Source organism: Paractinoplanes rhizophilus (genome assembly GCF_042664765.1).
GTDB classification, from domain to species: Bacteria; Actinomycetota; Actinomycetes; order Mycobacteriales; family Micromonosporaceae; genus Actinoplanes; species Actinoplanes rhizophilus.
Map to the genome: position 1 here is coordinate 57,672 of NZ_JBHTBJ010000005.1, position 56,262 is coordinate 113,933.

Here is a 56,262-nt window from a genome sequence, read left to right on the forward strand (position 1 = left end):
CCGTTCACCGCGTTCCTGGTCGCCGAGGAGGTGGAGGCGTCGGGCATCCTCGCGGTCGTGGCGGCGGCGTTCATCGTGAGCACGAACCTGACGCTCGATCCCAAGCATCAGTACCCGGGGGCCTACCGCACGCGGTTGCAGGAGGAGAACTTCTGGCCGGTCGTCGACTTTCTGCTGGAGACGTTCGTCTTCGCGTACATCGGCTTCCAGCTCCGGTTCGTGCTGGTCGACCTGGCCGACTCGGCGGAGCCGGGCCTGGCCCGCACACTGGTCGCGGCCGGGGTGCTGCTCGTGGTGGCGATCCTGTTCCGGCTGCTCGCGGTGTACGTCCTGTTCGGCCGCTACACGATCAAGGACCGCCTGATGCGGCGCCGGATCGAGCACGACGAGCGGTACCGCGCCCGGCTCGAGGAGATCCGCAAGCGCCGCCGGCATCGCGGCGGTGAGCCGCTCGGCCCGCCCACCCGGAAGGAGACGCTGCTGGTCGGCTGGATCGGCATGCGCGGCATCCTGACCCTGGCCGCGGCCGGCTCGATCCCCGAGAAGGTGCCGGGCCGCACAGCGATCCTGGCGATCGCGCTGTTCGTCACGCTGGGGACGCTGCTGATCCAGGGCACCACGATCGGCTGGCTGACCCGGCGGCTCCGGTTCGACCTGACCGCCGAGCGCGCCGCGGACGAGCAGATGCGTGCGCGGGGCCGGCGGATCGCGGCCCAGGCCGCCGCCGGGCCGAGCGCCGATCTGGACGCGGCGTTCGAGGCGCAGCGGCTCGCGCTGGGCGCCGCGGTGCGAAATCGCGAGCTGGCCGAGGAGGTCGCGCGGTCGATGATCGAGGACGTCGACCTGCGCCAGGCGGCGGTGCACACCGCGCCGCAGGCCATGCTGCGGCGCCGCCCGTGGCCGGGCCGGCCCGATCCGCCGGAGTGATCCCCCGTCAGCCGGGGACAACTTGTCCCCGGTTGAATCCGGCCTTCCTCAAGTTTCCGGTTCGAGCCACTCTTGAGTCGTTCGACACGGGAGGCTGATCAGATGGACCGGGCGCAACTGGCCGACTTTCTCCGCACCCGCCGCGAGGCGCTCCAGCCGGAGGACGTGGGGCTGCCGCGCGGGCAGCGCCGCCGCACCGGCGGGCTGCGCCGCGAGGAGGTCGCCGCGCTGGCCGGCATGTCCGCCGACTACTACGGCCGCATCGAGCAGCAGCGCGGCCCGGTCCCGTCCGAGCAGATGCTCGCCGCGCTGGCCCGCGCCCTGCACCTCTCGCTCGACGAACGCGATCACCTGTTCCGCCTGGGCGGGCACCCCGCGCCGCAGCGGATGCTGCGCGAGGATCACATCGGGCCGGGCATGATGCGGATCTTCGACCGGCTCGCCGACACCCCGGCCATGGTGATCTCGCGCTTCGGCGAGACGCTGGCGCAGACCGCTCCGGCGGCGGCGCTGGTCGGCGTCGAGACCGAGTTCACCGGCCTCGACCGCTACATGGTCTACCGCTGGTTCACCGACCCGGACGCTCGGCGGATCTACCCGTTCGAGGACCACCCGACCCACGCCCGGGTCTTCACCTCCCAGCTGCGCGAGGTGTACGCGGCGGCGCCCGGCGGCCGGGCCGCGGAGATCGTCGACGCCCTGCTCGCGATCAGCCCCGAGTTCGCCGAGGTGTGGGCCACGCACGAGGTCGGCGTCACCCATCTCGACCGCAAGCGCTTCGTCCACCCCTCGCTCGGCGAGCTCGAGCTGTACTGCCAGACCCTGCTCGATCCCGGCCAGTCGCAGGTGCTGCTGGTCTTCACCGCCGTACCCGGGTCGCCGAGCCACGAGAAGCTCCAGCTCCTCGCGGCCGTCGGCCACTAGAAACGCCCCTTTTCGACACAGGAAGGCACCACCATGCCCAAAATCGCCCTGATCACCGGCGGCAACCGCGGACTCGGCCGGGCCACCGCCGAGGCCCTCATCGCGGACGGCGTCGAGGTCATCTACACCTACCGGGACGACCCGGGCGAGAAGATCGACGCGGTCGCCCTCAAGCTGACCGTCGGCGATCTCGGCTCGTACCCGGCTTTCGTCGAGGAGCTGCGCGCGGTGCTGCGCGACCGGTTCGGCCGGGAGACCTTCGACTTCCTCGTCAACAACGCCGGCGTCGGCGTCGGCGGCAAGATCGCCGACTTCCCGGTCGAGGCGTTCGACGAGCTGGTCAACGTGCACTTCCGCGGCATGTTCTTCCTGACCCAGGCCCTGCTGCCGGTCATCGCCGACGGCGGCCGGATCCTCAACGTGTCGACCGGCCTGGCCCGCTTCACCGGCGAGGGCATCTACGCCGTGTACGGCTCGGTCAAGAGCGCCGTGGAGACGTTCACCCGCTACCTCGCGAAGGAGCTGGGCCCCCGCGGCATCAGCGTCAACGTGGTGGCCCCGGGCGCCACGGCCACCGACTTCGGCGGCGGCCTGCTGCGCGACAACGACCAGATCCGCGCCCACGTCAGCAGCCAGATCGCCTTCGGCCGGCTCGGCGAGCCGGACGACATCGCCGGCGTCATGGTCGCCATGCTCGCCGACAACACCAAGTGGATCACCGGCCAGCGCATCGAGGCGTCGGGCGGCATGCTGCTCTGACACGCGGTTCCGTAACTCAGATTGCTTGCATGTTACGAATCGCATCGATAAGACTGACTGTGTTGGGCGCACCACCGCCGCCGATCCCCCGCCGGATCACCTTGGTTGTTCCCCGGACCGATCCCGGCGCGGCGGCGGAGGTGCGTTCCCACTAGCAGGACGCCGGCGAGCAGCGCCGACGCGAGGAGCAGGGCGACGGGTACGTCCGTCCGGTTGGTCACCCTCGCCTCGCTCCCACGTGCCGGCCGGACCTGGCTACGCGCCGAACAACTCCAGCACGCCGGACACCTTGAGCACGCGGGCGACCAGACCGTTCGCGTTGACGACGCGGTAGCCGGCGGGCTTGGCGCGGGCCTCGTTGTAGCCGTCGATCAGCGCGCCCAGGGCCTCGGAGTCGATGAAGGTCACGGCGTCGAGGTCGATCACGACGTCGCCGTCGGCCAGCGCCGCGAGGATGGCCGCGCGCAGCTCGTCGCGGGCGGAGATGTCCAGCTCACCGCCGAGGTGCAGGAGTGTTGTGGAGCCGTCGGCCGCCCGCCTTCGGCCGATCTTGTACGAGTCCGCCACGGGGACTTTCTACCAGCAGTCGCCGCGATCAGCTCGCGAAGCTGGCCCAGACGTGTTTGGTGGCATCGGTGGCGTACCACCCGACGTCGGCCGCGAACGACCTGGTGAGCTGCAGGCCGAGGCCACCGGCCCCGAGCGGGCGGTCCTCGGCGACCCGCGGCTCGGCGTCGCGGTCGTGGTCGGCGACGTCGATGATCAGGCGGTCGCCCTGGCGGAGCAGCCGCACGACGGTCGGCGGCAGGCCGTGCCGCAGCGCGTTGGTGGCGAGCTCGTTGGCCACCACCGTCATCCGGTCGGTGACGTCGCCGGTCTCGGCCGACCCGGCCAGCGCGTCGCGCAGCTCGGCCCGCAGGCCGCGCAGCTCGCCGTAGGTGGCCAGCGTCCACCGGCATATCTCCGCGGCCAACGGGTACGGAACCGAGGCCGGCAGCGAAGTCATGGCCTCCATCCTGCCCGGATCGGGCGATTTGGAGGATGGGCCGATACGGTGATGGCGATCTGTTGATCGATCCGTATTACTTGTCATCACGCAAAGTCACTCATACTTTCGGCTAGTCTTTTCTCGTCCTCTCAGTTAATGTCTGGGTATCCGAACGGCCTAATGTGCTCGGTCGGAGGCGATCTGATTGATCGCGTCGACCGCTGATAGGGACACCCGACCGACCGGGTCCCACGGACAAACGGGACCGGCTCTCCGGAGAGGTGCCAGGGAGGACCAAGCATGACCGTCACCGAGACGTCGCAAATCTCGCCGGCCGCCACGGCGGCTGCCGAGGCCCCGGCGGACAGCGCCGCCGAGCTGCTCAACGCGATGGCCGCGATGCCGATCGGCCATCCGTCCCGTGCCGCACTGCGCGACAAAGCGATCGAGGCCTGGCTGCCCCTGGCCCGCCACCTCGCCAACCGCTACTCCGGCCGCGGCGAGCCCACCGACGACCTGATCCAGACCGCCACCGTCGGCCTCATCAAAGCCGTCGACAAGTTCGACCCCGACCGCGGCGTCGACTTCGCCGGCTACGCCATCCCCACCATCATCGGCGAGATCAAACGCCACTTCCGCGACCGCACCTGGTCCGTCCGCGTGCCCCGCCGCCTGCAAGAACTCCGCCTCGCCATCACCGAGGCCAACAGCACCCTGACCCACAGCCTCGGCCGCTCCCCGACCGTCGCCGACATCGCCGCCCACCTGAGCATCACCGAGGAAGACGTCCTCGAAGGCCTCGAAGGCGCCCGCGCCTACAACGCCACCTCGCTGAGCACCCCGATCTCCGCCGACGGCACCACCGAGCTCGGCGACACCCTCGGCGGCGAAGACCACGAATACGAGCTCGCCGAAACCCGCGTCGCCCTCGGCCCCGCCCTGGCCACCCTCGACGAGCGCGAGCAGAAGATCCTCACCCTGCGCTTCTACGGCAACCTCACCCAGTCGCAGATCGCCGACCAGATCGGCATCTCCCAGATGCACGTCAGCCGCCTGCTCACCAAGGCACTTACCAAGCTGCGGGGCCAGCTGGCCGGCGACGAGATCTGAGCGACGCACCCCAGAACCAGCGTGCGGCCGGCCCGGTTCGGGCCGGCCGTATGCTTTTCCGGCGAGCCGCGTGGACCCGGATGCTTTCAGGCCAGCGGCGGGGCGCCGATGCGAGTGACCGCGCCGCGGCGGGCAGTGACGATGAGCGCCACCGCGAGTCCGAGCGCGCCCACCTCCATGGCCGCGCCCACCAGCGGCGTCGCGTCGTAACCCCAGCCCGCGGTGATGGCCAGGCCGCCGAAATAGGCGCCGGCCGCGTTCCCGAGGTTGAAGGCGGAGACCGCGGCCGAGGAGGCCAGCAGGTTCTGCGCGTCGTCGCCGGCCGCCGTGATCACCCGCGTGGTCAGGCCCGGCACGGTGGCGTACGCGGCCACCCCGAGCAGGAAGAGGGTGACCGTCGCCGGCGCCTTGGCGTGCGCGGTCCACGCGAACGCGACCAGCACCACGAGCATCGCCACCGACGCCGTGACGATCGTCCCCATCAGACGCTTGTCCGCGCCGCGCGCCCCGATCACGTTGCCCAGCACCAGCCCGAGCCCGAAGAGCGCCAGCAGCCACGGCAGCGCGCCGTCGGCGAACCCGGCCACGTCGGTCATCAGCGGCGCCACGTAGGTGAACGGCGCGTAGACGGCGCCGAAGGCGAGCGCCGTCATGCCGAGCGCCAGCCACACCGCCGGGCTGCGGAAGGCGGCCAGTTGGGCGCGCGCCACGCCGGTGACCGCCATGGCCGGCACGAACGCGGCCGTGGCCGCCGCCGCGACCAGACCGAGCAGCGCCATCGCCCAAAATGTCGACCGCCAGCCGAGCTGCTGCCCCAGCAGGGTGCCCAGCGGGACGCCCGCGACGTTGGCCACGGTGAGCCCACTGAGCATCGCGGCGATTGCGCTGCTGCGCCGCGCGGGCGACACGAGGTCGCCGGCGACGATGGTGGCGAACCCGATGAAGGCGCCGTGGCCGAGCGCGGCCACGATCCGGCCGCTGAGCATGACCGAGTACGAGGGCGCGAGCGCACACAGCACGTTGCCGGCGACGAAGAACCCCAGGAGCCAGATCAGCACCGGCTTGCGGCGGCGGTGCGCGACGAAGTAGGTCAGCAGCGGCCCGCCGGCCAGCACGCTGAGCGCGTACCCGGAGACGAGCAACCCGGCCGTGGGGATCGAGACGTGCAGGTCGGACGCGATGTCGGGCAGCAGGCCGGTGATCACGAACTCGGTCATGCCGATCGCGAACGTGCCGACCGCGAGGGCGGCCAGGGCCAAACCGGAACGCTTGATCACTCCAGCGACTCTCACAGATCCGCCCCGGTTCTCGCCACCCCGCCCCCGCCCCACGCGATTCGGGCACCGGCGGGGAAACAGGTGGTTTCACACGATCGGGGAGATCGGAGGATCAGCCACAGAAGTGACTCCGCAGGTTTGGCGGCCTCCCCTCCGGCTACCGTGTTAGCCGATGCCACCTACTGCCGAGCTTCCCGGATTCCTGCACGGAGTCGCCCCGCTTCTCGATCGCTGGGGTTACACCGCCGTGGCGGCGCTGATCGGCGTCGAGAGCTTCGGGGTGCCGGCGCCGGGTCAGACGATCATGGTGGCCGCGGCCATCTACGCCGGTGCGGGCCGGCTGAACATCTTCGGCGTGGCCGCGATCGCGTTCGTGGCGGCGGTCCTCGGCGACAACGTCGGCTACTGGATCGGGGTCCGCGGCGGTCGCAAAGCGGTGCACCGGTGGGGCAAGTACGTGTTCCTGACGCCCGAGCGTTTGGCCCGGGCCGAGGGCTTCTTCGCGCGACGCGGAGGTCGTATCGTTGTCATCGCCCGTTTCATCGATGGACTCCGGCAGTTCAACGGCGTGATCGCGGGGCTCACCGCGATGCCCTGGCGCACCTTTCTGATCTACAACACGATCGGTGCGGCGCTGTGGGTCGGTTGGTGGACGGGTGTCGCGTACGTGTTCGGTACCCATCTCGTCGAGATCATCGAGCACGCACACCGCTACAAATGGTGGGCGATCGGCATCATCACCCTCGCGGTGGCCGCCTACATCACATTGCACCTCCGGCACATAAGACGCCGGCGCGCTCGTAACGCCGAGGCAGTCGTCGAGGAGCCCCAACCCTGACGTCGCGCGCCGGGCATGGCCGCAGGTGCACACGGAAGGGAGAGCTCGTGACCACCCCTCAGCTCGATCGCCGTCGTGCCCAGGCCGCGGCGGCCGGCGCAGCCGCCGAGAAGGCCCGGCAGGCCGTGACGGAACTGGACAACCGCCTCCGCACCAACGCCGAGCTCACCCGGCAGCAGAAACAGGCGCTGCGCAACGCCGAGGCCGAGGCCAAGCGGCTCAAGCGCGCGCTCAAGACGCAGGAGCGCGACCGGGCGCGCCTGACCAAGGCGCACAAGAAGGCCGTCGCCAAGGCCGCCAAGGCCAAGAGCCGCGCCGGCGACAGCGAGGCCAAGTACGACAAGGCCGTCCTCGCCGAGCTGGTGCGCCGCGAGAAGGAACGCGACCAGACCGCGCAGCTCGCCACCGTGACGGCGATCGCGTCGGCCCCTTCGGCCACGCCCGCGCCCGCCGCCGAGCCGGTCGCACCCGCTGCCGAGCCGGTCGCGGAAACCCCACCGGCCCGCCACACCACCCGCGCCGGGACGCCGGCCAAGACCACAGCAGCCAAGACCACAGCGGCCAAGACCACAGCAGCCAAGACGACCGCCGCCAAGACCACGCCGGCGGCCGGGACCAGGGAGCCGGCCAAGACCGCCGCGCCGGCCAAGGCCGTACCCGCCAAGACGGCCGCGACAGCCACCGCCGCCCGCACGACCGCCGCCAAGGCCGCGAGCGCGGCCAGCAATACCAGCGGCCGCACATCCACCGGCCGCACATCCACCACGGGCCGCGCGTCCACCACCGGCAACGCCTCCACCGCCGGGCGCGTGTCCACCACCGGCCGCGCCACCTCGGCCCGCCAGCCCACCGAACCGGCCCCCGCCCGTCGCGGCACCTCCCGCCGGAGCACCACGACCGGCCGCTGACAGCAGCGCCACACTCGGGCCGCGACCGGGCAACCGGGCGCGGCCCTGTGCCACGCTCGACCGGTGGCCGATCTCAACGACATCCGGGCGATTCTCAACGACATCCGGGCGATCCTCTTCGACATGGACGGCACGCTGGTCGACTCCGACCGCGCGGTCGAGCGTTCCTGGCTGGCCTGGGCGGCCGAGTACGGCGCGGACGGTCCCGCCACCTACCGGATGGCGCACGGCAGTCCCAGCGAGACCACCGTCCGCAAGCTGCTGTCCCACCTCGGCGACGACGAGATCCGCCGGGCGGCAACGCGGCAACTCGAGCTGCAATACGACGATTTGGCGGATGTGATGGCCACGCCCGGCGCGCTCGAGCTGATCGCGACGCTGGATCGCCTTGGCCTGCCCTGGGCGGTCGTGACCAGCGCGGACGAGCGGCTGGCCAAGGCCCGGCTGACCGCGGCCGGCATCACCCCGCGGGTCCTGGTGACCACCGACGACGTGCCGGCCGGCAAACCCGACCCGGCAGGCTATCTGCTCGCCGCCCGGATGCTCGGCGTCCCGGCCGAGAACTGCCTGGTGGTCGAGGACGCCGAGGTCGGCCTCGAGGCGGCCCGGGCGGCCGGCGCGCACACCGCGGCTCTGCGCGGTCTGAGCGGCGATGTCGGCCTGCGCGGCCTGGCCGATCTGACGGCGATGATCACTCAGGCAGGTCGTCCAGGAACGCGGCGGTAGGGACGAAGAACAGCGAACCGGTCACGGCCGTCGAGAAGTCGAGGATCCGGTCGTACGTCCCGTACGGCTCGCCCAGGAACATCCGGCGCAGCATCAGCTCGGGCACGTCCGGCGTGGACGCGTACGCGATGTAGTACGTCCCGAACTCGCCGTCCTTGATCGAGCCGAACGGCATGTTGTCCCGCAGGATCTTGAGCTCGTTGCCGTCCGGGTCCTCGACCGTGTTGAGCTCGACGTGCGAGTTGGGCGCCTTGTCCCGGATCTCGACGTTGTCCAGCTTGGTACGCCCGATCGCCGCTTCCTGCTGCTCGACCGTCAACGCGTTCCACGCCCGCAGATCGTGCCGGTATTTCTGCACCAGAACGTAGCTGCCGCCGGCGTACTCGGAATCCTCGTCGCCGATCAGCACGTGCGGGCCGGCCTCGGCGGCGCTCGGGTTCTCGGTGCCGTCGACGAAGCCGAGCAGGTCACGCTCGTCGAAGTACTTGAAGCCGTGCGTCTCGTCGACGATGTCGGCCACGTCCCGCAGCCGGTCGGCGATCTTGCTGGCCAGCTCGAAGCAGACGTCCATCTGCCCGGCCCGGATGTGGAAGAGCAGGTCGCCGGGGGTCGACGGCGCACTGTGCTTCGGGCCCCGCCACGCCCGGAACCGATGCAGCCCGGCCGGCCGCGGCGCGGTGAACAGCCGGTCCCACAGCTCGGCCCCGATCCCGGTGACGCAGGACAGCTTCGCGCCCGGCAACCGGAACCCGACCGTGCGCTGCAGCGCGCTCATGTCCTCGAGCAACTCCCGGACGGTGGCCTCGCCACCCTCGCGGACGGTCGCGACCAGGAACATGGCGGCATCGGTGAGCGGGGCCAGCACCGCCTGCGAGGTAACCAGCGGTCCGAGCGAGCGAGGCGCGGTCATGATCCGCAGCTTACGGTGCCCCGCCCCGATAATGGACGGATGAGTGATCCGGCTGACGTCCCCGGGGCGGTCTGAGATGCAGCGCTTCGCGTTCGCCGGGCGCACCTGCCTGATCACCGGCGCGGCCAGCGGGATAGGCGCCGCCCTCGCCCTCGACCTGGCGAAGCGGCGGGCGGTGCTGGCGCTGCTCGACCGGGACGCCGAAAGGCTCGAGCGGGTCGCGGCGCTGGCGCGCGAGGTCGGGGCCGGCTCGGTCACGACGTACGTCGTCGATCTGAGCGATGGCGGCGACCGGCTGGACCTGGCCGCCGAGATCGCCTCCCGCCACGGCGGGGTCGATCTTCTGATCAACAACGCGGGGGTGTCGCTGACCGGCACGTTCGAGCAGAACCGGATGGCCGACATCGAGTGGCTCCTCGAGATCAACCTGCACGCGGTGATCCGGATGACCAAGGCGTTCCTGCCGCAGCTGCTGGCCCGGCCCGGCACCCACCTGGTCAACGTCTCCAGCCTCTTCGGACTGATCGGGCCGCCCGGCCAGGTCGCGTACGCGACCAGCAAGTTCGGTGTGCGCGGGTTCACCGAGGCGCTGCGCCACGAGCTCGAGCCGCTGGGCGTCGGCGTGACCGTGGTGCACCCGGGCGGCATCAAGACCAACATCGCGGCGAACGCCCGGATCAGTGGCGCCGACCCCGGCGGCGAGCAGGCCGCGCAGGCGCGCAAGTTCGCCGAGAAGGCGCTGACCATGCCGCCCGAGGAGGCGGCCCGGCGAATCGTCGCGGCCATCCAGTCGCGCAAGCCCCGGCTGGTGATCACGCGCGAGGCCAGGGCGGCCGACTGGCTGGTGCGGATCACCCCGACCCGCTGGTGGCAGCTGACCCAGGGCCTCGCGAAGCGGATCTCCTAGACCACCGCTTCCCCAGAACACCGCTTTCCCTAGAAGACCGCGAACCGGCGCCGGTCCTGCCCGTTGATCGTGGTGAAGTCGCCGCCGACCTCGAGGGTTCCGGTCGTCCGGTTCACGCTCAGCACGCGGACGCCGATGACGCCGTTGCCCTGCGGCGCCCAGGGCGCGAGGGCGCCGGTCGCGGTGACCGCGGCCAGCTTGTAGCGCGGCTCCGAACCGTCCACACACGCGCCGTGCGCGCCGTTCCTGCTGGTCAGGCAGGCGCTGTCGAAATGCCCGCCGACGTAGGTGACGCCGCGGTCGACGGCGATCGCGGCCGCGTCGCCGTCGAAGACCCGCTGCCAGCGCAGGGCGCCGGTGAGCGCGTACGCGATCGCCCGCCCGCCCACGCCCGCGGTCGCCACGTAGATCCCCGTGCCGTCCAGCGCCATGGCCCGCACCTGGGCCGGGACGCGCGGCCGGAAGCCGGCGTCGACCTCCCCGGTCGTCCCGTGCACCGCCGCCAGCCGCAGCGTGCCCTTCTGCTGGTTCACGAAATGGAAGCCGCCACCCAGGTAGACCCGGTTGCCGAGGGCGGCGAGCGCGTGCACGGCGTCGTCGGCCGACGGCCGCCACCCGGCGTCGAGGCCGCCGGTGTCCAGGGCGAACGCGGCCAGATTGGATCGGCGCCGGCCGTCCACGCCGGTGAAGCTGCCGCCCAGGTAGAGGCGGCCGTTGCCGGTGGCCAGCGCGTAGGCGGTGCCGGTGAGCGTGTGCCGGAACGGCAGCACGGTGCTGGCCACCGGGCTGAGCCGGGCCAGCGAGTCCCGGGTGTGGCCACCCACCGCGTGGAAGTCGCCGGCGGCGTAGATGCTGCCGTCCGTGGCGGCCAGGGCCCGCACGGTGCCGTCGGCCCCGGGCGCCCAGCTCAGCAGGGCGCCGCTGCGGGCGTCGAAGGCGGCCAGGCGCAATCTCGGATAGGTGCGGCCGCGGTAGGTGGCGCTGGTGAACGCGCCGCCCAGATAGACGACCGCGCCGACGTGGGCGATGGCGTAGACCCCACCGTTGAACGTGGGGCCGGTGTCCAGTGCCCGGCTGCCGATCGCCGTCGCCTGAGCCGGCAGGCCGAACAGGAGAACGGCCACGGTCACCGCGCAGGCGGTCAGGAACTTGGGCACAAATCCTTAACCGTCACGCACGTGGGAAAGTCTCGGCTCGGCCGCTATCGCGGCCGCCTCCTCGTCCGCGCTCAGCGCCGGGGTGCGCAGCCCCAGCATGTCCAGCCACTCGACGAGCTGGAAATGCACCGCGTCGGCGCCGTCGAGCTCCGGGCGGGCGATCGGCCACCGCGCCGGATGCACCAGCACGGCGTCGGTCTGCCAGCCGCCGAGGCCGCCGTGCGAGCCGACCAGCTCCTCGAAGGCCGCCACCTCCTCGGTCACCGGGTCCACGCAGCTGATCAGCACGACGTCGCCGATGTGCGCCGACTCCTGGTGGCGCAGCAGGTCGGCGCGCGCGTGCGGCCCGTACGGAAGGAGCGGGTCCACTCCCTCGACCGTGTTGTCGCGCAACCGGTGCAGGCCCGAGGTGCCGTAGGCGACCGGGCCGTCCTCCTCCCGGACCACCACCACGCCGACGCCCGGATGGGCGGCCAGCCCCGGGACCAGCCGCGGATGCACCTTGTCGATCTCGGCGCGGCCGAGCCGATGCGGGAACTGGGTGAGATACAGCAGGGCGAGGTTGCCGGACGAGACCACCAACGGCGGCGTCTCGCCGGACAGCCGCTCCACCAGCTCGTCGAGCGTCTCGCCGTAGCGTTGCCGGAACGTCGCGCCCTGGCTCTGCCCGTGATCCGAGAGCACCACGATGTGATAGCGCCGGGCCGCCTCGGGCGCGAGCCGCGCCAGCACGCCCAGCATCCGGTCGAGGCTCTCCAGTTGCCGCATCGACTCCGGCCGCGCCGGTCCGGCGTGGTGCGCCACCTCGTCGTAGTCCACCAGGTCGCAGTAGATCGAGGGCGCGCCCCGGGCCATCTGCTCGGCGATCAGCGAGATGTTCACGTCGCGCAGCAGCATCGAGGCCGGCCGCAGGGCCAGGAACGCGCCCGACCGGCTGACCCGGGGCAGCAGGTTGCGCCGCCGCTGCAGGCGGGCCTGGTGCAGCTCGGTGATGACCTCGCCGACGCCGAGCACGAGCGCACGGGTGAAGCCGTACGGCGAGGCCATGAACGCCGCCCACCCGCGGGCCGACCGGCCCGGCAGCGCCGCGTGGCTGACCGTCAGCAGGTTGACCGTCGCGTCCCCGCTGAACGCGTTGCCGATGCTCACGCCGCCGTCGCGCAGCAGCCCCCGGCCGTCGCTGAGCCGCGCCTCGATGGTCGCCGCGTCCCGCGGCCGGTTGGAGACCATCAGCTTGCCGGTGTCCTTCTCGTACCAGCGGAAGCCCGGGACCTGCCGGGTCGCGCCGTGCAGGATGCCGGCCTGCGAGGCCGGCGTGGTCGAGGGCAGCCCGGTGTGCCAGCCCCGCATGGTGTGGCTGCCGGAGCGCAGCCAGTGCCCGAGCGTCGGCAGGTTGCCGGCCCGGACCGCCCAGCGCAGCACCGGCTCCGACAATCCGTCGAGCTGGATCATCAGCAGGCCCGGCTCGTCGCCCGGCCGCGGGCGGCGCAGCGTCAGGAACGGGCCGCCGGCCTGCCGCGCGTGGCGCCGGCGCACCCCGCGCATGAGGCGCTTGGCCTCCCGGACGAACGTGTCGTCGGTGCCGCTGTCCAGCATCCAGTCGATGATCGCGGCGAAGACCACGGCCAGGATCGCGGCGAGCACCAGCGACGGCAGCCCGCTGATCCGGTCGGCCGGGTCGATCTCGAGGGCCACCACGATCACCGCGATCTGCGCGACCACGCCGAGCAGCATGGCGCCCCAGCCGCCGAGCACGACGACGCCGACCAGCAGCAGCGGCCGCAGCACCGCGCCCACCCCGGCGACGACCAGCACCAGACCGAGCGTGTCGACGATGTCGGCGCTCTCGACGCCGGGCATCAGCCACAGCGTCGCGGTGAGCACCACGAAGGTGACCAGCGCGCTGCGCAGCACCGCCCGCAGCCGGTTGAGGATCCGTCGCCAGCTCAGCAGCGCACGCAGGTCGGCGCCGCGAGTGGTCGGCGCGGGCGGGGGCTCATGCGGGCTTACGGCCACGGGGCAACAATCGCACAGCTTGCCCCGGACATGCCCGAGCGTGCCGCGAATCACCCCGGCACTCGTTCGGGGGAAGCACCGGGTTGCGGCGCCGCCCGGGCGGGATACCTTCGGGCTGGTGCGCCGCCTGCTGATCGCCGTTCTGAGCGTGTTCCTGTTCGCCTGCTCGCCGCCGCCCGCGACGAGAGCGCCGGCCAAGATCGTCGGATACTTCACCGGTTGGGGCGTCTACGGCCGCGACTTCCAGGTGAAAGATCTCGACACGGACGGGGCCGCCCAGAAGCTGACCCATATCGTGTACGCCTTCGGCAAGGTCACCGGCGGCCGCTGCTCCGCCGCCGACGCGTGGGCCGACTACGACAAGCCGATGCCGGCCGCGGACAGTGTGGACAACGTGCCGGACCGGCCCACCGACCCGCTGCGCGGCAACTTCGGCCAGCTGCGCAAGCTCAAGGCCAAGCACCCCGGGCTCAAGGTGATCTGGTCGTTCGGCGGCTGGACCGGCTCGGCCGGTTTCACCGCCGCGGCCCGCGACCCGGCCGCGTTCGCCGCCTCCTGCCGCGCGCTGGTCGGCGACCCGCGCTGGGCGGGTGTCTTCGACGGCATCGACGTCGACTGGGAGTATCCGAACGCGTGCGGCCTGACCTGCGACGCCGGCGGCCGGGATGCGCTGACCCGGGTGCTGTCCGCGCTGCGCTCGTCGTTCGGCCCGGACGCCCTGATCAGCGCCGCCGTCCCGGCCGACCTCGGCAAGCTCGACCGGGCCGACTACCTGGGCGCGTCCCGCCCGGCCGACTGGCTGAGCGCGATGACCTACGACTACTTCGGCACCGACGACCAGCGCCGCACCGAGCCGCATTCGCCGCTGACCACCTATCCCGGCATTCCGCGCGACACCGCGACCACCTCGGCGACCGTCGACAAGCTGCTCGAGCTCGGCATCCCGCCGGCGAAGGTGCTGCTCGGCATCGCCTTCTACGGCCGCGGCTGGACCGGCGTCACGGGAAGCGGCCCGGGCAGCGCCGCCTCCGGTCCGGCGGCCGGCCGCTTCGAGACCGGTCTCGAGGACTACGAGGTGCTGGCCACGCGCTGCCCACCGACCGGCACCGCCGGCGGCACCGCCTTCGCCCGTTGCGGCGATCAGTGGTGGTCCTACGACACGCCGCGGACGATCAGGGCCAAGATGGCGTACGCCCGGAGCAAGGGCCTCGGTGGGGCGTTCGCCTGGGAGCTCTCCGGCGACACCACCCGCTCGGACCTGCTCGGGGCGATCGCCGGCGGCTAGCCGATCTCCACCCAGACGTTGTCCAGAGCGCCGTTGAACTGGTCGTTGTCGGCGTAGGCGCCCTTGCCGCCGATGCTCAGCGGCCGCCGGTTGCTGACCGACAGCTTGGCGGGCACGGCCGTGCTGCCCCGTGGCACCCCGTCCACCAGCACGGTCAGCACCCGGCCGGAGCGGCGGCAGGCGACGGCGTGCCACCGCCCGTCGGCGACGCTGACCGTGCTGGTGATCATCCGGATGGCCGGCTTCCGGTCGTCGACCAGCACGCAGCTCGGCCGGCCGGCCACGCCGTCGACCTGGAGCTTCCATTGGCTGCTCGTGGTCGAGTAGCCCTTCTGCACGATGTTCTGCCCCTTGCTGGTCTGTCCCGGCGGCAGCAGCACGTCGGCGCCGTACGCGATGTCGCGGGTGCCCGGGTTGAGATCGGCCGAGCTCGGGGTCTGCAGCGCGACGTGCGGACAGACCGGGGTGGCGCAGTGGGCCGGGAACGCGAGGGCCATGCCCTGGCCGTGCACCACCGACCGGACCTGGCCGCCGTGCCCGGAGATCACGGACAGCGTGTGGCCGCGGCCGGACGCGTCGACGATCGCCCGCCCGTTGAACGTGTAGCGGGCCCTCGTGACGCCGGGACTCGGGCCGGACGCCCCGGCCGGGACGGCAGCGACGGCCGGCGCCAGGACGGCGGCGGCGAGCAGGACGGCGAGCCTACGAGATCGCATGACCGAATTATTACTTGTGTCGCCTATGTCGGAGAGGCTAATCGGTCCACGAACCGGCTGGTCCTGCCCGCCCGCCTACGCTTGCGGGGAATCGGAGTCGAGCGGAACCGCCTTGCCGCGGACCAGTCCAAGCTGGACGCCGTGGCGGCCGAGAACGGAGTCGAGAAGCCAGTCGCCGGCTACCCGCACCCGGTTGCCCGGCATCGACAGCAGGTGGTACCCGCGGGTCACCACCTTCGCCGGGAAGCCCTGGAGCGGGATACCGAGCGGGTTGGCCGCCGAGTCGAGCCCACCGAGATCCACCACAAAGCCAAGATCATGATGCTTGTACGGGCGGCGCCGGCCCCGCCCGTACGAGGCGGCGATGTTGAGCGCCGCCCTCGTGCCGTGCCGGACGGCGTGCTGCGCGGTCATCCCGGTGATCTCGCCGGGCATGGTGAGATCGGGCACCGCGGCGGCGTCGCCGATCGCGTAGACGTCCGGATACCCGGGCACGGTGAGGTACTCGTCGACGACCAGCCGGCCCTCGCGGGTGGGCAGGCCGACGCCGTCGACCACCGGGTCGGGCCGGACCCCGACGCACCAGATCAACGACTTCGTCGGCACGTACTCCCCGGTGGACAGCCGCACGCCGTCGGCCATCGCCTCCTGCACGCTCGTCTTGGTGCGGATCTCGACGCCGCGCTCGCGCAGCACCGCGTCGGAGGCGTCGGCCAGCCGCCGATCGAGCGACGGCAGCACCCGGTCGGCGGTGTCGAGCAGCAACCAGCGCGGCAGCCCCTCCAGGCCGGGGCGCTTCTTGACCAGATCCCGGGTGTAGAGCACGCCCTGCGCGGCCACCTCGGTGCCGGTGTAGCCCGCGCCGACCACGACGAACGTGCAGCGCGCCCGGCGTTCGGCGTCGTCGGTCGCGGTGGCGGCCATCTCGATCTGCCGGGTGATGTGGTCCCGCAGATACAGCGCCTCGGAGATGCCGCGGAAGCCGTGCGCGTGCTGGGCGACGCCCGGCACCGGCAGCAGCTTGTTCACGCTGCCGACCGAGATCACCAGCTTGTGGTAGCCCAGTTTGCCCGTGCCGCCCTCGGGATCGGTGTAACTGATCATGCGGCCGTCGAGGTCGAAGCCCTCGACCTCACCCAGCACGAGGCGTACGCCCGGCAGCGCCTCGGTCAGCGAGACGGTGACCCGGCGTGGCTCGAGCAGCCCGGTGGCGACCTCGGGCAGCAGCGGCAGGTAGAGGAAGTAGTCGGTGGGATTCACGATGACGATCTCGGCGCTGCCGCGGGACAGCTTGGCGAGCTTGCGGGCCGCCGTGAAGCCGGCGAACCCGGCACCGACGATCACGATCCGGGGACGTGCCATGGCCGTTCCTCCCGTGCGAGACGCGCGTAGTTCGAAGCTAGTCCAAAACCAAGTCTGTCCGTTCGACCTACCCGGGAAATCGGCCGAACGGCCGTCGACCGGGTGTCACGAAATTCACGTCTGGATATGTGCCGGCCGGTGCCCACACGGGGAGGCATCGAACGGCGGGTGGGAGGGGGAGGCGTGAACGGGACAGCGGTGCTGGAGCCGCATCGGTACGCTCACGTCTTCCACTACCCCCCGATCGGACACGTGGAAATGGACGCCCGAGAGGCCGACTATGCGCATTTCGTCCGCACCCGGACGCACGCGTTGTTGCGCTCGGCGTACCTTTTGACCGGAGATCAGCACCTGGCCGAGGATCTCGTCCAGGAGGCGCTCGCGCGGACGCACCGGGCCTGGCTCCGCCTCGAACGGCCGGAGAACGCCGAGGCGTACGCCCGCAAGGTGATGTATCACGCCCAGGTCTCCCTCTGGCGGCGGCCGAAGGTCGCCGAGATCCTCCCCGGCGAGCTCGACGAGCGGCCGACCGGCGACGATCCGGCCGAGGCCGCGGTCGAGCGGCTCGCCCTGCGCCGGGCGCTGCTCACGCTCAGCGCCAAACAGCGCGCCGTGATCGTGCTGCGCTACTTCGAGGACCACACCGAGGCCGAGGCGGCCCAGCTGCTCGGCGTCTCGGTGAGCACGGTCAAGACCCAGACGGCCCGCGCCCTCGACCGCCTCCGCACGATGCTGCCCGACCTGCGCGTGCTCACCTCGGAGCAGCAGCGATGAACGAGCGCCTCCGGGAATCGCTGCGTGAGCTGGCCGACGCCGCGACGCCGGCCGATCTGTACGACGGCGCCGTCCGCCGCTCGCGCCGGATCGCCCGCCGGGAGGCCACGGTCGGCACCGCCGCCGCCGTGGCCGCGCTCGCGCTGCTGGCCAGCGGCCTGTGGCGGCTGCCGGGCCGGGAGGCCGAGGAGCCGCCGGTGGCCCTGCGCTCCTCGGCGCCGGCCACCCTCGCGCCGCTGCCCCGGCCCACGGTCACCGTGCCGCGCCACGCACCCGCGCCGACCCACCAGGCCGTCAAGCCGCCCACCGTCCCGATGCGGCACAAAAACCGGCCGCGGGCGGCCGAGTCCACCGCCACCCCGGCGTCCCGCACTCTCGCCGACCTGCCCGGCCACGTCTTCTACGAGCAGGCCGGCGCCGACCCCGACGTGGTGCGCATGTCGCCGGGCGACGGAACCGTCGACACCGTCCTGCCCAAGGCGCCCTCCCCCGTCGGCGTCTCCCCCGACGGCAAGAAGATCGCGTACACCGTCGGCGACACCCTGCTGATCGAGTCCACCGGTGGCCCGCCCGAGCAGGTCGCCAGCGGGGTGAGCACGGCCGGCCAGCCGCCCGCCTGGTCGCCCGACGGCGCCCGCCTGCTGGTCGCGGCCGGCGCGCCCGCCATCCTCCAGGTCGGCTCGGGCCGGCTTACCCCGCTCGGCGAGCAGCTCGCCTCGGGGCAGCACTTCCGCTGGTCCGGCGACGGCACGGCGCTCGTGTACGCGACCTCGTACTGCTCGCTGAAGGTGGTGGCCGGCGACTCCGACACCGCCGTCCCGGTGATCGGCGACCGCCGGCCGGTCGACAATCCCGACGGCCTGGCCGCGTGCAAGCCGACCAGCGTCGACGCGACCGGCCAGCGGGTCACGGTGCCGCTGCAGACCACCGGCGAGACCGGCGCCGACAGCCCCGACACGGCCGACGCGGTGGTCGACACGGTCACCGGCGAGGTGGTGCCGCTGCCGGTCGCGGGCAGCGTGGTCGGCGCGTCCTTCGACCCGGACGGCAACCTGCTGGTCCGCTCGCGCACGGGCACCCGGACGACGCTGTCGCTGTTCGCCCCCGACGGCACCCTGCTGGTGCAGGCCAAGGAGCCGCCCGAGTTGCGCAAGCTCAACCTCCTCGCCTACACCCGCTAGCGAGGTTCCGGGATCGAGTTCTGTTCCGTGGTCTGAGCTGGGTGTTCGCGACGCTTTGCTCTGCTCACCCACAGGAAGCGCCCGCGCCAGGCGGCCCGGCCGCGCGACGACGTCCGTGACGAGGCCGCTTCGCCCGGATCGGCCCGAAGCGGCCGGAGCCGTGCTTACCGCAGGTAAGCAGAGCAAAGGCAGCGCCCGGGCCCTATCGTCCGGGTCTTGCGCAGCTCAGTCGCGTCGGCGGAACAGGCGGAAGCCGCGCTTCCTGGGTTCGGGCTCGCGGGCGGCCTCCCCGTTGAGCACGGCCAGGCGGTGCTGGGCGACCGGATTCTCCGGCTCCATCCGCAGCGACGTGAGCATCGCCTGCCGGGCCTGGTCGACGTGGCCGAGCGCCTCCAGCGCCACGCCGTGCGTGAAGTAATAATGCGGCTCGTTCGGATCCAGGCCGATCGCGGTGCGCGCGGCCTGCTCGGCGTCGGCGAACTGCCGGTCGGCCGCGAGCAGCGCCCAGGCCACCCGGTCGTGCCAGAGCGGGTTCCCGGGCTCGGCGATCACCGCGCGGTAGGCCATGGTGACCGCGTCCTCGTGCTTGCCGAGCAGAGTCAGCGCGCGGCTGGCGGTGGCCAGCGCGCGCGAGTCGTCCGGCGCCAGCGCGATCGCCTTGTTCGCCGCCTCGAGCGCGCCCTGGTTGTCGTCGAGCGCGAGCCGCAGCCGAGCCATCAGGTTCCAGCCGTCCACCGAGGCGGGGTCGGCCGCGAGCACCGGTTCCAGCGTCCGCGCCGCCTCGGCCGGGTCCATCCGCTCGAACAGGGCCGTGGCCCGGGCGATGCCGGTCGCGGTCGGGTTCGCGGCCACCCCGGGTGCCAACTGGGGGAAGTCGGAGGACATGTGTACATCTTCGCCGCTATGCCGCATTTGAGAGGCGGATTCCGCGGACCGGAACGCCGTCAGGAGCGAATTCCCCCGAGGTTCCCGCGGTGCCCGGGCCGCCCCGCGCGAGGACCGCCGGCACGCCGGGCCCGCCGCCGCCGGATCAGCACCGCCAGGCACACCGCCGCGGCCAGCACCAGCAGGAGGGCGGCCGCCGAGAGCCACCAGGCCGAGTCGGTCGCGCCGATCTCGAGCAGGATCGCCGCGACCACGCAGCCGATCACCACCCACCAGAGCACGACGCTCACCCGGTCCGGCGAGACGTTCACCCCGGCCGCGCGGACGTGCGCGTTCGAGGCCGAGACGGTCAGCAGCCGCACCCCGAAGCCGCCCACCGCCGCGACGCCGAGCACCCACGCAAGCCAACCGGCCGGCGTGACGGTGGCGCTCAGCAGCAGGAGCAGGCAGAGCGCCGCGCCGATCGCCGCGATCCGCTGACGGCCCTGGGTGAGCACGCTCATCAGGTACGCCCGGAGCGAGCGATCCAGCCGGGCGACGAAGTAGGCCGCGAACGCGATCGGGGCCAGCGCCGCCACGCCGGCCAGCACGCGCGCCCCGCCGACCGAGAACTCGGTCATCCGCCAGCCCACGTACGCGAGCACGGCCAGCAGCACCGCCGTGTAGACCAGGAACCGGCGCAGCGCCACGTCGAGCATGAACCGGCTGGCCTGCTGCCGCGGGTCGGCCCGCAGCGCGCCGGCCAGCCCGCTGGCGCCCCGGGCCAGCCGCCCCAGCGCGAACGGGTTGCGGTGCACGACGTCCAGGGTGGCCAGCTCGTGCCGCGCGACCGCGTTGTCCGGCTCGATCGCGAGCGCGTCGCGCAGCGCCTGCCGGGCCCGGTCGGTGTGGTGCAGCTGCTTCATCACCATGGCGTAGGTGATCCGGAAGTCGGCCTCGTTCGGGTCGAGCCGCACCGCGAGCCGGGCCGCGTGCTCGGCCTCGACCGCGCGCCGGCCGTCGCCGAGCAGGGCCCACGCCACCCGGTTGTGCCGGTACGCGTTCTCCGGCTCGATCTGCGCGGCCCGCTGCGCCACCTGGACCGCCTCGTCGTGCCGGTCCAGCCCGGTGTACGCCCGGCTGAGCGCGCCGAGCGCCTCGGCCGACTCGGGCGCGACCAGCACCGCGCGGTGGGCGGCCTGGTAGGCCGGCTCGGGCTTCTTGAGGGCGAGCTGCGCGTGCGTCATCAGGACGAGCGCGCGCACGTTGTCGGGCTCGGCCGCCAGCACCGGCCCGAGCAGCCCGGCCGCCGCCGACGCGTCACCGCGCTGAAACTGCACGGCCGCCATCGCGACAGCCGTGCCGGGTTCGGTCACTGCTCGACTGTAGTGGGGAGCCAGCCGGCCGAGCGGGTGTGGTCGTGCGGCTCGTACCACGGGATCGTGGCGAAGGCGCGCACCGGGAAGGTGCCGAAGCCCTCGATCCGCGGCGGCGCGGCGGTGAAACGGGCGCCGGTCGGCGGCAGCTGCTCGAGGCCGGTGAGGTGCTCGACGACCGGGATCCCGGCGGCCAGCAGGATGCTGTGCGCCGGCCGTTCCCCGCCGCTCGCCGCCGACATGTCGTCGAGGTTGACCGAGTCGATGCCGACCAGCGCCGCACCCCGCTCCACCAGCAGCGTCGCCGCCGCCGCGGTGAGGTAGGGGTTGTCCTCGGCGTAGGCGGGCGTGCCCCAGTGCCGGTCGCCGCCGGTGTGCAGGAGCACCGCGTGCCCGGCCAGGGTGAGCGGCTCGAGATCGGCCGCCTCGACCGCCCGGCGCCCGGCGCCGGCCGTGCGGACCACCGTGGCCGGCAGGTCGGCGAGCCGCCCGAGCGGCAGGCCGGCCAGGTCGGTCCCGCCCTCGTAACGGTGCCGCGGGCTGTCCAGGTAGGTACCGGTCTGCCCGACCATGTCGATCCGGTCCATGCTGAACTCGGTGCCCTCGGCGTACCGGGAGCGGGAATCGGCCCAGGTGAGGTGGGGGCTGATCACCGGGCCCGGCGCGCCCGGGAAGGTGGTCATCCCGTCCGCGATGACGTGGCTGAGCTCGACGAGCTCGAGCCGGATCGCCGACCGGCCGGTGGGCGCGGCCCGCTCGCCGAAGACCCGGCAGGCGGCGACCTCGACCCGCTCGACGTGGCGCAGGCCGAGCGCCGCCACCAGCAGCGCGGCGATCTCGGCCTGGGTGACGTCGGCGTGCGGCACGTCGATCGTCAGGCCCTGCGCCCGCACGCTGGCGCCGCCGGTGAGAATGACGGCGGCGTCGAGCTCCGCCCGGTACTGCAGCACGGCTGTCCCCTATCGCAGTTCGATGATCGCTTCGACGATCAGCCAGATGCCGAAGATAGCGAAGAGCGCGGCCGCGCCGTACTTGATGACCCGCTCGGGCAGGTGCCGGCCGAGCAGCCGGCCGACCAGGATGGCCAGCGCGTCGGCGGCGACCATGCCGATGGTCGAGCCCAGCCAGGTGCCGAACCAGCCGTGCTGAGTGGCCAGCGTGATGGTCGCCAGCATCGTCTTGTCGCCGAGCTCGGCCAGGAAGAACGCCCCGCCCACCGCGAGAACGGCCGACTTCGTCGTACGCGAAGCCTTGTCCTTTTCTTCGTCGGTGAGCTTGTCGCCGCGCAGCGTCCAGGCGCCGAAGACGAGGAACGCGAGGCCCGCGACCAGCGAGATCCAGCCGGTGGGCAGGGTGGCGCCGAGGCCGTAACCGATGCCGACCGAGACCGCGTGCACGACCGCGGTGGCCACGGTGATGCCGATCAGCACCGGCAGGGTCTTGAAGCGGGTGGCGAAGGTCAGCGCCATGAGCTGCGACTTGTCGCCCAGCTCGGCCACGAAGATGACCACGAAGCTGAGCGCCAGCGCGGCGAGGAAGCCATCCACGAGAAACTCCCGGTAGTCGGGACCGGGAGGAAGACGCAGAGCGACCTCGACCCGGCCGTCAATGAACAACAGCCAAGTCGAAGGTCTCGCTCGCCTCCGCTGAGGCCGCGCGGCCGGACCCCGGAGGATCAGTATGTCGACCGCGACGTTAGGAGCTACTCCCCTTCGCGCCCGCAAGCCTACCCGGCGCCACCTCCCGAACCCGCCGGGAGGTGGCGCTCATCACCGAGTGACCAGGGCGGATCGCAGTTCGAGACGGGTCGCCGGGGCGGGGGCGCGCTTCGATCGGGCAGCGCCGTTGGCCGGGTCCGGCTGGGGAATCGGGTCGCATTTCTGGTCGGAGCGCTCACCCGGCCGGCGCTTGGGCAGGGCGCCGGAGGCCAGGTAGTCGGCGACCGCATTGTCGACGCAGTCGTCGCCGAAAAGCGAGCCCGCGTGGGTGGTGCCGCCGACCCCCTCGACCAGGGCCGAGCGCGGGAACCGCTTGCGCACCTCGAGAGCGCCGCTGAACGGCGTGGCCGCGTCCAGCGTCTCGCTGATCAGCAGGATCGGCGCCACGGTCTCGCCGGAGACGTTGGTCGGGATGGCGGGCGCGGCCGCCCAGTCCCGGCACGGCGCGTTGAACCAGGCGTTCGCCCAGGTCTCGAACGGCGCCCGGCGGTGCACCTCCCAGTTGTCCGAGGTCCACTTCGTCCAGCTGGCCGGCCAGGCGGCGTCGGTGCACTGGACGGCCAGGTACATCGCGTACCCGTTGTCGGCGCCCTTCTCCTGCGGGTTGTTCTTGAGGTAGAGCCGCTCGAGCGCCCCGGCGTCGTGCTTGCGGACCCAGTCGCTGAACGCCCGCGCGATGTCCTCCCACCCGAAGACGTAGTAGCCGGCCTGCAAGAAGACGTCGGTGAGCTCGGAGGAGCCGATCTTGCCGCCGGCCGGCTTGGCGGCCAGCCGGGCCCGCTCGGCGTAGTAGAGCCGCTCGACGGCCCGCGCGGTGCGCCCGAGATGGTAGATCTTGTGGTACCGCGCCAGCCACGCGAAGTAGATCTTCATGTTCCGGTCGAACGCGACGTCCTGGTCGAGGTTCGAGTCGTACCAGACCCGGGCCGGGTTCACGACGCCGTCGAGCACCATCCGCCGCACCCGGGACGGGTAGAAGGTGGCGTAGACCTGGCCCAGGTACGTGCCGTACGAGAAGCCGTAGAAGTTGATCTGGGTGGCGCCGAGCGCGAGCCGGATGCTCTCCATGTCCCGCACGGAGTCCTGCGTCTTGAGGTGGTCGAGCAGCGATCCGCCGGCCTTCCGGCAGTCCCGGGCGTACCGCTGGGCCCGCCGCAGCCAGGTCGTCTCGATCGCGGTGGTGGTCGGCACGTACTCCGGCCGGCGGAAGCCCGCGTATTTGCTGTCGCACGTCAGCGCCGGCTTGCTGGCCCCGACGCCGCGCGGGTCGAAGCCGATCCAGTCGTACGCGTCGCCGGCGCCCTTGGGCACCAGCGAGCCGAGCACCGCCAGGCCCTGGCCCTTCGCGCCCGGCCCGCCCGGGTTGACGAGCATGACGCCCTGGTATTTGGCCTCCGGGACGGTGTGCTTGACGCGGGCGACCGCGAGATCGAGGGTCGGGCCGCCGGGCGTCTTGTAGTCCACCGGCACGGCCAGCACGCCGCACTCGGCCTTGCGCGACACCAGCGACGGATCGGTGCACTTTTGCCACTCGATCCGCGGGTCGTAGCCGCCCCGGTGGCGCACCTGGTCCGCTCGGGCTCCGGTCGCCGCGGCACCGACGGCCGCCAAGGCGATCGTCATGGCCGCCGCCAGAATTCTTCTCATCCCCAGCCCTCTCGTGTCCGATTCGCCCCAATATGCTGCGGCGTGGGCGGTCACATCGGGACCGCCCACGCCGGGGCGTTACGAAAGAGAGCTGTTCGGACTAACGCTGACGAAGCCGCCGGGCAACCGACGCTGACGCGCTCACGCTTACGAAGCCGGCCGCGCGACGCGCTCACGCTTGCGAAGCCGCTGGGCGCCCAGGGCGATCGCGCCGAGCGCGGCCACGACGATGCCGTAGACCAGGGCGGTCGGGTGCAGGCCGAACGAGGTGGCCGCGAATCCGGCGATCACCGCCGGCAGGCTGAAGGCCGTGTACGCGATCACCAGCGCCACCGCGAACAGCTCGCCCCGCTCGTGCGGGGCCGCCAGGATCGCCAGCGTGCCGAACGAGGCGAGCGCCGAGGCGCCGAAGCCGATCCCGGAGAGCACCGTGCCGGCCGCGGCCACCGCGACGCTCTCCGACTCGAGCCCGGCCACGCTGATCACCGAGCCGGCGGTGAGGAACGCCCCGGCCATGGTGAGCACGCGCGGGGTGGGGAGATTGCGCATCGCGTACGAGGTGACCGCGCCCGTGGCGCAGAGCAGGGTCACGACGAAGCCGCCGACCAGGTGGTTGGTGAGCCCGAAGACACCGGCCGCCACCGAGGGACCGAGCGAGAGGTAGAGCCCGCCGATGGCCCAGCTGGCCACGATGATCGGCGCGAGGGCGAGCAGGTCGGCGCGCAGCCGGGGTGGCACGCCGAGCCGGGGCGAGAGCGAGGCGACCGCGCCGGGCTTGCGGGCCGAGGTCTCCGGGATCCTGGCCACCACGATGCCGGCCAGCACCATGCCGGCGAGCAGCAGCGCCCAGACCAGGTGGGTGGGCTCGGGGGCGAACTGGACGAGGGCGCCGCAGCCGAGCGCGCCGACCGCGAGCCCGGCGACCGGGGCGATGCCGTTGATCAGGCCGGCCCGGCCGGGAGCGTGCGGCGGGTTGAGGTCGACCAGGGCCGCGCCGAGCGTGGTGAGCGCGGCCCCGGTGGCGATGCCCTGCAGCAGGCGGGCCACGAGCAGCACGGTCACGTCGCCGGCCACGAAGAACAGGGCGAGCGAGGTGGCCTCGAGCGCGATCGCGGCGGCCAGCACCGGGCGGCGGCCGACGTGGTCGGAGAGGGCGCCGAGGGTGAGCAGCGTCCCGATCAGGCCGACCACGTACACCGCGAAGACCACCGTCAGCGTGGTGGCCGAGAAGCCCCACAGGTGCTGGTAGACGACGTAGAGGGGGGACGGGGCGGCGGACGCGGCCGCGAAGGTGACGAAGATGGCGGCGATCGCCGCGAACGCGACCGGGCGCGAGAGGCGCCGCCGGCGGTCGCGGACGGCCGGTGTCGCTTCGGCAACGGTGGTCATGAGGCGATCCTCCCGAGATTCAACAGACAGGTCTGTCTGTCCTGGAGACACTAGACAGACCTGTCTGGTATCGTCAAATACATGTCTGCTGCGTCACCCACGAAGAAGGCCACCGCCCGCGAGCGCCTGCTCGCCGCGGCCGACGAGCTCTTCTACGCCGAGGGCGTGCACACCGTCGGCATCGACCGCATCATCGAGCGGGCCGGGGTCGCCAAGGCGTCGCTCTACAGCTCCTTCGGCAGCAAGGAGGAGCTGGTCCGGGCGTATCTCGAGGGCCGGCACGAGATCCGGCGCCGGCGGATCATGGCCGGGCTCGAGCGGTTCGACAATCCGCGCGACCGGCTGCTCGGCGTCTTCGACGTGCTGGCCGAGGTCAGCTCGACGCCCGGCTTCCGCGGCTGCGCCTTCTACAACGCCAGCGCCGAGTCGGTGGGGAGGGGTGGCGCGGTCGAGCAGGTCTCCAACGCCAATCGCGCCTGGACCCGCGGGCTGTTCACCGAGCTGGCCCGGGACGCCGGGGCCGCCGACCCGGCCGCGCTGGCCGACCAGCTGATGATCCTGTACGACGGCGCCTCGGTCGGCGCCCGGATGGACGGGCAGCCCGGCGCCGCCGCCCTCGCCCGCAGCGTCGCGGCCGGGCTGCTGGATGCCGCCACGGCCGCTCGATAAGGGTCTACCGCGATAAGGGCCTACTTGGTGTCGATCGGCTCGGCCACCCCGGTGGCCGGCGAGAGCGGCTGCGCGTCGGAGATCTCGGCCCGCACCTCGGCCTGGTGGGCGACCTCCCCGGGGCCGCCGGCCGCGATCGCCTTCGTGGCGCGCACCAGCGACGCGGCCGCGCCGACCACCAGCAGCCCGATGGCCATCCAGAAGACGATCACCAGGCCGTCGTGGAACGGTTCGGCGATCAGCCGCGGGAAGAACTCCAGGCCGGTGAGGTTGGCCGCGTTCGCCGCCGGCAGCGCGCCCAGCACCTGCGGGCCGAGCAGCTCGCCGATCGGGTTGTAGCCGAGGAACGCCGCGAACAGCGTGCCGACCGGGGGCAGCTGGGCGATCGCGCCGGCGGTCTGGGCCGGCACGCCCTGGGCGACCAGGCCGCCGGAGAGGCTGTCCGGCAGCGAGTCGGCGAGACCGGCGACCATCAGCGAGAAGAAGATGCCGATCGAGAGCACCTGGCCGGCGTTCTGGAAGGTGGCCCGCATGCCGGAGGCGGCGCCGCGCATGTTGGCCGGCACGCTCGACATGATCAGCGACGTGTTCGGCGCCGCGAACAGGCCGCCGCCCAGGCCGTTGATGAAGATCAGGATCCCGAAGACCAGGTAGTTGAAGTCGCCCGGCAGCGCCAGCAGGCCGACGAACGACCCGGCCATCACCAGCAGGCCGCCCGCCGCGAACAGGCGCGGGCCGAACTTGTCGGACAGGTAACCGGCGAGCGGCCCGGCGACCAGGAAGCCGATCGTCAGCGGGACCAGGTAGATGCCGGCCCACAGCGGGGTGGACTCGTAGTCGTACCCGTGCAGCGGCAGCCAGATGCCCTGCAACCAGATGATCAGCATGAACTGCAGGCCGCCGCGCGCGATGCCGCCCAGCAGGTTGGCCGCGTTGCCGCTGGCGAAGCCCAGGTTCTTGAACAGGCCGAGCGGGAACATCGGCTCGGCCACCTTGGTCTCGATGAGCCCGAAAGCGACCAGCACCGCGGCGCCGCCGATCAGGCCGAGCAGCACCCACGGATTCGTCCAGCCCTGCGTGTGCCCGCCGTACGGCTGAATGCCGTACGTGATGGCGGCCAGCACGGCCGTGAGGCCGACCGCGAAGGTCGCGTTGCCCCACCAGTCGATCCTGGCTTTCCGGCGGACGCCGGTGTCGTGCAGCGACCGGTACGCCCAGACGGTGCCGAGCACGCCCAGCGGGATGTTCACCCAGAAGATCGAGCGCCAGTCCCACTCGGCCAGCACCCCGCCGAGGACCAGGCCGATGAACGAACCGGCCAGCGCCGAGACGATGTTGACGCCGAGCGCCATGCCGCGCTGCTCGGCCGGGAACGCGTCGGTGATGATCGCGGCCGAGTTGGCCATCAGCATCGCGCCGCCGACCGCCTGCAGCACCCGCCAGCCGATCAGCCAGATCGCGCCGCCGCCGCCCTCGAACGGGTCGAGCGACAGCACGATCGAGGTGATCGTGAAGATCGCGAAGCCCGCGTTGTAGATCTTCACGCGGCCGTACATGTCGCCGAGCCGGCCCAGCGTGACCACCAGCACCGCGGTGACCAGCATGTAGCCCATCAGCATCCAGAGCAGGTAGCTGACGTTGCCGGGATCGAGCGGGTTCAGGTGGATGCCCTTGAAGATCGCCGGGAGCGAGATCAGGACGATCGACGAGTTGATCGTGGCGAGCAGGTTGCCGAGCGTGGTGTTCGACAGCGCGACCCATTTGTAGCGGGGGTGATCAACGGCGAGCACGCGAGCTGCCCCTCTTCAGTTGGTGTTCTCGGCCAGCAGGTCGCCGAGCTTTTCCAGCGCCGGGAGCGCCGCCATGATCGCGGCGTGGTCCGCGGCGGGCAGCTGCTCCAGCAGGGCGGAGAGCGCACGGGTGCGGCCCTCGCGGCGGCGGGCGACGGCCTCCCGGCCCGCCTCGGTGATGCTGACCACGACGGCGCGCCCGTCGGCCGGATCGGAGCCCCGGCGGGCCAGGCCTTCCCGCTCGAGCCGGGTGACCAGCTGCGTCATCGCGGGCTGGCTGACGCCCTCGGGAGCGTGCAGCTCGCAGAGCCGGTGCGGCCCGCTGCGCTCGAGCCGGCGCAGGGTGGAAGCCGCGGTGAGGCTCAGCTCGGAGCGGGGCGTGAGCCGGCGGAGCAGCTCGTAGAAGCGCTCGAAGCCGGTCGCGATGGCCTGGTCCTCGGTCGAGATGGTGGTGGTGTGCCGCACCCCGTTTTTATATCACTGGCTTATACAACTTTCATGACCGAGTGACGCACGGCTCAGCGCGCGATTCGCCCGAACGTGCCGTGCGTCCTTGGGCTTCCCGGCGCGCTCATGATGGCAGCATGCGGGCATGGACGAGCAGACCTTCTGGGACCTGGTCGACCGGTACGGCCCCGATCCCGCCGACGCCGACCGCCTGGCCGATGAGCTCTCCGACCACGGCGCCGCGGACATCCGGGACTTCGCCGACCATCTGGCGCGCGCGCTGCACGCGCTGGACACCCCCGCCCACTTCCGGGCCGTCGCCACTTCCGGCGAGTCGTTCCTGGGCGTACGCTGCGCGGCCGTTGCCGCCGGCGCCAGCGCGTACCGGAAAGTGCTGAGCGCGCCCGCCGCGCTCGCCTCCTTCGCCGACCGGCCGGGCACGCAGCTGCTGCCGGTCGCCGAGCGCGCCTTCCGCACCTCCACCCGCGGCGACTGGCAGCACCAGCCCGAGGTCGGCATGAGCACCGGCTCGAACGCCGCCGCGTGGGGCGGCGTCTGGCTGCACCCGCACATGGGCACCACCACCGGCGAGGGCCGGGCCCCGCGGGACTACATGATCGCCCTGCGGCATGTGGCGCTCACCCTGGACGCCGACCCAGCCTGGCACGCCTGGTGGGGCCGGTCCGGCCTGACCGCGTGCGAGCTGGGCATAGTCGCCGAGGGCAAGCTCGACCATCTGCGCCCCAGCGCCGACATCCGCCGCTGCGGCGACCGGCTGCGGGCGAACTTCACCTGCGCGCTGCCCGGCGCGGGCACCGACCTGCCGACCCGGGCGGCGGCCGAGGTGCGGGCCATGTTCGAGGTGATCCGCCAGGCCATGTCGATGCCCGGCCTGCCGCCGACCCCGCCGGTGCCGACCCTGCCCGCCGACGTGCCGGAGGTGCCGGTCACCACCAAGCCGCTGCCGGAGCTGCCGGCCGAGCTCGAGCCGCAGGGCTACCTGACGCTCACCCAGATCCAGGAGTTCTTCGGCTGACCGGCGGCCGTTCCCGGCGCGCGCGTCAGTACGTCAGCGACACCAGCTCGCGCAACTGGTCGACCGCGGCCGGCGGCAGCTCGTGCGCCGCGGCCGCCACCACGCCGCCGCGCAGCAGCGCATAGATCTCCTCCTGCGTCTCCGACGGCAGGTCGGGGATCCACAGGTTGCCCAGGTTCTCGTCGACGATCGTGCGCAGCCAGTCGGCGGTCTTCTCGTCGGAGAGGCGGGGGATCAGGTATTCGAGGGTCCACTCGAAGAGCCCGCCGGAGGACTGCCAGTCCCGCTCGGGGCGGACCATGATCAGCGCGGCCATGCGTGCCCCAGGGTGAAGACGCGGGGCGCCAGCAGGCGCTCGGCGATGAACGACTCGACGGTGTCGACCTGCTGCCGGGTGAACAGCGAGACGTCGACCGGCACGATCTCGGCCTTGCGCAGGTGCAGCACGATCTGCTGGGAGAACCGCCGCCACTGCTGGTCGAACCGGCCGGCCGCGAACGGGCCGACCGCGTCGTAGGAGACGCCGTGCTGGTCGAACCAGTCGGCCCGCGACCATTTGGGGGCGCGGGTCAGGCGTACCCCCAAGGCGCGCTCGATGAGCACGGCGGTCTCCATCTCGTTCGGGCGGAATCGCCCGGTCGCCGAGTCCCACCCGAGCGCTCGAATTCGATCGCGCTCCGCCAGGAGGGCGGAGCGTCGGCGGCCGAACGATATGAGCGGCGTTGCCAAGGTATAGGTCGACAAACCCGGTCACCTCCCGTCAGTCAGCGATTCACCCGTTCCGGTCGATGCGCCCCCGGCTCGCGGGGTTGCGGCAATGGAGTGACGACGACGGCCGTCCCGCCCTGGCCGATGCCGGCATAGACGGTGGGCCGGGCGCCGCGCAGCGCGACGCCGTGCACCAGCCCGGCGCCGGCGACCGCGCTCAGCGCGGCCGGCACCAGCCAGACCAGCGTTGCGTCGGGCGGCACGCCGAGCAACGACGGGATGTTCCAGAACGCCAGGTAGCACAGCGTTCCGAGGGCCACTGTGGACAGGATCGGGGCGAGGAAGCGGCCCCACGCGCCCTCGCCGTTGGGCACCCGGTTGAGGTGCAGCAGGGCGGCGAGCGCGGTGGCCAGCAGCAGCACGAGCACGCCGAGGCCGCCGGCCACGCCGAGCCGGTGCGCGAGCGCCGAGGGCGAGCCGACGCCGGCGAGGGCGGACACCGCGAGGGCGATCGCGGCGATGGCGGACTGGACGAGCGAGGCGGTGCGCGGTGCCGAGGTGCGGCGGGCGACGCGGCCGAGGGGGGCGGGCAGCAGGTGCTCGCGGGCCAGGGCGTACAGGTAGCGGGCGATGGCGTTGTGCAGGGCGAGCGCGGCTGCGATCAGGGCGGTGAGCAGGACGACGCGGCCGGTGGTGACGGCCCACGGCGCGAGGCGGGCGCCGGCGAGGTCGAACACGAGCTCCGGGCCGCGGGCCCGGGCGAGGGCGGCGACCTGGCCGGGGGCGGCGCCGACGCTCACCGACCACGAGGCAAAGGCAGCAACAACACCAAAGACCACAATTGACGCGTACGTGGCATAGCCCGCCTCCCGCCGCGGGCGCATGGTCTCCTCCGCGTACGTGCCGGTGGTCTCGAAGCCGATGAAGGCGAGCACGCCGACCGCGAGGAGCAGGCCCAGCGCGGGCCGGTCGATGGCGGAGGCGCCGGTCGGCAGGATCGAGCCGGGACCGAAGCGGTCGCCGGCCGGCGCGATGACGCTCGCCGTGCCGAAGCCGACGGCGACCGCGATCTCGGCCAGCACGAGCAGCGCGAGCAGGCCGCTGAGGATCTCGATGCGAATCGTGCCGCAGAGCGCGACGATCAACCAGCAGGCGCCGGCGACCATCCACCACTGCGCCTCGAACCCGAACCAGCCGTGCACCAGCGGCGCGGCCGCGACCCCGGCGACGCCGTAGAGGCCGAGCTGGAGTGCGGTATAGGAGGCGAGCGCGAGCCAGGCCGCGGCGACGCCGGCCGGCCGGCCGAGTCCACGGGAGACATATGCGTAAAGGGCGCCCGCGAAGGGCGCCCGGTGGACCATTGCCGCGTAGCTCGCCGCGAAGAGCAACAGGACAATCGCGACGGCGACGAAGGTCAGGGGTATCAGCGGCCCGCCGCCACGGGCGTAGGCGGCGGGCACGACGAAGACCAGCACAGCGAGCGGCGCGGTCGCGGCGACCGCGAAGAACGTCACCGCCGCCACCCCGACCCGGCCGGGGGCCAGGCTCCTACCGGCTCCCACTCCCGCGGACGGCGCGGCGAACCCGGGCCCCTCCGGGGTGTTGTCCGGTGGCTCCGCCGCGGTCTCCACGGATCCATTGAGCCTCACCGGGTAGGCATCTGACAACTATCCGTATCGACTCACTCACTTTCGGTCGCTCACGCACCCGCGCGGCGGCCGGCTCAGGGTTCGATGAGGATTTTCCGGCCCTCGCCGCGGCGGAACTGGTCGAGTGCGGTCGCGTACGACGTCAGCGGGAACCGGTGCGAGACGAATATGGACGGGTCCAGGACGCCGGCCGCGAGCATCTGGCCGGCCCGGTCGAAGCTGTGCAGCACCGCCATCGAGCCGGTGATGGTGATCTCGCGGCGATAGATCTCGTACGGCTCGATCGCCACCCGGGCGTCGTACCCGGCCACCCCGAATTGCAGGAATGTCCCGCCGCGCCCGACCCGCCGGAGACCGTCCCGGATGGCGACCTCGACGCCGGTGCAGTCGATGACGACGTCGAAGCCGCGCGGCGCGTCCAGTTCGTCGGCGCTTGTCACGGCAAAAGAGCAGCCGAGCCGCTCGGCGGTTGCCAGCCGGGCCGGGTTGAGATCCACCATGGACACCGACTCGGCGCCCGAGCGCTTGGCCAGCTCGAGCATCATCAGTCCCATCGTCCCCGAGCCATAGATCAGGTACGACGAGGCCACAAGCCGCGGCAGCACGTCGAAGCCGCGGACGGCGCAGGAGAGCGGCTCGATCAACGCCGCGTCCCGTGCCGCCAGCGAGGGCGGCAGCTTGAACAGGTTCGCCATCGGCGCCACCACGTACTCGGCGGCGCCGCCGCTCACCGTGACCCCGATCGCCGCCCAGTTCTCGCACTGGTTGCCCCGGGCTCGCTTGCAGTAATAGCAGTATCCGCAGTACAGCGACGGGTCGATGGCCACCTGGTCGCCGACCGCATAGTCGCGGACCGCCGAGCCGACCGCCACGATCTCGCCGGCCATCTCGTGCCCCGGCACGATCGGGAACGCCGGGGCGAACTCGCCGTCCATGATGTGCAGATCGGTGCCGCAGATGCCGACCGCGGCCGGCTTCACGACTACCTCGGTGGGGCCGGGCGCCGGGTCCGGGACGTCCGAGATCTCGATCGTCCCGGGGGTGACGACGACGGCTGCTCTCACTTGACGGCTCCCATCGACAGGCCGCGGACCAGTTTGTTCTGCGCCACCCAGCCGGCGATCAGCACCGGCAGGGAGACCAGCGTCGCCGCGGCGCAGAGCCGGGCGAGGAAGAGCCCCTCGGACGAGATGAACCCGACCAGGAAGATCGGCGCGGTGCCGGCGTTGGTCGCGGTCAGGTTCACCGCCAGGAAGAACTCGTTCCAGGCGAAGATGAAGCAGATCAGCGCCGTCGCGGCCAGGCCGGGCGACACGATCGGCATGATAATCTTGCGGATCGAGGTGGGCAGCGAGGCGCCGTCGACCTCGCCGGCCTCGAGGACCTCGCGCGGCACCTCCAGCAGGAACGAGCGCATCATCCAGACCGCGAGCGGCAGGTTCATCGACGTGTAGAGGATGACCATGGTCCAGACGTTGTCGAGCATGCCGAGATGCTTGGCCAGCAGATAGATCGGCAGCAGCGCCGCCACGGCCGGCATCATCTTGGTGCTGATGAAGAAGAACAGCGAGTCGGTCCACTTGGCCACCGGGCGGATCGAGAGCGCGTACGCGGCCGGCGTCGCCAGCAGGATCACGAGCAGCGTCGAGAAGATGCTGGCCATCAGCGAGTTGAGCAGGAACGGCGTGATGTTGCGGTCGAAGACCTGCGCGTACTGGTGCAGGGTGGGCGTGAAGGTCCAGGACGGCGGGTTGCTGGCGGCGGCCTGCTCCTGCTTGAAGCTGGTCAGCACCATCCAGATGACCGGGAAGACGAAGACGATCCCGGCGATCCACGCGACCGTGCCCCAGATCGTGTTGTGCAACCGCTTGTTCATCGGCCCTCCTCCATCCGGAACAGGCTGGAGATGACCCGCAGCGCGAAGGTCGCCACGATGATCGTCAGGATCACCACGACCACGCCGGCCGCCGACGCCTCGCCGTACTCGAACTTGCGGAACGTGGTCAGGTAGATCTCGTACGGCAGGTTGGTCGTGGCGGTGCCGGGACCGCCCTGGGTGATGCTGAAGATCGCGTCGAACGTGTTGACCAGGTAGATCGAGCCGAGCAGGCCGCCCAGCTCGAGATACTGGCGAAGGTGCGGCAGGGTCATCCGGCGGAAGATCTGCCACGCGTTGGCGCCGTCGACCCGGGCCGCCTCGAGCACCTCCGACGACTGCGACTGCAGGCCGGCCAGCAGGATCAGCATCATGAACGGCGTCCACTGCCAGACCAGCGTGGTGATCACGGCGGCCTTCGGGTACGACGAGATCCAGTCGGTCGAGCCGCCGAAGATTCCGTTGATCAAGCCGTACGCCGGGTTGAAGATCGCATGCTTCCACAGCAACGCCGCCGCGATCGGCATGACCAGGAACGGTGTGATCAGGAGGGTGCGGACGATCGGCCGGCCGACGAACTTGCGGTCGAGCAGCAGCGCCAGCATCAGGCCGAGGATCATCGAGAAGATCACCGCGCCGGCCGTCAGGAGCACGGTGTTGACCAGCGCCGCCCGCAGCCGCGAGTCGGTCAGCACGGTGGCGTAGTTGTCCAGGCCGATGAACTCGTGCTTGCCCGGCTTGAGGGCGTTCCAGCTCAGCGTCGAGAGGTAGAGGGTGTAGAGGAACGGGATCTGGGTGACCAGGATCGCGAAGATCAGGGCCGGGAGCAGCGGCGCCCGGCGTATCCAGCGTTCTTTCCGCGTGCTGCCCTTGGGGGGCCGGACGGGCGGCTGGGTCCGCTCGTCCGGCCGGGCGACCATGGTGGTCATCTACTTGTAGTTCTTCGCCACGTTCTCGGCCTGCTTCTGGCCATCGGCGAGGGCTTTGTCGACCGAGGTGCTGCCGGCGATGGCCGCGCTCACCTCCTGCGACACCTTGGTGCCGAGGTCGGAGAACTCCGGAATGCCGACGTACTGGACGCCGAGCGCCGGCCGCGGCTGCAGGCCCGGGTTCTCCGGGTTGGCGTGCTCGATGGAGCCGAGCGTGACGTCGGCGAACGCCTTGGCCGAGTCCTTGTACTCCGGAATGCTGTAGGTCGAAGTGCGCTTGCCCGACGGCACCCGCGACCAGCCGAGGTTCTTGCCGACCAGCTGCTCGTAGTCCTTGCTCGTGGCCCACGAGATGAACTTCCAGGCGGCGTCGGCCTTCTTGGTGGTCTTGGGCATCGCCCACGCCCAGGTCCACAGCCAGCCGGAGTACTCGGTCTTGTGGACCGGCGCGTAGACGTAGCCGACCTTACCGGCCACCTTGCTGGCGTTCGGGTCCTCGAGCGTGCCGGCCGCCGAGGTGGCGTCGTACCACATCGCCGCCTTGCCCTGGCCGAACGTGTTCAGGCACTCGGTGAAGCCGGCCTGCGGAGCGCCCGATTCGCCGTACTTCTGCACGAGGTCGACGTAGAACTGGGTGGCCGCGGTGAACTCCGGCGCGTTGACCTTGGGAGTCCAATCTTTTTCAAACCAAGTTCCGCCGTACGTGTTGACCACGGTCGTCAGCGGCGCGAACAGCTCGCCCCAGCCGGGCAGGCCACGCAGGCAGATCCCGGCGACGCCCTTGCCCTTGTCGTTGAGCTTGGCGGCGAAGTCGGCGACCTGCGCCCAGGTCGGGTGCTCGGGCATGGTCAGGCCCTTGGCCGCGAACAGCTCCTTGTTGTACATCAGGAACGAGGACTCGCCGTAGAACGGCGCCGCGTACATCTTGCCGTCCTCGCCGGTCAGCGACTGGACCATCGGCTTGAGCAGGTCACCGGCGTCGTAGTTTGCGTCGGCGTTCGCCTGCGTCGAGAGCTCGTGCAGCCAGCCGTTCTTCGACCAGATCGGCACCTCGTACGCGCCGACCGTGGCGACGTCGTACTGCCCGCCCTGGTTGGCGACGTCCTGGGTGACTTTGTCGCGCAGCTCGTTCTCCGGCAGGATCGTGAACTTCACGGTGATCCCGGTCTGTTTGGTGAAGTTGTCGGCGGTCAGCTTCTGGATGTCCTCCATCTGCGGGTTGCCGACCATGAGCGCGGTGATCGTCTCGCCGTCGCCGCCGCTGCTGCTGCCGCCGGTCGAGCCGGCGCCCGAGCAGCCGGCCGCGGCCGTTGTGATCATCAGTAGGCCGGCCATCGTGACCGCCAGTTTTTTGGGCATGGGGGATCCTCCGTTTTATTCGGAAAACGGCGTTGCGGTTTATGGACGCGTCAGACTCGGATTACCTGCGGTCCGAGCCGCGCATAACGATGCGCCTCGGAAACCGGGAGCGCGGTGTCGGTGATGAGGGTTTCGAATTCCGCTATCTCGGCGAATTTGCAGAACGTGCGGACGCCGAATTTGGTGTGCACGCCGACGAAGACCCGACGGCGGGCGGCCCGGACCGCGTGCGACTTGATGTCCGCCACGGCCGGGTCGGGGGTGGTGAGACCGGCCTCGCGGGAGATGCCGTTCGCGCCGACGAAGGCGAGATCGATCACGAAGCCGGAGAGCATGCCGGCCGCCCAGTGGTCGACGGTGGCCAGTGTGCGGCCGCGCACCCGGCCCCCGAGCAGCAACACCGTGGCCGGAGTCGACTGGGCGAGCCAGGCCGCCGTGTTGAGCGAGGCGGTCACCACGGTCAGCGGCCGATCGGTGGGCAGCGCCTCGGCGATGAGCTGAGGGGTGAATCCCTCGTCGATGAAGATGGTCTCGGCGTCGCCGATCAGGCCGGCCGCGGCGGCCGCGATCCGGCGCTTCTCGGGCACGCCCCGGGTGGTGCGGATGGCCAGGTCGGTCTCGAATTTCGCGGTCTCCACCGGGTACGCGCCGCCGTGCGTACGCCGGATCAGGCCGTGCTTTTCGAGCTGCCGCAGATCGCGGCGAATCGTTTCGGCGGAGACGTTCAGTTCCGCCGCGAGTTTCGCGACGTTGACCTCGCCGTGGCGGCGCGCCAGCGCGACGATCTGGTGATGCCGCTCGTCCGCATTCATTCGCACCTCCCAGGCCCGCTTACCGTGGACTATTTGTAACACCGGCGAAACCGTGTGGCTCGCATCACCTTTCGGGCAAGATGTTGGCATCCCTGCCCGGGTTGCGCGTGGTTTCTCGCGGCACAATACCGCTCTCAATGGCACCTTACGGACAAATCGCGTGCCCGTTTCCCGGCGCCCCCTGCCCGGTTCGTGCCCGTGGGCGTCCGCTCGGGCGGCCCGGATTCTCTCAACTGCGCCCGGCCACGGCCGACTTGCAAACTGTGCAAGCGACTCAGCAACTGACGGAGTTCCTGTCCGTGGTCGCCGACCGTCCCGGCGGTCCGGCCGCGTACCACGCCGCCGTCGACTGCGCCGCCCGAGCACTGCACGCCGACCTGGCCGTGCTGCTGATCGACGACGGGGTGGCCGCGGCGGTCGGCGTCGACCCCGGCGCGGTTCCCGCCTACGCGCTGGGCGAGATCGCCGCGGGGCGCCGCGGCACGATCGAGCTTGCCGGTCACACGTACGCGATGACTTTCGCCGGCCTCGGCGGCGACGCCTCCGGCACGCTGGTCCTGGGCCGCCGCGCCGGGGCCTTCACCGCCGAGGAGATCACCCTGCTGCGCGGCATGGCCCGCGTCCTCGAGCTGAGCCTCAGCTCGCTGCAGCGCCTCGAGTCCGAGCGCCGGTACGCCGAGGAGAACGACCGCCTGATCGACTCGCTCCAGCAGCGGCAGCGCCTCTTCGAGAAGCTCACCGAGATCCAGCGCGCCATCGCCCGCCGCAACCCGCTCCAGAAGATCTTCGAGATCGTCACCGGCGCGGCCCGCGAGCTGCTCGGCGCCGACATGTCCTGCCTCAACCTGATCGACCGCGACGACCCGGCCATCGGCGGCACGGCCGCGGCCTCCGGGATGCCGCCCGAGTTCCTCGACCGCATGCAGCGCGTGCCGCTCGCCGCCGGCGGCGTCTCCGGCCTGGCCATCCTCGGCAACGAGCTGGTGATGGTCGAGGACTACGCGGTGTCGCCGATCGCCATCCCGGCGATCGCCCAGGCACAGCTGCGCGCGGTGATGGCCACGCCCGTGCACGAGAACGGGCAACCGGTCGGCAGCCTCACCGTCGGCATGTTCAGCGGGACCCGGGACTGGGACAAGCCGTCCCAGCAGCTGCTCAGGGCGTTCGCCGAGCACGTCAGCCTGGCGCTGACCGATGCGCGCACGCTCGAGGCGATGAACCAGGCGTTCCTCGACTCGCTGACCGGCCTGCCCAGCCGGGCGCTGTTCCAGACCCGGATGGAGGAGATGCTCGGCGGCTGCACGATCGGCCTGGCCGCGCTCTTCGTCGACCTCGACCGGTTCAAGATCGTGAACGACTCGCTCGGCCACGCCGCCGGCGACCACCTCCTGCTGGGCGTCGCCGACCGGATCCGCTCCTGCCTGCGCGACTGCGACACCGCGGCCCGGCTCGGCGGCGACGAGTTCGCCGTGCTGCTGCCCGGGCTCTCCTCGGCCGAGGAGGCCACGCCGGTCGCCCGGCGGCTGCTCGAACGGCTACGCGAGCCCTTCGACCTCAACGGCGCCGAGGCCTTCGTCAGCGCGAGCATCGGAATCGCGTACAGCCGGCCGGGCGAGCACACGGCCCAGGCGCTGATGGTCGACGCCGACCTGGCCATGTACCAGGCCAAGAAGCACGGCAAGGACCGGTACGAGCTGTTCGAGCCGGACATGCGGGCCGAGTTCCAGGCCACCGTCGACCTGGAGGCCGACCTGCGGCGCGCGGTCGTGCGGCACGAGTTCGAGCTGCGCTACCAGCCGATCGTCCACCTCGCCACCGGCGACATCACCGGCGTCGAGGCGCTGATCCGCTGGCAGCACCCGCGCCGCGGCGAGGTCGCGCCGGCCGATTTCATCCCGCTCGCCGAGGAGACCGGCCTGATCGTGCCGATCGGCGAGTGGGTGCTGCGCGAGGCCACCACGCGCGTCGCCGAGTGGAACGAGCGCCGCGCGGGCCGCCCCCTCTCGGTCAGCGTGAACATCTCGGCGGTGCAACTGGAGCAGTGCGTGCTGCCGCAGGTGGTGCAGGCGGCGCTGGACGCGAGCGGACTGCCGGCCGACCGCCTGATCCTCGAGCTGACCGAAACGCTGCTGGTCGACCACCGCGCGGCGACGCTGCACCGCCTGGAGGCGATCAAGGCCCTGGGCGTACGCCTGGCGATCGACGACTTCGGCACCGGCTACTCGTCGCTGGCGTACCTGCGCCGTTTCCCGGTCGACATCATCAAAATCGACAAGTCCTTCGTGGACGATGTCGTCGACGAGCCGACCGCGGCGGCCCTGACCCACGGCATCATCCAGCTGGGCCGGGCGCTGCAACTGTCGACCATCGCCGAGGGCATCGAGCACGCCGGCCAGCTCTCGTCGCTGACCGGCGGCAACTGCGAGTTGGGCCAGGGTTACTACTTCGCCGAGCCGCTGACCCGCTCAGCACTCGATGACTTGCTGTTTCCGGTCCACCGGCCCGACGGCGGCAATTAGCCGACGGCCGTCCAGGCGATCGGCCAGCCGGTGCAGCGCGCCGGCCGTCCGCACGCGCAGCCGGCCCGGCGGCCGCTCCGGAATCACCGGGCTGTCCGGCAGCGCGGAGTGGCTCATTTTGGTGGCGGCGTCGCTGAACAGTGCAATCAGCCCTAGTTCCTGCATCGGACGATCCTCTCGTTGGTGATGCGAGCTAAGCTGGTTTCACTGGAAACATTACCGCATCTGATGCGGGTCAAACAGACTTTGGTGGAATCAATGTCAGCATTCGCCAACCTGGACCTCTTCGGCGGCGCCGCCTGCCTGGACTTCGCCAACTCCCTCGACGCGCGCGGCACCGAGCGTCCCGAGGAATACCTGCACACCTACGCCGACCTGGTGGCGTGGGGACGCTTCGCCGGCGTGCTCGACGAGCCCACCGCCCGGCGGCTCACCGGCGACCACCCCGAGGTCCTGCGCACCGCGCTCGGCCTGCGCGAGGCGATCTTCCAGGTCTTCGTGGCCATCGGCCGCGGCCGGGACGCGCCCGCGGACGCGCTGGCAACCGTGCAGGCGCGCTACGCCGAGGCGATGGCCGTCGCCCGGCTCGCCCCCGGCGGCGACGGCTTCGACTGGCAGTTCGACGCCGACGACCCCGGCCGCGCCTGGTGGCCGATGGCGGTCTCCGCGGTCCGGCTGCTCACCGGCGGCCCGCTGGACCGGGTGAAGGTCTGCGCGGCCGAGGCCGGGTGCATCGGCCTGTTCGTGGACACCAGCAAGAACCGCAGCCGCCGGTGGTGCACGATGGACGGCTGCGGCGTCGATGCCAAGGTCAAGCGCCAGGCCCGGCGGCGCGCCGGGTCGCGGAGCTGACGGCGGGACGACCGAGGTCAGGCCGCCGCCGCCGAGGTGAGCAGCTCGCCGAACTCCGCCGGCGACAGTGGACGCGCGAAGAGGAAACCCTGCGCCGTCCGGTACCCGAGCTCGTGCAGCAGCTCCGCCTGATCCGGCGTCTCGACGCCCTCGGCGATGGTCTGCAGGCCCAGCGAGTCGGCCAGCCGCAGCACCGTGGCGGCCATCGGCGCCCGCTCCGCCCGGGTGACCGAGCCGTCCAGCTTGAGCTGGTCGATCGGGCAGTCGTGCAGCATGGTGAGCGTCGAGTGGCCGGTCCCGAAATCGTCCAGCGACACGCGGACGCCCAGCGACCGCAGCGCCGTCAGGGTGGTCGCCGACTCGCCCGGGTCCCCCGGCATCGACTCGGTGAGCTCCAGCGTGATCCGGTGCGGCTCGATCCCGTACTCGTCGAGAAGGGCCGCCACCTCGGCGGCGAACTCCGGCTCGCGCAGGTCCCGCGGAGAGACATTGATGTTGAGTACGGCCGGGGCGTCCGCGCCATGGGTGGCCGTCCAGTCGGCCAGCTGGCGGACGGCCGCCCGCAGCACCCACCGGCTCAGCGGCACGATCAGCCCGGTCCGCTCGGCCACCGGCAGGAAGGTCCGCGGCGGCATCGTGCCGTGCGTCGGATGCGCCCAGCGCACCAGCGCCTCCGCCCCGAGCACCCGCCGGTCCGGCAGCGCCACGATCGGCTGGTAGAGCAGGTAGAGCTGCCCGTCGTCGATCGCCTCGCGCAGCTCGGCGCCGAGGTGGGCGTGATCCGTGCCGGCCCGGGCCATGTCCGGCGTGAAGTGCAGCGACGCGGTGCCCGGGATGCCCTTGGCGGCGTACATCGCGATGTCGGCGCGACGCAGCAGCATGCTGGCGTCGTCGCCGGAGTGCCCGTCGGCGATCCCGATGCTGGCCCGGATCGGCAGCTCGTGCCCGCCGGCGAGGACCGGCGGGCGCAGCGCCTCGATCATCCGCTCGGCGGCGAGATCGGCGGCGGCCGGGTCGGCGCCGTCGAGCACCACCACGAACTCGTCGCCGCCGAGCCGGGCCACCGTGTCCTCGGCGCGGATGCAGGCGTCGAGCCGCTGGGCCACCGCGATCAGCAGCAGGTCGCCGATCTCGTGGCCGAGGGTGTCGTTGACCTCCTTGAAGTCGTCGAGGTCGATGAGGGCGACCGCGACCGGCCGCTCGCCGGGCGCGGTGAGCGCCTTGTCGAGGCGCTCGTGGAAGAGCGCGCGGTTGGGCAGCTGGGTCAGCGCGTCGTGGGTGGCGCCGTGGTCGAGGCGCTTGAGCAGGCGCCCGTTGTCGAGGAACGCGGTGATCTGGCGGACCACGACCAGGACGGTCAGCGCCACCGCGCTGATCACGATGACCCGGCGGTCGGCGGCGTGGTCCGGCAGGGCGACGCTGAGCAGCAGGCCGTCGACCGCGGCGATGGCGACGTAGGGCAGGAAGCTGAACGAGCGGCGGCGGGGCTCGCGGACGCCGCGGCGGGGGCTGTAGTCGGCGGCGCGCTGGCGCTCGGCCGCCCAGGACGCGAAGAAGAAGATCAGCGGCATGCTGACCATGTCCGGGAACAGGCGCGCGTCGAGCGGCTCGATCAGCGGGCGCAGGGTGGGACCGACCGCGCCGATCAGCACCGCGACGCCGATCCGCTGCAGCGCGCCGCGGTCCAGGAACCCGGCCGGCCGGGTCAGCAGGACCTTGGCGACGGCGAAGACGGCGACCAGCGCGAGGGAGGTCAGCGCCAGCGAGATGTAGATGATCTTCTCGTCGCCGCCGTCCAGGGCGTACCGGGTGGAGAAGTGCCAGGCGAAGACGGCACAGGCCAGCATGACCGTGCCGGCGTCGAGCATGATGCGGAACAGCTCGCCCCGGCTCTGCTTCCCGAACGGCAGCCGCAGCAGCGCATAGATGATCAAGACGATCGCCAGGCCGTCGAAGAACATCTGGCCGGCGCCGACGTGCAGGCCGGCCGGATCGGCCGCGGTGACGATGTCGTACGCCTGGGCTAAGCTCCCGAGTGCGACGAGGAGGGCCGCCGCGACCAGATGCCGCCAGAACCGCCGGGTGGGATCGGGCAGGCGCTCAACCCGGGCCGTACGCCAGAAGTTGACCACCAGCAGCACGGAGCCGGCGACGCTGGGCAGCCACAGCAGGGACCAGGGCACGAGCGGGCGGACCGCGTTGATCGCGAAGAGCAGCACCGCGAGCAGCGTGAGTACGGCGGAGGCGAGCAGCATCCGGCCGGACGCCGTGATCCGTGACCAGAGCCCGCCCATCCGTCAGCCTCCTCCACCCGCTTCTGGAGGCCTTGGATCGGCCGGGCCGGGCCGGACATGAGGATTCGCCGGTCGGCGACCCATAATCTGAGGTGTGCTTCGACCCGCCGCGTACGCCGACCGCGATCTGATCCTCCCCTGGCGCAACCACCCCTCGGTGCGCGCCGTGAGCCTGACCACGCACGAGATCCAGCCCGAGGAGCACGCGCGCTGGTGGGAAAAGCACTGGCAGAGCGTCCTGATCTACGAGGACGATCGGGGCACTCCCGCCGGGGTCGTGATCTTCGACGGCAACACCTGGTCCTTCTATCTGGATACCGTGGGCCTCGGCGACCGCCTCCTGCCCGCCTGGATGCGGCTGGAGAAGGAAGCGGTCGAGTACGCGTTCGGCACGCTCGGCCTCGAGACCCTCGGCGGCGAGACGCTCGCCGACAACACGCAGGTCCTGGCGCTGCACCGGCGCTTCGGCTTCAAGGAGACGCGCCGCTACGAGCGCCTCGTCGACGGCGAGACGAAAACGGTCGTCTGGACCGAGAGAGGGAAGTGATGGCACAGTTCGGGCCCGACAAGCGGCCGTACATCGTCGCGGAGATGTCCGGGAATCACAACGGCTCGCTCGACCGGGCGCTGGCCCTGGTCGACGCGGCGGCGGACGCCGGCGCCGACGCGATCAAAATCCAGACGTACACCGCCGACACCCTGACCCTGGACGTGAAGCACCCCCGGTTCCAGCTCTCCCAGGGACACGAGCTCTGGGGCGGCGAGTACCTCTACCAGCTGTACGAGCGGGCACACACCCCGTGGGACTGGCACCAGCCGATCTTCGACCGGGCCCGCGAGCGCGGCATCACCCCGTTCTCCAGCCCGTTCGACCCCACCGCCATCGACCTGCTCGAAAAGCTCGACGCGCCGATGTACAAGATCGCGTCCTCGGAGATCACCGACCTCCCGCTGATCCGCCTGGCCGCCGCCACCGGCAAGCCCGTGATCATCTCGACCGGCATGGCGTCGGTCAAGGAGATCGCCGCCGCGGTCGAGGCCGCCCAGGGCGCCGGCGCTTCCGAGGTCACGGTCCTGAGCTGCACCGCGTCGTACCCGGCTCCGCCGGCGGAGACCAACCTGCGCCGCATCCCGGTGCTGGCCCAGATGCTCGAGCTGCCGATCGGCCTCAGCGACCACACCCTCGGCATCGGCGTCCCGGTCGCGGCGGTCGCCTTCGGCGCCTGCCTGATCGAGAAGCACGTGACCCTCGACCGCGCCGACGGCGGCGTCGACTCGGCGTTCTCGCTCAACCCCGCCGAGCTCAAGCTGCTGCGCGAGGAGTCGGAGCGGGCGTGGCAGGCGCTCGGCACCACGCACATCGGCCCGACCGAGCACGAGAAGGAGGGCTTGCGCTTCCGCCGCTCGCTCTACGTGGTCACGGACGTGAAGGCCGGCGACACCGTCACCCCCGAGAACGTCCGCTCGATCCGCCCGACCGGCGGCCTCGAGCCCGACGCCATCAGCGCGGTCCTGGGCCGCACCTTCACCACCGACGCCGCGAAGGGCACCCCCCTGACCTGGGACCTCATCTGACCTGACCTCGACAGGCCCGCGCGCGATCCGGGTACGCGGGGGCCCATCGCGGTCATGGGGCGACCTTGATGACTTGCCGCGCGCGCCGAACGCGAAATCACCATCACCGAAAGCGCCCGCCCTCACCCGGCTGCGCGATCTTGATGACTTGGCGCACGCAGCGAACGCGAAGTCACCATCGAGCGCGAGCGCGAGCGAGCGCGAGTGTGGCGTCAGCAGCGGGCACGAGCGCAGCGTCAGCGGCGGAGGAGGCGTTTGATGGCCTTCTTGCCGTCGCGGGTGGCCAACCGGTACGCCTGGCGGCCGGCGATCAGGGCCTTGCCCGCCAGGCGGCGGCGGTAGAACTGGATCTCCAGGTCGAGCTTGCTCAGGGTGTTGTCGCGCGACTGGATGATCTGCTCGGTCCACTCCATCATCGCCAGCAGATGGCTCGCCTCGTAGCGCTGGCGCCAGAGCGCCTCGGTCAGCTCGCGGAAGCCGGGAATGTCGACGCTCGCGGTGCCGGCCGTGACCGCCAGCAGCTGCAGCCGGCGGGCGTCCTGCTCGGCCAGCGTGAGCTCGAACTCGGCCGCCTCGATCCGGACGTGCAGGTCGACGGCGGCCCGCAACTGCTCGTCGGTGACGCCCCTACCCACCATGCCGAGCAGGGTCGCGGTCAGCTCCACGGCGCTCGAGGTGATCGGCCACGGGTGCGGGCGGGCCGAGGTGATCAGCTGGACCGCGAAGGCCCACAGCGCGCGGACCAGGGCGGTCTCGTACTCGACCGGCTCGGTCGGCTGCCAGCGGGTCGGCAGCAGCACCGGGCCGTCGGGGGTGACCAGCACGTCGGCGAGGTCGGCGATGGCGGCGGGACCGTCGAGCGGCTGAGCCGACAGCCACGACTCGTACTGGCCCAGCTCGACCCGCAGCCGACGCAGGTCGGCGGTGGCGCAGAGGTGGAGCAGCCGCTCCTCCAGCGGGTAACCGGACTCGGCGGCGAGGGCGAGCGGCTCGGCGACGCGGCGCAGTCCGTCCCGCTCGATCGGGGACTCCAGGGGCTCGAGCACGGTGGTGGCGGCGCCGCGCACCTCGTACGCGAAAGTGCCGCGCGCGTCCCCCACCAGAAGCTCACCCGCCTCGGAAGGGTTCGCGCCCGCCCGGGCGATCAGCAGCCAGGCGGGGGCGATGGTCTCCTCGGCGCCGGCTCGCAGCGCGCGGGTGACCAGCACGCGCGGATCGCTCAGCACCGGACGGCCGCGGTAGGCCAGCGCGAACGCGTGGGACAGCACGGTACCGAGGCGGGGCCGCAGCGGCGACGAGACGTTGCCGAGCAGGCCCGGCCCGACCAGGACCGTGGGCACGCCCGGCTCGGGGAACGCCGCATAGGCCACGTCGACCGTCAGGCCCGCGTCGGTGAGCCGGGTGACCAGCTGATCGCGGGAGGCGGGCCGGTGGATGTCGTGGTCGTCGACCGGATACCACGCCGCGTCCTGGGCCTCGCGGCCGCCGGGCTCGAGCCGCACGGTGTGGTGCACGCCCAGCCGGTTGTCGTGCATGAGCAGGAGGGTGCCGTCGGCGCGCACCGCCGCGGCCAGCCGGTCGACCAGCTGGCCGGCGTCCATCTGCTCACCCTCGGCGGAGTTGAGCCGGTCAATGCCGTCGACGGCCACCACCAGGTCGAACGTTTCGGCTGGATCGAGTTTGACGGCGGCGCCGGCGAGCACGGTGACCTGCGGATGGGCGCGGGCCGACTCCTCGGCGTCGACCAGCGAGCGGAGCAGCCAGGTTACTGTGGCGCCGCCGTCGACCAGGACGGTGACCAGGTCGTCGGCGACCGGGCCGGCGACGAGGACGGCGCGTCCGGGGGCGGCGAGACCGCGGATCAGGTGGCGCAGCAGCGCGCCCCGCGGCGGCTGCGGACCGCGGCGAGGGTCGCGGTCGGTCCAGTTGAACATCTCGCCGCCGAGGCGCCGCAGGTTGTCCGCCGGGGGCGTGGTGAGGGCGGCGGCGTAGTCCGAACCCTGCGCGGGGATCAGGGCAGCGGCGTCGGACATACTTCTCCCTCTCGTCGGCATGCAGCGGCGGAAGCTACTACCCCAGGGTAAAACAGAGGTGAATTCCGCCGCCGAGCCCGATTTGTCGGATTTGTCCGCACTGGCCCCGTCCGCAAGTGAACTCACCGTACCCTGGCCCCCGGCGCGCGATCATTGCCGCCCGGAACAACAATCCTCCTTCGCGTCGCCTACAGTGGACGCTCAACGTGAATAATTTTCAAAGGACCGAGGTCGAGCCCTCCCCCGGGCTCCCCGGAAACGGCCGGCGGACGCCGCCACGTCCCCCGGCCGCTCGCCGCCGGCCCGGCGCGGGGTCTTGCCCCCATCCTGTGCCGGGCCGGCTCGCGTGCGGCGCCGATCAAACAACCCCCGCGCGGGCTCAGCCGACCGGCGTGAGCTCGCGGTCGCCCTGCGGGGCAACGGCCGGCGCCGGCTCGTGCGCGATCTGCGGAAGCCAGCCCAGCCACCGCGGCAGCCACCAGTTCTTCTCGCCGAGCAGCGCCATCATCGCCGGCAACAGCACCGCCCGGATGATCGTCGCGTCCAGCAGGACCGCCGCCGCCAGGCCCACGCCCAGCTGCTTGGTCGAGGCCAGCGGCAGCGTAGCGAAGAGCGCGAACACCGCCACCATCACCACGGCCGCGCTGGTGATGACCCCGGCGGTGCGGCCGATGCCCTCGCGCACCGCCTGCCGGGTCGGCAGGCCGCGGTCGTAGCCCTCGCGGATCCGGCTCAGCACGAAGACGTGGTAGTCCATCGACAAGCCGAACAGGATGATGAACAGGAACAACGGCATCCAGTTGGTGATCCCGCCCGCGGCCTGGAACTGAAGCTGCCTCTCGAAGTGGCCGTATTGAAAGACATAGACCAGCATTCCGTACGCCGCCGCGACCGACAGCAGATTGAGCACCACCCCCGTGATCGCCACCACGACCGAGCGGAACGAGATCAGCAGCAACAGGAACGCCAGTCCGAGCACGAAGCCGAACACCCACGGCAGGCTGGCGTCCAGCCGGGCGTTGAAGTCGGCGTCACCCGCCCGCTCGCCGGTGACCAGCGCGGTCGCGCCGTCCACCCGGCCGAAGGTCGCGGGCACCACGTCTTCGCGGAGCGTGCCGAGCGCGTCGTCGCCGACCAGGCCGACCGAGACGATCGCGACCGTGCCGGCCGGGTTGATCCGCACCTCGACCGGGCCGGTGAGCTTGCCCCCGCTGCCCGAGACCGCCTTCTTGAAGCCGGCCAGCGAGGAGTCGAACGCCGCTCCCTTGACCGTCGACGCCTGGACCACGACCTCGGCCGGCGAGGTCTTGCTCGGGAACGCCGCGTCGACCACCTTGAACGCCTGCACGATCGGCGCCTTGGGCGACAGGTCCTCGATGCCCTCGGCCTTGGTCCGCAGGTCGAACACCGGCGAGGCGATCGCGGCCAGCGCGCCGACCGCGACGACCGCCGAGATCAGCGGCTTGGCCAGCACCATGCCGAGGAACGCGTGCCAGGCCCGGCCGTCGCTGCGCCGGCGATACAGCCCGGGGATCTTGACCGCGTCGACCTTGTCGCCCAGCGCGGCCAGCATCGCCGGCAGCACGGTGAGCGAGCCCAGCACGGCGGTGGCGACCACCAGGATCGTGCCCACCGCGAAGCTCACGAAGGTGGCGTCGTAGGTGAAGAACATGCCGGCCATCGCCACGATCACGGTGAGGCCGGAGACCCAGATCGACCGCCCCGACGTCTGGGCCGCGACCACCAGCGCCCGGTGGGTATCGGCGCCGGCCCGGCGCTCGTCGCGTTCCCGCTTGATGTAGAAGAGGCAGTAGTCGACCCCCACCGCCAGGCCGACCAGCAGCATCACGTGCATCGTGGTGTCGACCGTGGGCGCCAGCCGGCTGGCCGCCGCGAGCAGCCCGACCGCCGCCACCACCGCGGTGACCGCCAGTGCGACCGGCAGCAGCGCCGCCACCACCGCGCCGAAGGCGACCAGCAGGATGCCCAGGGTGACCGGGATCGACAGCAGGCCGAGCCGGTTCAGGCCCCGGTCCAGATCGTCGCCGATCAGCTTGTCGCCGCTGGCATCGCCGCCCTCGGCGATGTAGAGGTCGGGGTGCGCGGCCTGCACCTCGGCGACCGTGTCGAGGGCCGGGCCCACCCGGTCCTTCGCGGTCTCCGGGTCGCCGGCGATGCTGAAGGTGACCAGCGACGACCGCTTGTCCGGCGACTCGATCGCGGGCTGCACGCCGGTCACATCGGCGGTGTTCGTCAGCTGCTTGGTCACGTCGGCTACGGCGGCGGCGCGGTCCGTGCCCGCCCGGTTCTGCACGATGACCATCTCGCCGGCGAGCTGCTCCGGGAAGCCGGCCGCCTCGACGATCCGGTCGGCCCGGCCCGAGTCGCCGTGCCCCTGGTCGGCCCCGGTGGCCTCGCGCGTGCCCAGGTGTCCACTCAGGATCGTCACGCCCACCACGAAAGCGATCCACCCGAGGATCGCGAGCGTCCGATGACGGGCGCTCCACATCGCGGCCCGCGCCGCGATTCCCTTGACGTTCAGTCCGCCTTCAGTCCGCTTTTGGGTGGCGGGCGGGGCGGTTGGATGGCGGTTCCTCATGGGAACGACGCTATGGAGAAGGCCGATCGCGATCGATGCGGCAGACTCCCGCATTCGCGGTAGTGCTAGCCCTACCCCTGCAAGTAGGCCAGCACCGCCAGCACCCGGCGGTGCTGTTCCTCGTCCTGGTGGAGGTCGAGCTTGGTGAAGATGTTGCGGACGTGCTTCTCCACCGCGCCCTCGGTGACCACCATCTTGCGGGCGATCGCGGTGTTGGACATGCCCTCCGCCATCAGCCCGAGCACCTCGCGCTCGCGCGGCGTGAGGTTGCGCAGCGGGTCGTCGCGGCGGCGGCGCACCAGCAGTTGGCCGACCACCTCGGGGTCGAGCACCGTGCCGCCGGCGGCCACCCGGCGCAGGCCGTCGAGGAACTCGGCGACCTGGGACACACGGTCCTTCAGCAGATAGCCGACCGCGCCCAGGCGGTCGGCGAGCAGGTCGTCGGCGTACGAGACCTCGACGTACTGGGAGAGCACGAGGATCGGGCTGCCGGGCACCAGCGAGCGGGCCTCCACGGCGGCCCGCAGGCCCTCGTCGGTGTGTGTGGGCGGCATGCGCACGTCCACGATGGACACATCCGGCTTGTGCTCGGCGATCGCGGACACGAGGGAAGGCCCGTCGCCGACGGCCGCCACCACGGTGTGGCCGTTCTCCTCGACGAGCCTTATCAAGCCCTCGCGCAGCAGTACCGCGTCATCAGCAATTACGACCCGCATGCCGCCATGCTGTCAGATTGCCGGGCCTCAGAGGGGCAGGGCGGCCGTGAGCCGCGTCCCTGCGCCGACCGGGCTGTCGACCGCGAGCACGCCGCCGGCCGCGCGGACCCGGTCGTCGAGCCCGGCCAGGCCGTGCCCCTTGGCGAGGCTGGCGCCGCCCACGCCGTCGTCGGCGACAGTGACCATCAGGCCGGTGGCGATGCGCTGGACGCTGACCTGCACCTCGCTGGCCTGGCTGTGCTTCGCCACGTTGGTCAGCGCCTCGGCGACCACGAAGTAGGCGGTCGACTCGACGGCCGGGGCGAGCCGCTCGAACGTGGGCGCGTCCAGGTCGACCGGAACGGTGCAGCGGCCGGCCAGCGCGGTGAGCGCGGCCTGCAGGCCACGGTCGACCAGGATCGGCGGGGCGATGCCGCGGGACAGGGCGCGCAGCTCGTCGAGGGTCTCCCGGGTCTGAGTGAGCGCCTCGGTGATGGTGGCGCGGGCCGCGTCGGGGTCGGTGGCGAACTGCTGCTCGGCGCGGCCCAGATCCATGGCCAGCCGGACCAGGCGCTGCTGTGGCCCGTCGTGGATGTCGCGCTCGAGCTTGCGCAGGGCGGTGGCCTCGGCCGACACGGCGGCGGCCTTCTGCTGCTGGGCCAGCTCGCGGCCGGCCTCGGCCTGGGCGACCTGCTCGCGCAGCTCGTTGACCCCGCTCAACAGGCCCCGGGCGAACCAGCCTTCGAGCAGGGCGGCCCCGCGGACCACCCAGTACAGCGTGCCGGCGAAGAAGATGCCGGCGGCCAGGTAGAACGCGACCTTGGTGCCGTAGCTGCCGTCGAAGCCGAGCAGCTCGGGCAGGTCCTGGTCGTCCGGGCCGTCCGGCAGCGACCAGCCCCAGAGGCCCCAGCTGAGGCCGCCGAGCGCGCCCGCCCACCAGGTGATCACGAAGGAGAACGCGATCGTGCTCGGGATGAAGCGGAACACGCCGTGCAGCAGATCGAGCCAGCTCTGGCCGTCGGCGAGCGGGGTGAACACCCGGCGGACGAAGCTGTCGTCCTTGGGTTTCTTGTAATACGGGTGCTGGAGGCTGCGGTGGAAGACCGGGCCGATCCGCGCGCGCTCGAACACGGCGAAGCCGCGAGCCACATACATGGTGGCGAGCAGGATCGGCAGCCCGACCCAGATGACGAGCGTGCCGACACCGGTCCAGAACAGGGTCGTGAGCAGCGAGACGGTGAGAATCCCGATCGGGAAGCCGAGCAGGACGTACTGCGTGTCGATGCCGATCTGGCGCAGCATCCGGACCGGCGCGGAGAGGGCGGGGGCGGGGGTCATCGTCATGTCATCGACGCTAGACATCGGCGGCCTCCTCCCCGATCCCGCTGACCGCCGAATCAGCGGTAGGGCTAACCCTACGTTCGCGGGCGACGGCGCGGGGGCGTGACGTCGCCTACGCTCACCGGCGGCGGCGCGGGGGTCGTGCCGCCGCGGATCGGGGCGGGGCGGCCCGCATCCGGTCGCGGACCCGGCCCAGGATGTCGGCGATGGCGGCCACGTCGTCCGGGGTGAGCGCGTCCAGCAGGAGCCGGCGGACCACCTCGACGTGGCCGGGCATGGCGCGGTCGAGGGCGGCGCGCCCGGCCGGGGTCAGCGTGACGGTCACGCTGCGTTCGTCGACCGCTCCGGGCGTACGCGTCACCAGCCCCGCCTTTTCCAGCTGGCCGGCCTGATAGGTGAGCCCACTACGGCTGTAGACGAGCCCGTCGGCCAGGTCGGTCATCCGCAGCTGGGTGGCCGGCGCCCCGCTGAGCCGGGCGAGGATCTGGAATTGCGGCACGGTCAGCCCGGCGTCGCGCAGCTGCTGCTCGACGGCGTGCTCGATCAGGCTGGACACCTCGCTAAGCACCAGATAGGCCCCGAGCTGATCCGGCGGCAGCGGAGTGTGGTCGGTCACCCCGCCATTCTATTTGCTTCGAATTCGAAGCGAGCTATGGTCGCAGGTGCTTCGAGTTCGAAGCAATGCCAACAAGGGAGTGTCTGATGAAGGCCATCCGATTCCACGAGTACGGCGGTCCCGAAGTCCTGCGCGAGGAGGAGGCCGAGCGCCCCTCCCCGGCCGCGGGCGAGGTCCTGATCAGGGTCGCCGGGACGACGTTCAACCAGGTGGACGCCGGCCTGCGCGGCGGCTACCTGCGCGAGGTCTTCCCGCTGCGCTTGCCGCACGTGCCCGGCATCGACGTCGCGGGCACGATCGCCGAGAGCGGCCCGGGCGTCACCGGGTACGCGCCCGGCGACCCGGTGGTCGCGCTGCTGCCGATGACCGCGACCGGCGCCACCGCCGAGTTCGTGACCGCCCCGGCCGACGTGGTCGGGCCCGCGCCGGCCGGCATCCCGCTCGCCGACGCGGCGGTGCTGCCCGCCGCGGCGCTCACCGCCTGGCAGGCGATCCACGAGCACGGCGCGGTCCAGCCCGGCCAGAAGGTGCTGGTCATCGGGGCCGGCGGGGCGGTCGGCCGGTTCGCGGTGCAGTTCGCCCGGCTGGCCGGAGCGACCGTCTCCGGCACCGCGACCCCGCGCAGCGCCGAGGCCGCCCGCTCGGCCGGCGCCGAGCTGGCCGACCGCCCGGAGGGCGCGTTCGACCTGGTCTTCGTCGCCGCCCGGGTGGACGAGGCGACCATGGCCGCGCTGGCGAAGCTCGGCCCGGTCCTCTCGATCACGACACCGGCGGTCGGCGGGCGCAACATCTACGTCCGCGGCGACGCCACGCAGCTCGGCGAGATCGCCCGGCTCGTCGACGCCGGCCAGGTCAGCGTGCTGGTCGGCGACCGTCGCCCGTTCTCCGAGACCGCGGACGTGCATCGCGCCGCGGAGAAGGGCGAGCTGCCCGGCAAGGTGGTGCTCTACCCCAACTCGTAGATGGTGACCGGTCCGGCGGTGTGCCGCACCCGGGCCGAGCCGGCCAGCTCGGGCGACACCTTGCCGTACCGGCTGTCGGCGAAGAGCCAGCGCACGTGGTACCGCGTGCGCAGCTCGGCCACGTCGGCCGGGTCGCCCTTGGCGAAGACCCGCTCGTTGAGGGCGAACCGGGCGGGGTACGGCGCGGGCTGGTAGACGTACTTCAGCCCGCGTACGTTGTCGGCCGCCACCGCCTGATCGGTGTACCCCCAGCTCTCCACGAGGGCGCGGCGGCCGGTCAGCGCGACGACCCAGAAGGCCCGGGCGTCACACATCTTGGCGCGGGTGGGCAGCAGCCGGCAATGCACGTTGGTGGCGATCACGTCGTCCTCGCCGGCCCGCCGGTCGAGCCACTTGGCCGCCGCCATCTCGTCCTTGGTGATTATGAAGCTGGGCGAGGGCACTGCCGTGTCCCGCAGGGACACTGTTGCGCCGTGACCGGCCGCGAAGGCGAACCCGCCCACGCTCGCGCCGAGCACGGCCGCGAGCAACGCGATCGGGATCGCCTGCCGGCGGCGCCGCAACAGGACCGCGGCGAGGGCGGCGACCGGGGCGGTCAGCAGCACCGGCCGCAGCAGCGCCCACAACCAGGACGTCATCGTGGGCGCCGGTGCAGCGAAGAGCCAGAGCCCGATCTGCGCCGCGATCAACGCCCAGACGAAGCCGGCGGCCAGCCCGGCGAACACCGGACGCCGGCCTCGCGACCGCTCGGCGAGCAACCAGACGGTCAGCACCGACGCGAACGGCAGCACGCCGGTGTAGAAGTAGCCCTGGCTGGCCGACGGATGCCAGAGCAGCCACATGCCGCCGGCCCCGGCCACGGTGATGCCGGCCAGCATCCAGGCCGACGGGTCGCGCCGAACGATCATGGTGAGCCCGGCCAGCCGGCCGGCCTGCATGAGCGCCCACCAGACGAGCAGGGCGGCGACGAAGAGCAGGCCGCCGACCGACGCGTGGGCGATGCCGGGCGGGACGACGCCGTCGTTCAGGTCGTGCACGCCGAGCGTCTGCCGGTACGGCGCCACCAGGTAGAGGTACGTGAGCGGCTGGAAGGTCAGCACGCCCGCGCCGCCGCCGCTGAACAGCTTGAGGCCGGTCAGCATGGCGGCGAGCACCAGGCCCAGCAGTGTCAGCGTGGACCGCAGCCGTGCGCGGTGCCAGAGCACGATCGCGAGGGCCGCCGCGACCAGACCGGCCACGATCGGCGGCAGGCTGCTCGACTTCGCGCCGGCACAGGCCAGCGCGAGCGGGAAGACGAGCACCCAGGCCCAGCCCACCGGGCGGCCCCGCAGCACGTCGACCGCGATCGACAGCAGCAGCGCGACCAGCGGCAGCTGATAGATCGCCGAGGGGCTCAGGTAGCTGAGCGCGGAGGCGCCGGCGGCGACCGACGGCGCGCCGAGCACCAGCGGAAACCCGGCGACCGCGAGGGCGCCGCCGAGGGCGCCGGCCCACCACTTGCCGGCGAGCTGGCGGGCCAGCGCGGCGGTGACCAGCGCGGTCAGCGCGGCGATCGCGGGCAGCCAGAGGCGGAGCAGCAGGGTCGCCGGGTCGATCCGGGTGATCATCGAGGCCGTCGCCATGTCGGCGTCGGAGAGGTAGTGGTAGTGCAGGATGTCGCCGGCCAGCTGCGGCACCTGGAACGGCATCGAACGCATCAGCTCGTGCACGAGCGCGAGGTGGTATCCGAGGTCCTGATACCAGAACGCGTCGGCCGGGGGCAGCGGCGACGCCCGCCAGCTCGGCACGGCCCAGACGGCGACCAGGGCGACCGCGATGGCCAGGGCCCAGTGCCAGCCGCTCGGCAGCGGTCGTGGCTCGGCGATCCGCCAGTGCCGGCGCAGCCGCGGCGCCACCACGAACGGCACGACGATCAGCACCGGCCAGGCCGGCAGCAGGATCTGCAGGCCGGTCGCGGCGGCGAGCGCCCAGCCGGCGAGCATCAGGAGCAGGCCGGTCGCGCCGCCGAAGCCGAGATCCTCGGGGAGGTTGCCGCGGGTGCCGCGCAGCGCCCGGTGCACCAGCGTGCCGGGGAGCAGCACCGCCAGGGCGAGATAGGCGGCGTACCGCAGCACGTCCCAGGCCGGGGTGCCGGTCGCGAGCAGGGCCACGACCAGCACGGCCGCCGGGACCAACCAGGGCAGGCCGGCCGGGATCCGGTTGCGGTGCGGGGATACGGGCGCCGAACGAACTTCCGGGGCGTTCAGCACTTCGATCATCAGGCCACCGTGGTCAGTCGGGTGAATTCGCGCGGCAGATCGTACCCGTCCCAGATGGCGCTGAAGGTCAGCGCCTGACCGAACGGCACGATCCGGTCGACGCCGCGCCCGCCCAGCTCGAGCGCGAACGCGCGCAGCTCGGCCGGGGCGAACCCGAAGTGGCTGAAGGTCTGATCCTGCCGGTTCATCGCGGGCACCAGGTCGAGCAGCGAGCCGACCTCGGCGAACGGGAAGGCGCCCGCCCCGATCCAGCGCCGCGGCGCGTCCGGCACGGCGGCCAGCGACATGGCGGTCACCGTGTTGGCCGGGAATTCCATCCGGGACACCGCGCCGGTCGCGGCCAGCCCGTACGCGTTGACCCGCTTCTCCACCGCCATGGCCGCGTCGACCTGCCAGCCCCGCTGGCCGACGACCTCGAGCAGCAGGTCGACGAACTCGGCGCGGACGTCCGCCGTCTCCGCTCCCACCAGGAACACGGTGCGCGGCGAGGAGCACGCGGCCTGGTCGAACCAGTAGGTGTCGTTCGAGAAGCCGACCACCGCCGCGCGCCGGGCCGCCGGCTCGGCGGCCCGCCAGCCGGCTGCCGAGATCGCCGCCCAGGACGTGCGGTCGGGAAAGGTCAGGTCGCGCGCCGAGGGCCGCAGCGGGTGCTTGCGGATCGCCTCGACTGCCGCGTCGCCGCCCCAGATCACCCGGAGGTCGCACCACTGGCTGAGCGCCGCGGTGACCGCGTCGTCCCGGCCGTAGGTGACCATGCGCTGGGTGCGCCCGATCACCGGGTCGGCGTCCGCGAGCACCTCGTTGAGCGCCTCGAGGATGGTGTCGGCCGCGTTCGCCGAGCGCTCCGAGATGCGTACGACGTTGTGGTTGCCGGCCAGCGCGGACAGCGCCCACGAGTACACGAAGATGGTGTCGACGTTCGCCGGCGGCACGTGGAACACGTTGCCCCGGGGGAAGACGATCGCGTCCTCCCGCCGCATCCGCGAGACCGCGCGGTGCAGCTCGGCCGGCCGCATGAAGAAGCCGAGCGAGCCCAGCTCGGGATGCCGCCGGGCGACCGCCGGGGCGAGCAGCTTGCGGGCGACTCGGGCCAGGAAGTCGACGACGCGCGGGTCGCCGACGGTCAGCCGGTCCTCGACCGGCGCGGTCAGGTCGGCCGAGGAGTCCCCGAACCGGAACCGGATGCTCACGCCGCCTCCCGGTACGTGTCGGAGCACCCGCGCGCCTCGGCCCGCGGCAGCCGCCCGAGCACCGAGAAGCGCTTGCCGGGCCAGTCGCCGTCGTCGATGCCGTGCACCACGCCCAGGTCCTCGGTGAGCAGCACATGCCCCGGGTACGAGGTGGGCAGCGTGCTCACCACCTCGAGCAGGCCCGCCTCGCCGGGCGGCAGCTCGCGCCAGGTCTGCGGGTCGCGAACCACCACATCGGCGAAGTCCGGGCAGTACAGCGACCCGCCGGACGGCCCCTCCAGGAAGATCGTGCCG

Annotated in this window: 51 protein-coding genes and 1 pseudogene (2 of these 52 running past the window's edge); 18 read left to right on the forward strand and 34 right to left on the reverse strand. The window is 71.9% G+C overall.

The genetic code is table 11. From position 1 onward, the window contains the following. The 3 genes from ACFQS1_RS09360 to ACFQS1_RS09370 all read left to right on the forward strand — a co-directional run. On the forward strand, positions 1-927 hold the 3' portion of the coding sequence (locus tag ACFQS1_RS09360) for a cation:proton antiporter (RefSeq protein WP_378965849.1). It extends 654 nt beyond the left edge of the window; the window shows 927 of its 1,581 coding nt (coding positions 655-1,581); the start codon falls outside the window, past its left edge; the stop codon is at positions 925-927. 102 nt (positions 928-1,029) lie between these two features. Beyond that, positions 1,030-1,851, forward strand: a complete 822-nt coding sequence (locus tag ACFQS1_RS09365; protein WP_378965850.1) for a helix-turn-helix transcriptional regulator — start codon at positions 1,030-1,032, stop codon at positions 1,849-1,851. A 33-nt stretch (positions 1,852-1,884) separates the two neighbouring features. Further along, positions 1,885-2,610, forward strand: coding sequence for an SDR family NAD(P)-dependent oxidoreductase (locus tag ACFQS1_RS09370; protein ID WP_378965851.1), 726 nt, complete (start codon positions 1,885-1,887; stop codon positions 2,608-2,610). A 255-nt stretch (positions 2,611-2,865) separates the two neighbouring features. Here the strand turns inward: ACFQS1_RS09370 and ACFQS1_RS09375 are convergent, their stop codons facing one another. Both ACFQS1_RS09375 and ACFQS1_RS09380 read right to left on the reverse strand, forming a co-directional pair. Then, positions 2,866-3,177, reverse strand: coding sequence for an STAS domain-containing protein (locus ACFQS1_RS09375; RefSeq protein ID WP_378965852.1), 312 nt, complete (start codon positions 3,175-3,177; stop codon positions 2,866-2,868). A gap of 28 nt (positions 3,178-3,205) precedes the next feature. Beyond that, the gene (locus tag ACFQS1_RS09380; RefSeq protein WP_378965853.1) at positions 3,206-3,616 is read right to left on the reverse strand and encodes an ATP-binding protein; all 411 of its coding nucleotides are present in this window, start codon (positions 3,614-3,616) and stop codon (positions 3,206-3,208) included. 282 nt (positions 3,617-3,898) lie between these two features. On the opposite strand from ACFQS1_RS09380, the gene ACFQS1_RS09385 reads away from it, so the two are divergent. After that, on the forward strand, positions 3,899-4,708 hold the full coding sequence (locus tag ACFQS1_RS09385) for an RNA polymerase sigma factor SigF (RefSeq protein ID WP_378965855.1): 810 nt from the start codon (positions 3,899-3,901) through the stop codon (positions 4,706-4,708). A gap of 86 nt (positions 4,709-4,794) precedes the next feature. On the opposite strand, the gene ACFQS1_RS09390 is transcribed toward ACFQS1_RS09385, so the two are convergent. Next, positions 4,795-5,985: an MFS transporter gene (locus ACFQS1_RS09390; protein WP_378965856.1), complete on the reverse strand. Its 1,191-nt coding sequence runs from the start codon at positions 5,983-5,985 to the stop codon at positions 4,795-4,797. 172 nt (positions 5,986-6,157) lie between these two features. On the opposite strand from ACFQS1_RS09390, the gene ACFQS1_RS09395 reads away from it, so the two are divergent. The 3 genes from ACFQS1_RS09395 (at position 6,158) to ACFQS1_RS09405 (ending at position 8,457) form a co-directional block, all read left to right on the forward strand. Continuing rightward, entirely contained in the window at positions 6,158-6,823 is a 666-nt protein-coding gene (locus ACFQS1_RS09395; RefSeq protein WP_378965857.1) for a DedA family protein, read from the forward strand. A 47-nt stretch (positions 6,824-6,870) separates the two neighbouring features. Then, the gene (locus ACFQS1_RS09400; RefSeq protein ID WP_378965858.1) at positions 6,871-7,731 is read left to right on the forward strand and encodes a hypothetical protein; all 861 of its coding nucleotides are present in this window, start codon (positions 6,871-6,873) and stop codon (positions 7,729-7,731) included. Between the two features lie 63 nt (positions 7,732-7,794). Further along, positions 7,795-8,457 carry an HAD family hydrolase gene (locus ACFQS1_RS09405; RefSeq protein ID WP_378965859.1) on the forward strand — a complete coding sequence of 221 codons (663 nt, stop codon included), beginning with the start codon at positions 7,795-7,797 and terminating at the stop codon, positions 8,455-8,457. Here ACFQS1_RS09405 and ACFQS1_RS09410 read toward each other — a convergent pair. Continuing rightward, positions 8,423-9,367, reverse strand: a complete 945-nt coding sequence (locus ACFQS1_RS09410; RefSeq protein ID WP_378965860.1) for a Dyp-type peroxidase — start codon at positions 9,365-9,367, stop codon at positions 8,423-8,425. The two genes, ACFQS1_RS09405 and ACFQS1_RS09410, sit on opposite strands and share 35 nt — an antisense overlap. A 76-nt stretch (positions 9,368-9,443) precedes the next feature. Between ACFQS1_RS09410 and ACFQS1_RS09415 the strand changes: the two genes are divergently transcribed. Further along, positions 9,444-10,274 (forward strand): SDR family NAD(P)-dependent oxidoreductase, encoded by an 831-nt coding sequence (locus ACFQS1_RS09415; RefSeq protein ID WP_378965861.1) that lies wholly within the window; start codon positions 9,444-9,446, stop codon positions 10,272-10,274. 29 nt (positions 10,275-10,303) lie between these two features. Here the strand turns inward: ACFQS1_RS09415 and ACFQS1_RS09420 are convergent, their stop codons facing one another. After that, the gene (locus ACFQS1_RS09420; protein ID WP_378965862.1) at positions 10,304-11,431 is read right to left on the reverse strand and encodes a hypothetical protein; all 1,128 of its coding nucleotides are present in this window, start codon (positions 11,429-11,431) and stop codon (positions 10,304-10,306) included. 6 nt (positions 11,432-11,437) lie between these two features. After that, positions 11,438-13,447: an alkaline phosphatase family protein gene (locus ACFQS1_RS09425; RefSeq protein ID WP_465263200.1), complete on the reverse strand. Its 2,010-nt coding sequence runs from the start codon at positions 13,445-13,447 to the stop codon at positions 11,438-11,440. 166 nt (positions 13,448-13,613) lie between these two features. Between ACFQS1_RS09425 and ACFQS1_RS09430 the strand changes: the two are divergent. Then, positions 13,614-14,732, forward strand: a pseudogene (locus ACFQS1_RS09430) (glycoside hydrolase family 18 protein); the annotation flags it as partial. On the opposite strand, the gene ACFQS1_RS09435 reads toward ACFQS1_RS09430, so the two are convergent. Further along, positions 14,729-15,448 (reverse strand): LamG-like jellyroll fold domain-containing protein, encoded by a 720-nt coding sequence (locus tag ACFQS1_RS09435; protein WP_378965864.1) that lies wholly within the window; start codon positions 15,446-15,448, stop codon positions 14,729-14,731. The pseudogene ACFQS1_RS09430 and the gene ACFQS1_RS09435 sit on opposite strands and share 4 nt — an antisense overlap. A 75-nt stretch (positions 15,449-15,523) precedes the next feature. Next, positions 15,524-16,810, reverse strand: a complete 1,287-nt coding sequence (locus tag ACFQS1_RS09440; protein WP_378965866.1) for an NAD(P)/FAD-dependent oxidoreductase — start codon at positions 16,808-16,810, stop codon at positions 15,524-15,526. Between the two features lie 258 nt (positions 16,811-17,068). Between ACFQS1_RS09440 and ACFQS1_RS09445 the strand changes: the two genes are divergently transcribed. Then, positions 17,069-17,584, forward strand: coding sequence for a SigE family RNA polymerase sigma factor (locus ACFQS1_RS09445; protein ID WP_378966337.1), 516 nt, complete (start codon positions 17,069-17,071; stop codon positions 17,582-17,584). Further along, positions 17,581-18,765 (forward strand): TolB family protein, encoded by a 1,185-nt coding sequence (locus ACFQS1_RS09450; RefSeq protein ID WP_378965868.1) that lies wholly within the window; start codon positions 17,581-17,583, stop codon positions 18,763-18,765. The genes ACFQS1_RS09445 and ACFQS1_RS09450 overlap by 4 nt, the downstream gene beginning before the upstream one ends. A gap of 225 nt (positions 18,766-18,990) precedes the next feature. On the opposite strand, the gene ACFQS1_RS09455 is transcribed toward ACFQS1_RS09450, so the two are convergent. From ACFQS1_RS09455 to ACFQS1_RS09480, 6 genes are all read right to left on the reverse strand, one after another. Further along, the gene (locus tag ACFQS1_RS09455; protein WP_378965869.1) at positions 18,991-19,650 is read right to left on the reverse strand and encodes a tetratricopeptide repeat protein; all 660 of its coding nucleotides are present in this window, start codon (positions 19,648-19,650) and stop codon (positions 18,991-18,993) included. 59 nt (positions 19,651-19,709) lie between these two features. Beyond that, positions 19,710-21,005, reverse strand: a complete 1,296-nt coding sequence (locus ACFQS1_RS09460; RefSeq protein ID WP_378965870.1) for a tetratricopeptide repeat protein — start codon at positions 21,003-21,005, stop codon at positions 19,710-19,712. Next, a complete protein-coding gene (locus ACFQS1_RS09465) occupies positions 21,002-21,955 on the reverse strand; it encodes a cyclase family protein (protein WP_378965872.1) in 954 nt (317 codons plus the stop codon). The genes ACFQS1_RS09460 and ACFQS1_RS09465 overlap by 4 nt, the downstream gene beginning before the upstream one ends. Positions 21,956-21,964: 9 nt before the next feature. After that, the gene (locus tag ACFQS1_RS09470) at positions 21,965-22,552 is read right to left on the reverse strand and encodes a TMEM165/GDT1 family protein (protein ID WP_378966339.1); all 588 of its coding nucleotides are present in this window, start codon (positions 22,550-22,552) and stop codon (positions 21,965-21,967) included. A gap of 222 nt (positions 22,553-22,774) precedes the next feature. Further along, positions 22,775-24,370, reverse strand: coding sequence for an alpha/beta hydrolase (locus ACFQS1_RS09475; RefSeq protein WP_378965873.1), 1,596 nt, complete (start codon positions 24,368-24,370; stop codon positions 22,775-22,777). A gap of 147 nt (positions 24,371-24,517) precedes the next feature. Then, positions 24,518-25,759, reverse strand: coding sequence for an MFS transporter (locus ACFQS1_RS09480; RefSeq protein ID WP_378965874.1), 1,242 nt, complete (start codon positions 25,757-25,759; stop codon positions 24,518-24,520). 81 nt (positions 25,760-25,840) lie between these two features. On the opposite strand from ACFQS1_RS09480, the gene ACFQS1_RS09485 reads away from it, so the two are divergent. Further along, positions 25,841-26,428 (forward strand): TetR/AcrR family transcriptional regulator, encoded by a 588-nt coding sequence (locus tag ACFQS1_RS09485; protein ID WP_378965877.1) that lies wholly within the window; start codon positions 25,841-25,843, stop codon positions 26,426-26,428. Between the two features lie 20 nt (positions 26,429-26,448). Here ACFQS1_RS09485 and ACFQS1_RS09490 read toward each other — a convergent pair whose 3' ends face one another. Then, positions 26,449-28,218: an MFS transporter gene (locus ACFQS1_RS09490; protein WP_378965879.1), complete on the reverse strand. Its 1,770-nt coding sequence runs from the start codon at positions 28,216-28,218 to the stop codon at positions 26,449-26,451. A gap of 15 nt (positions 28,219-28,233) precedes the next feature. After that, the gene (locus tag ACFQS1_RS09495; RefSeq protein WP_378965881.1) at positions 28,234-28,683 is read right to left on the reverse strand and encodes a MarR family winged helix-turn-helix transcriptional regulator; all 450 of its coding nucleotides are present in this window, start codon (positions 28,681-28,683) and stop codon (positions 28,234-28,236) included. 127 nt (positions 28,684-28,810) lie between these two features. Here ACFQS1_RS09495 and ACFQS1_RS09500 point away from each other — a divergent pair, with 127 nt between their 5' ends. Then, a complete protein-coding gene (locus ACFQS1_RS09500; RefSeq protein WP_378965883.1) occupies positions 28,811-29,701 on the forward strand; it encodes a DUF4240 domain-containing protein in 891 nt (296 codons plus the stop codon). Positions 29,702-29,726: 25 nt separating this feature from the next. On the opposite strand, the gene ACFQS1_RS09505 is transcribed toward ACFQS1_RS09500, so the two are convergent. The 8 genes from ACFQS1_RS09505 to ACFQS1_RS09540 all read right to left on the reverse strand — a co-directional run bounded on the left by ACFQS1_RS09505 (position 29,727) and on the right by ACFQS1_RS09540 (position 37,034). Continuing rightward, entirely contained in the window at positions 29,727-30,017 is a 291-nt protein-coding gene (locus ACFQS1_RS09505) for a hypothetical protein (RefSeq protein ID WP_378965885.1), read from the reverse strand. After that, positions 30,005-30,304 (reverse strand): hypothetical protein, encoded by a 300-nt coding sequence (locus ACFQS1_RS09510; RefSeq protein ID WP_378965887.1) that lies wholly within the window; start codon positions 30,302-30,304, stop codon positions 30,005-30,007. The genes ACFQS1_RS09505 and ACFQS1_RS09510 overlap by 13 nt, the downstream gene beginning before the upstream one ends. 161 nt (positions 30,305-30,465) lie before the next feature. Then, the gene (locus ACFQS1_RS09515) at positions 30,466-32,040 is read right to left on the reverse strand and encodes an APC family permease (protein WP_378965889.1); all 1,575 of its coding nucleotides are present in this window, start codon (positions 32,038-32,040) and stop codon (positions 30,466-30,468) included. A gap of 92 nt (positions 32,041-32,132) precedes the next feature. After that, the gene (locus ACFQS1_RS09520; protein WP_378965892.1) at positions 32,133-33,122 is read right to left on the reverse strand and encodes a zinc-dependent alcohol dehydrogenase family protein; all 990 of its coding nucleotides are present in this window, start codon (positions 33,120-33,122) and stop codon (positions 32,133-32,135) included. Continuing rightward, a complete protein-coding gene (locus ACFQS1_RS09525; protein ID WP_378965894.1) occupies positions 33,119-33,934 on the reverse strand; it encodes a carbohydrate ABC transporter permease in 816 nt (271 codons plus the stop codon). The genes ACFQS1_RS09520 and ACFQS1_RS09525 overlap by 4 nt, the downstream gene beginning before the upstream one ends. Beyond that, positions 33,931-34,863: a carbohydrate ABC transporter permease gene (locus ACFQS1_RS09530; RefSeq protein ID WP_378965896.1), complete on the reverse strand. Its 933-nt coding sequence runs from the start codon at positions 34,861-34,863 to the stop codon at positions 33,931-33,933. Before ACFQS1_RS09530 ends, ACFQS1_RS09525 begins: the two co-directional genes overlap by 4 nt. Beyond that, positions 34,864-36,222, reverse strand: coding sequence for an ABC transporter substrate-binding protein (locus tag ACFQS1_RS09535; protein WP_378965898.1), 1,359 nt, complete (start codon positions 36,220-36,222; stop codon positions 34,864-34,866). It abuts the gene before it with no gap. 50 nt (positions 36,223-36,272) lie between these two features. Then, positions 36,273-37,034 carry a DeoR/GlpR family DNA-binding transcription regulator gene (locus ACFQS1_RS09540; RefSeq protein ID WP_378965901.1) on the reverse strand — a complete coding sequence of 254 codons (762 nt, stop codon included), beginning with the start codon at positions 37,032-37,034 and terminating at the stop codon, positions 36,273-36,275. A gap of 263 nt (positions 37,035-37,297) precedes the next feature. Here ACFQS1_RS09540 and ACFQS1_RS09545 point away from each other — a divergent pair, with 263 nt between their 5' ends. After that, positions 37,298-39,553, forward strand: a complete 2,256-nt coding sequence (locus ACFQS1_RS09545) for a putative bifunctional diguanylate cyclase/phosphodiesterase (protein ID WP_378965903.1) — start codon at positions 37,298-37,300, stop codon at positions 39,551-39,553. On the opposite strand, the gene ACFQS1_RS09550 is transcribed toward ACFQS1_RS09545, so the two are convergent. Continuing rightward, on the reverse strand, positions 39,500-39,718 hold the full coding sequence (locus ACFQS1_RS09550; RefSeq protein WP_378965905.1) for a hypothetical protein: 219 nt from the start codon (positions 39,716-39,718) through the stop codon (positions 39,500-39,502). The two genes, ACFQS1_RS09545 and ACFQS1_RS09550, sit on opposite strands and share 54 nt — an antisense overlap. 93 nt (positions 39,719-39,811) lie before the next feature. Here ACFQS1_RS09550 and ACFQS1_RS09555 point away from each other — a divergent pair, with 93 nt between their 5' ends. Continuing rightward, complete coding sequence (locus ACFQS1_RS09555) at positions 39,812-40,405, forward strand: CGNR zinc finger domain-containing protein (protein WP_378965907.1); 594 nt, start codon at positions 39,812-39,814, stop codon at positions 40,403-40,405. A gap of 17 nt (positions 40,406-40,422) precedes the next feature. Here the strand turns inward: ACFQS1_RS09555 and ACFQS1_RS09560 are convergent, their stop codons facing one another. Continuing rightward, positions 40,423-42,699 (reverse strand): putative bifunctional diguanylate cyclase/phosphodiesterase, encoded by a 2,277-nt coding sequence (locus ACFQS1_RS09560; protein ID WP_378965910.1) that lies wholly within the window; start codon positions 42,697-42,699, stop codon positions 40,423-40,425. Between the two features lie 94 nt (positions 42,700-42,793). On the opposite strand from ACFQS1_RS09560, the gene ACFQS1_RS09565 reads away from it, so the two are divergent. Together ACFQS1_RS09565 and pseI are read left to right on the forward strand one after the other, a co-directional pair. Beyond that, entirely contained in the window at positions 42,794-43,246 is a 453-nt protein-coding gene (locus tag ACFQS1_RS09565; RefSeq protein ID WP_378965912.1) for a GNAT family N-acetyltransferase, read from the forward strand. Further along, positions 43,246-44,274, forward strand: coding sequence for a pseudaminic acid synthase (gene pseI / locus ACFQS1_RS09570; protein ID WP_378965914.1), 1,029 nt, complete (start codon positions 43,246-43,248; stop codon positions 44,272-44,274). Before ACFQS1_RS09565 ends, pseI begins: the two co-directional genes overlap by 1 nt. Before the next feature lie 236 nt (positions 44,275-44,510). On the opposite strand, the gene ACFQS1_RS09575 is transcribed toward pseI, so the two are convergent. The 5 genes from ACFQS1_RS09575 to ACFQS1_RS09595 form a co-directional block, all read right to left on the reverse strand. After that, entirely contained in the window at positions 44,511-46,307 is a 1,797-nt protein-coding gene (locus ACFQS1_RS09575) for a hypothetical protein (RefSeq protein WP_378965917.1), read from the reverse strand. 379 nt (positions 46,308-46,686) lie between these two features. Continuing rightward, positions 46,687-48,906, reverse strand: a complete 2,220-nt coding sequence (locus ACFQS1_RS09580; RefSeq protein WP_378965919.1) for an MMPL family transporter — start codon at positions 48,904-48,906, stop codon at positions 46,687-46,689. Positions 48,907-48,977: 71 nt separating this feature from the next. After that, positions 48,978-49,622 carry a LuxR C-terminal-related transcriptional regulator gene (locus tag ACFQS1_RS09585; protein ID WP_378965922.1) on the reverse strand — a complete coding sequence of 215 codons (645 nt, stop codon included), beginning with the start codon at positions 49,620-49,622 and terminating at the stop codon, positions 48,978-48,980. Positions 49,623-49,649: 27 nt separating this feature from the next. Further along, positions 49,650-50,963, reverse strand: a complete 1,314-nt coding sequence (locus ACFQS1_RS09590) for a sensor histidine kinase (protein ID WP_378965924.1) — start codon at positions 50,961-50,963, stop codon at positions 49,650-49,652. A 97-nt stretch (positions 50,964-51,060) separates the two neighbouring features. Beyond that, positions 51,061-51,558, reverse strand: coding sequence for a MarR family winged helix-turn-helix transcriptional regulator (locus tag ACFQS1_RS09595; RefSeq protein WP_378965926.1), 498 nt, complete (start codon positions 51,556-51,558; stop codon positions 51,061-51,063). 86 nt (positions 51,559-51,644) lie between these two features. Here ACFQS1_RS09595 and ACFQS1_RS09600 point away from each other — a divergent pair, with 86 nt between their 5' ends. Next, on the forward strand, positions 51,645-52,520 hold the full coding sequence (locus ACFQS1_RS09600; protein WP_378965928.1) for an NADP-dependent oxidoreductase: 876 nt from the start codon (positions 51,645-51,647) through the stop codon (positions 52,518-52,520). Here the strand turns inward: ACFQS1_RS09600 and ACFQS1_RS09605 are convergent. The 3 genes in view from ACFQS1_RS09605 to ACFQS1_RS09615 are tightly spaced (each overlapping or abutting the next) and all read right to left on the reverse strand, a layout consistent with a single transcriptional unit that may run on beyond the window. Further along, positions 52,505-54,778, reverse strand: a complete 2,274-nt coding sequence (locus ACFQS1_RS09605) for a hypothetical protein (protein ID WP_378965930.1) — start codon at positions 54,776-54,778, stop codon at positions 52,505-52,507. The two genes, ACFQS1_RS09600 and ACFQS1_RS09605, sit on opposite strands and share 16 nt — an antisense overlap. Then, a complete protein-coding gene (locus ACFQS1_RS09610) occupies positions 54,778-55,968 on the reverse strand; it encodes an acyl-CoA reductase (protein ID WP_378965932.1) in 1,191 nt (396 codons plus the stop codon). Before ACFQS1_RS09610 ends, ACFQS1_RS09605 begins: the two co-directional genes overlap by 1 nt. Beyond that, positions 55,965-56,262, reverse strand: partial view of a LuxE/PaaK family acyltransferase gene (locus ACFQS1_RS09615; RefSeq protein WP_378965935.1) — the 3' end only. Its footprint extends 737 nt past the window's final position; 298 of the gene's 1,035 nt are visible here — the last part of the coding sequence; its start codon lies beyond the right edge, outside the window; its stop codon occupies positions 55,965-55,967. The genes ACFQS1_RS09610 and ACFQS1_RS09615 overlap by 4 nt, the downstream gene beginning before the upstream one ends.

What these genes read in the sequence shown, in the direction of transcription:
- ACFQS1_RS09370 (WP_378965851.1), top strand. Translation starts at nt 1,885, where the DNA reads ATGCCCAAAATCGCCCTGATCACCGGCGGCAACCGCGGACTCGGCCGG.
- ACFQS1_RS09560 (WP_378965910.1), bottom strand. Translation starts at nt 42,699, where the DNA reads ATGGGCGGGCTCTGGTCACGGATCACGGCGTCCGGCCGGATGCTGCTC.
- ACFQS1_RS09580 (WP_378965919.1), bottom strand. Translation starts at nt 48,906, where the DNA reads ATGAGGAACCGCCATCCAACCGCCCCGCCCGCCACCCAAAAGCGGACT.
- ACFQS1_RS09530 (WP_378965896.1), bottom strand. Translation starts at nt 34,863, where the DNA reads ATGACCACCATGGTCGCCCGGCCGGACGAGCGGACCCAGCCGCCCGTC.
- ACFQS1_RS09380 (WP_378965853.1), bottom strand. Translation starts at nt 3,616, where the DNA reads ATGACTTCGCTGCCGGCCTCGGTTCCGTACCCGTTGGCCGCGGAGATA.
- ACFQS1_RS09485 (WP_378965877.1), top strand. Translation starts at nt 25,841, where the DNA reads ATGTCTGCTGCGTCACCCACGAAGAAGGCCACCGCCCGCGAGCGCCTG.
- ACFQS1_RS09365 (WP_378965850.1), top strand. Translation starts at nt 1,030, where the DNA reads ATGGACCGGGCGCAACTGGCCGACTTTCTCCGCACCCGCCGCGAGGCG.
- ACFQS1_RS09550 (WP_378965905.1), bottom strand. Translation starts at nt 39,718, where the DNA reads ATGCAGGAACTAGGGCTGATTGCACTGTTCAGCGACGCCGCCACCAAA.
- ACFQS1_RS09575 (WP_378965917.1), bottom strand. Translation starts at nt 46,307, where the DNA reads ATGTCCGACGCCGCTGCCCTGATCCCCGCGCAGGGTTCGGACTACGCC.
- pseI (WP_378965914.1), top strand. Translation starts at nt 43,246, where the DNA reads ATGGCACAGTTCGGGCCCGACAAGCGGCCGTACATCGTCGCGGAGATG.
- ACFQS1_RS09410 (WP_378965860.1), bottom strand. Translation starts at nt 9,367, where the DNA reads ATGACCGCGCCTCGCTCGCTCGGACCGCTGGTTACCTCGCAGGCGGTG.
- ACFQS1_RS09585 (WP_378965922.1), bottom strand. Translation starts at nt 49,622, where the DNA reads ATGCGGGTCGTAATTGCTGATGACGCGGTACTGCTGCGCGAGGGCTTG.
- ACFQS1_RS09600 (WP_378965928.1), top strand. Translation starts at nt 51,645, where the DNA reads ATGAAGGCCATCCGATTCCACGAGTACGGCGGTCCCGAAGTCCTGCGC.
- ACFQS1_RS09395 (WP_378965857.1), top strand. Translation starts at nt 6,158, where the DNA reads ATGCCACCTACTGCCGAGCTTCCCGGATTCCTGCACGGAGTCGCCCCG.
- ACFQS1_RS09540 (WP_378965901.1), bottom strand. Translation starts at nt 37,034, where the DNA reads ATGAATGCGGACGAGCGGCATCACCAGATCGTCGCGCTGGCGCGCCGC.
- ACFQS1_RS09445 (WP_378966337.1), top strand. Translation starts at nt 17,069, where the DNA reads ATGGACGCCCGAGAGGCCGACTATGCGCATTTCGTCCGCACCCGGACG.
- ACFQS1_RS09505 (WP_378965885.1), bottom strand. Translation starts at nt 30,017, where the DNA reads ATGGCCGCGCTGATCATGGTCCGCCCCGAGCGGGACTGGCAGTCCTCC.
- ACFQS1_RS09455 (WP_378965869.1), bottom strand. Translation starts at nt 19,650, where the DNA reads ATGTCCTCCGACTTCCCCCAGTTGGCACCCGGGGTGGCCGCGAACCCG.
- ACFQS1_RS09480 (WP_378965874.1), bottom strand. Translation starts at nt 25,759, where the DNA reads ATGACCACCGTTGCCGAAGCGACACCGGCCGTCCGCGACCGCCGGCGG.
- ACFQS1_RS09605 (WP_378965930.1), bottom strand. Translation starts at nt 54,778, where the DNA reads ATGATCGAAGTGCTGAACGCCCCGGAAGTTCGTTCGGCGCCCGTATCC.
- ACFQS1_RS09385 (WP_378965855.1), top strand. Translation starts at nt 3,899, where the DNA reads ATGACCGTCACCGAGACGTCGCAAATCTCGCCGGCCGCCACGGCGGCT.
- ACFQS1_RS09500 (WP_378965883.1), top strand. Translation starts at nt 28,811, where the DNA reads ATGGACGAGCAGACCTTCTGGGACCTGGTCGACCGGTACGGCCCCGAT.
- ACFQS1_RS09440 (WP_378965866.1), bottom strand. Translation starts at nt 16,810, where the DNA reads ATGGCACGTCCCCGGATCGTGATCGTCGGTGCCGGGTTCGCCGGCTTC.
- ACFQS1_RS09525 (WP_378965894.1), bottom strand. Translation starts at nt 33,934, where the DNA reads ATGAACAAGCGGTTGCACAACACGATCTGGGGCACGGTCGCGTGGATC.
- ACFQS1_RS09535 (WP_378965898.1), bottom strand. Translation starts at nt 36,222, where the DNA reads ATGCCCAAAAAACTGGCGGTCACGATGGCCGGCCTACTGATGATCACA.
- ACFQS1_RS09450 (WP_378965868.1), top strand. Translation starts at nt 17,581, where the DNA reads ATGAACGAGCGCCTCCGGGAATCGCTGCGTGAGCTGGCCGACGCCGCG.
- ACFQS1_RS09475 (WP_378965873.1), bottom strand. Translation starts at nt 24,370, where the DNA reads ATGAGAAGAATTCTGGCGGCGGCCATGACGATCGCCTTGGCGGCCGTC.
- ACFQS1_RS09435 (WP_378965864.1), bottom strand. Translation starts at nt 15,448, where the DNA reads ATGCGATCTCGTAGGCTCGCCGTCCTGCTCGCCGCCGCCGTCCTGGCG.
- ACFQS1_RS09590 (WP_378965924.1), bottom strand. Translation starts at nt 50,963, where the DNA reads ATGTCTAGCGTCGATGACATGACGATGACCCCCGCCCCCGCCCTCTCC.
- ACFQS1_RS09555 (WP_378965907.1), top strand. Translation starts at nt 39,812, where the DNA reads ATGTCAGCATTCGCCAACCTGGACCTCTTCGGCGGCGCCGCCTGCCTG.
- ACFQS1_RS09415 (WP_378965861.1), top strand. Translation starts at nt 9,444, where the DNA reads ATGCAGCGCTTCGCGTTCGCCGGGCGCACCTGCCTGATCACCGGCGCG.